Origin of the sequence: Allobosea vaviloviae, from assembly GCF_001298265.1 — a bacterium.
Taxonomy (GTDB): domain Bacteria; phylum Pseudomonadota; class Alphaproteobacteria; order Rhizobiales; family Beijerinckiaceae; genus Allobosea; species Allobosea vaviloviae_B.
The window spans coordinates 1-56,696 of the sequence record NZ_LGSZ01000019.1; the positions used below are offsets into that span (position 1 = coordinate 1).

Consider the following 56,696-nt stretch of genomic DNA (forward strand, 5'->3'; position numbering starts at 1 on the left):
GCGCCCCCCCCGCCCGTGCAGGGGGGACACAGGAGGGGGGGGGGGGCCGGAAAACCAGGGCTCGCCCCTTTCGCCGACGAAGCGCCGAGCGGCACTGCCCCCCCACCCAACCCTCCCCACCGCAAGCGGGGGGAGGGCTCGAGCCTGCCATCGCAGCATGGCGAATTCTGAAGCCGTCGCCCTTGTCCAAGACCGCGCCTTTGCTATCCAGGGGATGACAATTTGCTCATCTTGACGCTGCGCCATTGAACGGCCGCATCGGCTACGACATGGTCGCGCTCGCGGTTCTCCCCGCGATTCAGCTGAGATCAGGAATAGCCGATGCGCCCGTTGAGTTTCGCCGTAGCAGCGCTTGCCGTCGTAGCGCTCGTGGTCGGCCAACAGACCGGCGCGGCCGGGACGATCGGCCTGGGCGTGGTCGGGCTGCTGCTGGCGGCGGCGACCTTCCGCGCGCAGACGATCGCGACCTTCCTGAAGATCTTCTCGGTCATCTTCGCGGTCGAGTATGTGCTGACGGGAGCGGCCGCCGTTCTCGCCCAGACCGGCTTCTGGCCGGCGAGCCTGCAGGCTCTCGCGCCGCCGCCGAGCCTCCCGATCACGATCGCCGTCTTCGGCCTCGTCGTCTACGGGATTTCGTTCGTGCCGGCGATCCAGCGCATCGCGCGACTGGCCTCGCCCTATTTCGAGGCCCCCGAGCGCACCACCGCGACGCTGTGGCCGGCCAAGCCCTTCAGCATCGGCACCGGGCGCATGGGCGTCCTGCTGCTGGTTTTCCTCGTCGTCCTGAACCAGCTCCAGGTCGGCATCTCGCTGCGCCTGTCCTTCTTCAACCGCGATTTCTACAATGCGATCCAGGAGAAGGACGCGGCGAGCTTCTGGTACCAGTTGATCTTCGTCTTCAGCGTCTGGGCCGGCATCTCGGTTGTGTCCAATCTGATCGAGCTCTTCGCCAACTATACGCTTCTGATCCGCTGGCGCCGCTGGATGGCTGAAAAATTCAGTGCGGCCTGGCTGCGCCAGGGCACGCATTACCGCGTCGCGCTCGCCGGCACCGCCGACAACCCCGACCAGCGAATCGCAGAGGACACCCGGGCCTTCGTCAACAACACCTATAATTTCGCGCTTCCGCTGCTGACGCAGGTGTCGACGCTGGTCTCGTTCTCGATCATCCTCTGGTCGATCCCGGTGGCGAGCATGGTGCCGGGCACGGAGATCAGCATCCCCGGCTTCATCTTCTGGATGGCGCTGTTTTATTCGATCGCCGCGACCTGGATCGCGCATATGATCGGCAAGCCGCTGATTTCACTGGAGTTCGAGCAGGAGCGGCGCGAAGCGAATTTCCGCTTTTCGCTCGCTCGCCTGCGCGAATATTCCGAACAGATCGCGCTGATGCGTGGCGAAGGCGCAGAGCAGCGGCATCTGAGCGAGCGCTTCGGCGATATCGTCGCCAACTTCTACCGGCTGGTCTGGGCGAGGCTGAAGCTGAGCACCTTCACCTACTCCTTCGGGCAGGCCAACGTCGTCGTGCCCTACATCCTGCTGGCGCCGCATTACTTCGCCAACAAGATCACGCTCGGGATCATGACCCAGGTCGCCTCCGCCTTCGACCGCGTGCAGACGGCGATGTCCTTCTTCATCAGCAGCTATCAGGCGATCGCCCAATACGTCGCGGCGATCAACCGCCTCACCACCTTCGAGACCGCGATTGCCCAGGCGCGGGCCGCCACGATCGACGACAAGACCATCCATCGCGCTCCAGCCGATGGCCGGGATGTGCATCTCGCAGCGGTGACGCTGACGCTGCCCAACGGTTCACCGATCGTGCGGGCCGACGCCCTGGATCTCGGCGCCGCGCGGCGCACGCTCGTGGTCGGCCCCTCGGGCTCGGGCAAATCGACGCTGTTTCGCGCGATCGCCGGCATCTGGCCCTTCGGCGAGGGCAGGGTCGGCATTCCCGCCGACGCCGACATCATGCTGCTGCCGCAGCGGCCCTATCTGCCGCAAGGCACGCTTCGGGCGGCGCTGGCTTATCCGGCCGAGGCTGTCGTCTACAGCGACGACGCGATCCGTGAGGCGATGGACAAGGTCAAGCTCGGCCATCTGCGCGACCGGCTCGACGAAATCGATCTCTGGGGCCAGCGCCTCTCGGGTGGCGAGCAGCAGCGGCTGGCGGTGGCGCGCGCGCTCCTCGCCAAGCCCGACTGGCTGTTCCTCGACGAAGCGACGGCCTCGCTCGACGAGAAACTGGAAGGCGAGATCTATGCGACGCTCGACCGCGAGCTGCCGCAGGCGCGCATCGTCTCGATCGGCCATCGCTCGACGTTGCGCGAGATGCACGATGCCGTGGTGACGATGGAGGCCAATGACGACGGCACCTTCACGCCGCGCATGGCGGCGAAGGCGTAACGCTCGGGAGCAAAACCGTGGCCGAGCGAAGATGCTTCGTCTGCAACCACATCTTCGAGAATACGAGGCCCGTCTGCCATGTCGTCTTTTTTGATGACGGGGAAATTCAGGTCGATTGCGGCCAGGACGATCACGGCGACGCCGACGAATTCTCCAGAAGCTTCTGCCTGGTCGGGCTGAATCACATCGTGGTCCGCGACGAATCTTTGCCGGAGATATTTCGACGGGAGAAGCCCAACACGAGCTTCGGCCGAAACGACGCGCAGTCGCCCTGGATCAGCTACGTCCTCTGACAAGAAGCGCTGAAAGGCAGCAGCCTGCTACGAAGTTCTCAGAGCGCGCGGTCGAATTGCAGTTCGCCGGCACCGCCCTTGAGCACGAGCTTGCCATTGACGAGATCCCATTTCTGGGTGGCGCGCAGCGCCGTCAGATAGCTCCGCTCGAAATCCGACAGGCCCTTGTCGCAGCTGCGCTTGGTCAGGGCCAGCGGGCCGACGGCGAAGGATTGCTGCCGCAACGGGTAGGCCGCCGCAGAAAAGGTGTTGCAGCCGGCAAAGCCGGTGCCGCGCAGGTTCTGGTCCACCATGAGCGTCGCGCGCCGGTCGGAGATCGGCTTGCCGTTGAGCGAAACGGCGGTCCAGGACGCGCCGAGCGGGAAGTTTTTTTCCTGCTGCTGCTGGACCGGCGCCGATTGCGGCGTGCCCAGTTCCTCGCGCGATGGCATCGGCTGGCGGCGCTGCGCCAACGCGCCGGTCGGCATCAGCATGGGCGCAGCCAGGATGGTGAGCAAGGCAGCATAGCCTAGGCGTCGAATCATTGTCGTCTTACCCGGTCGTCCTGAAGTCACATGCAGGACCCTAGCCTATCGGCCCGCCCCTGTGAAAGCGCGTAGCGGCGTATCGTCCCGCAATCAACCGGCAAGCGACGCCGTGGATGATTTCAGGCCGTCGGCCGGATGCTTGCACAGGACATTTTCAGCCAGCGGCTGCATCCGGATCGTGGCCAGAGCCGTAGTCACCAAATACGTCGGAAACACGAGGTCCAGTGGCCGGCCCCATCCCCCCGGGGCTGTCCGCGACAGGCGAGGCCGCTGCCCCCAGCGGCGGCCTCGTTCTTCCTGCGGATGCGGGACGCCAGCCAGCCGTGGGCCGGCGTCTCGTCAGATACGCGCCTGAAGCCGCTCGATCAGCGGGTTGGCCTTGCGGAAGACATAGGCCGGTGCGCTGACGGTGATGTCGTCGCCCCCCGCCTTCGCCAGATGGTCGACCAGCGCAAACACCGCTTTCTCCGGGCAGTGGATCGTCACGACACCGCCTGCCGCACTCGCTCCCAGGGGCAGCCTCGCACCAAAAAGTGCGGCGAGATCGCCCAGCGTATCCGAGGCGCCATCGAGCCGCGCCCGGATTTCCCTGACCGAGCGCGCCTCCTCCTCCGCCGCGATCCGCGACAGGATCGCCTTGGCGGCGGTCTTCGCCCGCTCGCCCCAGGGCGCGCGCACGGAGGCGACGAGGTTCGCTTCGGAGGCCAGCATCACGCCGTCGTCGAGGATCTTGAGCGCGTTGGCCGACAGGGTCGCGCCCGTCGTGGTGATGTCGACGACGATCTCGGCTGTGCCGGCGGCCGGCGCGCCCTCGGTGGCGCCCAGGCTCTCGACGATGCGGTAATCGGCCAGCCCGTGGCTGGCGAAATAGCGGCGCGTCAGGTTGACGTATTTGGTGGCGACGCGGAGCTTGCGGCCGTGACGGCTGCGCATCGTCGAGGCGACATCGTCGAGGTCGGCCATGGTCCGCACGTCGATCCAGGCCTGCGGCACGGCGACGACGACATTGGCGTGGCCGAAGCCGAGCGGGGTCAGCATCTCGACGGCCGCATCGGCATCGGCGACCTGCTCGCGCACCAGATCCTCGCCGGTGATGCCGAGATGGGCGGCGCCCGAGGCCAGTTGCGAGACGATCTCGGAGGCCGAGAGAAAGGCGACCTCGGCCCCCTCGACACCGGCGATGGTGCCGCGATAGTCGCGCTCGCCGCGCGACTTGACGAATTTCAGCCCGGCGCGGCCGAAGAAGGCAGTGGCGTTCTCCTGCAGCCGGCCCTTGGAGGGCACGGCGAGAACCAGCGGAGCATCGTTCACGACAGGGGCGTCACTCATGCTGCGTCTCCCGTCAGCCGCTCGAGCCAGATCGACGCGCCCACCGCCGGAATCGGCGCGGCCGCGCCCAGCCGCCCGAGCACCTGGTCGTAGCGGCCGCCGCCCGCAACCGGCTTGCCGTCGCTGCGCGCGGCGTCGTGAAGCTCGAAGATGAAGCCGGTGTAGTAGTCGAGATTGCGGGCGAAGGCGGCCTGGAAGCCGATCGCGCTCACATCGACGCCGCGCACGGCGAGGAAGCCGGTCCGCTCGTCGAAGGCGTCGAGCTCACGGCCGAGATCGAGCGAGGCCTGGTCGGCGAGCGCGCGCAGTGCGGCAGACGCCGTATCGGGATCGCCCGTGATCGCCAGCACCTGCGCCAGCAGCGCCTTGACGTCGCCATTGACCGGGTTCTCGCGCTCGGCGGCGCGGGCCAGGAAGCGCTCGGCGATGTCGCCCGCGCTGCGGCCGCCGACGGTGGAGATGCCGGCGATCGACAGCACGTCCTCGACGAAGGCCTTGGCCGCCTTGGGGTCCTGTCCCTCCAGCGCCTTGAGCAGGCCGGCATGGGCGGTCTCGCCCTCGGGCGTCGGCGGATCGAGCGCATCGACGGCCTGCGCGCCCTTGCCCTGAACGACGGCGCGCATCAGGCGGCGGCGGGCGCCGGCCGGAACCGACAGACCGTCCAGCAGCGCACCGAGCAAGGCGACGTCGCCCATCAGGATCTTCGGCTGGGCGAGGCCGAGCGCGGCGGTGGCCTCGACCGTCAGCGCCATGATCTCGGCATCGGTCGCGGCGAAGTCGTCGCGGCCGAAGGATTCGATGCCGGCCTGCGCGAATTCGCCGGGCTCGCCCGAGCGCATGCGGAAGACGGGGCCGGCATAGGCATAGGCTGCGGGCTCGCTGGAGCCGGAGGCGATGTGATCGAGCGCGACGGGGATGGTGTATTCCGGCCGCAGGCACCAGTCGCGGCCCTCGGAATCCTGCGTCATGAAGATGCGCCGGCGGATATCCTCGCCGGACAGGTCGAGGAAGACATCCGCCGGCTGCAGGATTGCGGGCTCGGCGCGGGCATAACCCTCGCGCGCGAACAGCGCGATCACGGTCTCGATGCTGGCTGCGGTCGCGGGCACGGCGGTCAATCCTGTTACGGGCGCTGTCCTAGCAGCGGCGGACGGGATTTTCGAGGCATTTGAGGGAAATGGGTGAACGGGAATCTCCTGCCGTCATGCTCGGGCCTGACCCGAGCATGACGGGACGATGGAGGCGCGGGAGGCGACGTCATGCTCGGGCTTGACCCGAGCATCTCATGCCGACAGAGGCGCTCTCACCTCCTCCTGCCCGAGATTCTCGGATCTCCGCTATGCTTCGTCCGAGAATGACATCGGATAGATGTCCTGGAACAGGTCGCGCCAATCTGGATTCGCCTTCTCGACAAGGTCGATCTTCCAGGCACGCAGCCAGCGCTTCAGGCTCGTCTCGCGCTGGATCGCGAGATCGATGTGATCGAACTGCTCGAACCAGACCAGCTTGTCCAGATTGTAGTGTGCCGTGAACGAGCGCCCAGCGATTTGCTTGTGCTCGCCCACGCGCCGAACGAGATCGGCCGTCACTCCAAGGTAAAGCGTGCCCCTCGGCTTGTTGGTCATGATGTAGACGAAGGACGGTTCAAGGTTCACGTCATTCTCGGGCGAAGCGAAGCGCAGACCCGAGAATCTCCGGCAAGAGATGCTCGGGTCAAGCCCGAGCATGACGCGTGTCGTTACCCGTGCCGCGCGAGCACCGTCTTCACACCCGCGACCAGCCCCTCGACCGGCACGGAAAACTGCGCCTCCGCCTGCTTGGCCTTGTGCTCGGCGGAATCCTTCACGTCGCGGCTGGCGGCCGCGAGTTCGGCGCCCAGGATCAGGTCCTTGATCACGACCGTGCCGGCCTCGCGCTCCGACGAGCCCTGGATGATGGCGCAGATCGCGCCGCGGCGGTCGGCATATTTCATCTGGGCGTTGAAGCCGGACGAACCCAGATAGAGATCGGCGCGGCAGAGCGGCTTGCCGTTGTCGTCCTTGGCCTGGCGCAGCGCGGACACCATCGCCTGATAGCCCGGCATGAACTCCGGCGACTTGTTGTCCATCGCAGTGACGACGACGAGCGGGAGTTCGTTCCTGGCATCGACGATGGGCGACTTCACCGCCTTTAGAGCCGAATAGAGCCGGGACACGCCGATCGAGAAGCCGGTCGCCGGCACAGGCTCGGGCCGGAAGCGGCCGACCAGCCCGTCATAACGCCCACCACCCGCGACCGAGCCGAAGCGCACGACCTGCCCTTGATCGTTCGGGACTTCGAAGGTCAGTTCGACCTCGTAGACCGGGCCAGTGTAGTATTCGAGGCCGCGAACGACGGACGGGTCGATGCGGATGCGGTTGCTACCGTAACCGGCCGCTTCGCAGAGATCCGCAAGCTGGAGCAATTCTTCCGCGCCCTGCCGCCCAGTCTCGCTCGCTGACCGCTCTAGAAGTGACCGCGCAATCCGCAGATTGTCGATGAATTTGGTCCCGCTGGTATCGCGGACCATATCTGCCAAGTCGCGCCCGACGTGATCCGACGCATCGGATACATGCTCGAAATCAACAGTCGCATTCATCATGCGGGTCTGGTCAGCCGCGCTCAGCCCTGCACCTTTGGTGAAATCTCCGCTCTCGTCCTTGCGGCCCTCGCCGAGCAGGAGCCGCACGCCTTCCGGCCCAAACTTGTCGAGCTTGTCGATCGCGCGCAGCACCGTCAGCCGCCGCCCGGCATTCTCCTCGCCGCCGAGACCGATCGCCTCCATCACGCCGTCGAGCACCTTGCGGTTGTTCACCTTGACGACATAGTCGCCGCGCTTGATGCCGAGCGCCTCCATCGTGTCGGCGGCGAGCATGCAGATCTCGGCATCGGCAGCGACCGAGCCCGCGCCGACGATGTCGGCGTCGAACTGCATGAACTGGCGAAAGCGGCCCGGGCCCGGCTTCTCGTTGCGGAAGACATAGCCGGCGCGATAGCTGCGATAGGGCTTTGGCAGCGCGTCATAATTCTCCGCGACATAGCGGGCGAGCGGCGCGGTCAAATCGTAGCGCAGCGAGAGCCACTGCTCGTCATCGTCCTGGAAGGAGAAGACGCCCTCGTTGGGGCGGTCCTGATCGGGCAGGAACTTGCCGAGCGCGTCGGAGAACTCAATGAGCGGCGTCTCCACGGGATCGAAGCCATAGCGCGAGAAGCTCTCGCGGATCACCGCCAGCATGCGCTCGGTGGCGGCGACATCGGCCGGGCCACGATCGACGAAGCCGCGCGGCTGGCGGGCCTTCAGCTTGGAGGGGGCGGGCTTGTCGGCGGACATGGGCGTCTGAACTCGAGTTGGGTCGTCGCAATACGAAACGTATGGGCGCGGGTTATCCCTTACGGATAGGGCGGGCAAGCCAGTCGTGCGTCATTCTCGGGCGTAGCGCAGCGCAGACCCGAGAATCTCCAGACGGGAAAGCGCGGGAGCCTCTCTCGGCCCGAGATGCTCGGGTCAAGCCCGAGCATGACGTGCGTGACTACTCCGCCGCCACCAGCGCCGCCTCGCGCAGCGGGCGATCCGCGATGCCTGCCCGCGCCAGCTTCTCCGGCAAGGGGCCGCCGGTCGCCCAGTCCAGCAGCTCGGCGGTGTGGACGACCGGGGTGGTGGCGCCCTTGTCGGCGAAGCCCTTGGCGAGCTGGGTCATGCAGCCGATATTGCCGGTCGCGACCAGCATCGGCTTGGTCTTCTGGATGTTGCCGACCTTGCGCTCGCGCAACTGCCCCGCGATCTCGGGCTGGAGGATGTTGTAGACGCCGGCCGAGCCGCAGCAGATGTGGCCCTCCGGCGCCTCCTTCACCGCGAAGCCGACGCCCGAGAGCAGGCGCTTGGGGCCATCCTTGAGCTGCTGGCCATGCTGCATCGAGCAGGCGGAGTGGTAGGCGATCGGCATGGTCACATCCCGAACCGGCACGAGGTCGAGCGTCGCGACGAACTCCGTGACGTCCTTCGCCAGCGCCGACACCCGCTCCGCCCTGGCGGCATAGGCCGGCTCGTTGCGGAACATGAAGCCGTAATCCTTGATCGTGGTGCCGCAGCCCGAGGTCGTGATCAGGATCGCGTCGAGCCCCTTGCCTTCGATCTCGGCCGTCCAGGCGTCGATATTGGCCCGGGCGAAGGCGTGGGCGTCGTGCTCGCGGCCCATATGGTGGACGAGCGCGCCGCAGCAGCCCTCCCCCTTCGGCAGCACGACCTCGACGCCATGGCGGGTCAGAAGCCGGATCGTCGCCTCGTTGATGGCGGGGTCGAGCACCGGCTGCGCGCAGCCGGAGAGGATCGCGACGCGCTTTCCGCGCGGGGTGGCGACGGGGGCGAATGTCTGCGGCCCCTCCATGGTCGAGCGCGAGGGCAATTTGGAGGGCGCCAGCGCCAGCATCGCCTTCAGCCGCGCGCCGATCAACGGCAGGGCGCCGAGCACCGGCCCCAGCGGCTTGGCCAGCACGGCGCCGAGCATGGCGGTTCGGAAGCGGCCGGGATAGGGCAGGATCGCGCCGAGCACGCGCCGCAGCAGCCGGTCATGCCAGGAGCGCTCATAGGTCTCCTCGATATGGGCGCGGGCATGATCGACGAGGTGCATGTAGTTCACGCCCGACGGGCAGGTCGACATGCAGGAGAGGCAGGAGAGGCAGCGGTCGACATGCTTGACCACCTCCTGCGTCGCCGGCTTGCCGTTCTCCAGCATGTCCTTGATCAGGTAGATGCGCCCGCGCGGGGAATCGAGCTCGTCGCCGAGCAGGAGATAGGTCGGGCAGGTGGCGGTGCAAAAGCCGCAATGCACGCAGGTCCGCAGGATCTTCTCCGAGGCGGGCAGGCGCGGGTCGGAGGCGAGATGGGCGGGTGTGAAATTGGTTTGCATGGCCTATCCGTTTCGCCTGCCCGTCATGCTCGGGCTTGACCCGAGCATCTCGTCCCGAGAGATTCTCGGGTCTGCGCTTCGCTTCGCCTGTGAATGACGACTCACGTCACACACCCGCATACATCCGGCCGGGCTCGAAAATCCCCGCCGGATCGAAACTCGTCTTGATGCCGGCGCTGACCCGCATCAGCGGCTCCGCCAGCGGCTCGAACACCGGCACCGTGGCGCGGATCGCGGCTGGCGCACGCACCAGGGTCGCATGGCCGCCGAACGGCTGAACGGCGGCGCGGATCACGGCGGCGCCGGCATCTGCCTTGGCAGGGAGGCCGAGCCAGACGAGCCCGCCGCCCCAGTCGTAGAAGCAGCGCATCGCCGGCAGCGCCTGCTTGATCGCCGCCACCGCCTGCGGAGCATCATAGGGCTTCAGTGAGAGGCGCCACACCGCCTCGCTCGTGCGGGCGAAGACGGCGGCATCGCGGATCTTGCGCCAGAGCGCAGCGGCGGCCTCGCCCTCCAGCCGTTCGGGCTCGCCATAATCGCCCAGCAACAGCGCGAGCTCGCCGGTACGGTAATCGATGGAATCCGAGAAGTTCTCCAGCCGCAAGAGCGTCAGCGATTCCTCGGCCTCGATCCGCGCCGGCAGATGCGCCGCCGCCATCGGCTCGAAGGGCGAGCCCAGCCCCTTGGCCCGCAGCGCCACCCCAGCCCCGTCCGAGAGGCCGCGCCAGACCAGCGTGACGATGCGCTCCGGCATCGGCAGCACGCGGAAGGTCACTTCGGTGAGGAAGCCGAGTGTGCCATAGCTGCCGGCGACGAGCTTCACCAGATCGAGCCCGGTGACGTTCTTCATCACGCGCCCGCCCGATTTGATCGCCTCGCCGCGGCCATTGACCAAGCGGACGCCGATCAGCGAGTCGCGGGCCGCGCCGGCATTGATCCGGCGCGGGCCGGAGATGTTGCCGGCGGCGACAGCGCCGATGGTCGGCTCGCCCTCGCTCCCGAGCAGCGCGCGATGGTCCATCGGCTCGAAGGGCAGCATCTGGCCGCGATCGGCCAGCGTCTTCTGGACCTCGGCGAGCGGTGTGCCGGCGCGCGCGCCGATCACCATCTCTGCGGGCTCATAGAGCGTGATTCCAGTCAGGCCGGCGCTCGACAGCGTGCTGTGCGTCTGCGTCGGGCGGCCGAGGCCGCTGCGCGTGTTGCCGCCGATGATCGAGAGCGGCGTGGCGCTGTCGATCACGGATCTGACGATGGCGCAGGCCTGCGCCTCGGTGGTGGGGACGTGGAGGGTCATAGATGCGCTCCACCGTCATTCCGGGGCGCCGCAACGCGGCGAGCCCGGAACCCAGAACCGATGCCCATTGTGCGTAAAGCAGACGGAACCGGCCCTGCCGACGACCCAGCGCATCGGTTCTGGGTTCCGGCCTCTTCGCTGCGCGAAGCCCCGGAATGACGGGTGAGGTTCACCGCGACAGCAAAGGGTAGAGATCGCCCCACAGCGGATTGTTCTCCTCGATCAATCTGATTTTCCAATCCCGCCGCCACTTCTTCATTTCCTTCTCGCGATCGATCGCTTCTTGCGCGGTCGGATACTCCTCGTACCAGACCAGTCGATCGACACCGTATTTGCGCGAGAAGCCCGGCAGAACCTTGCTTTTGTGTTCGTTCACCCGCCGCGCAAGATCGCGCGTCACGCCGAGATAGAGCGTTCCATGCTGCCTGCTTGCCAGCAAATAGACGTGAAACGGCAAGACCACCCTCCTCCGTCATTCCGGGGCGCTGCAAAGCAGCGAACCCGGAACTCAGAACCGATGCCGCTTCAAGAGAGAACGAACCGTGCCGTTCAGGCAAGCTACGATCCGCATCGGGTCTGGGTTCCGGGCTCTTGGCTGCGCCAAGCCCCGGAATGACGGAGACGTTCTTCACGCCGCCACCCGTCCTTCCAGCGGGAACACCTTCGCGGGGTTGAGCAGCCAGCTCTGATCGAACACCGCCCTCACCCGCATCTGCTGGGCGAGATCCTCCGGGTTGAACTGGAAGGTCATCAGGTCGCGCTTCTCGATGCCGACGCCGTGCTCGCCGGTCAGGCAGCCGCCCACCTCGACGCAGAGCTTGAGGATGTCCATGCCGGCATCCTCGGCCTTCTGCGCCTCGACCGGATCGTTGCAGTTGTAGAGGATCAGCGGGTGAAGATTGCCGTCGCCGGCGTGGAAGACGTTGGCGACGCGCAGCCCATAGCCCTTGACGATCTCGTCCATGCGCCTGAGCACATAAGGCAACTGCCCGGTCGGGATCGTGCCGTCCATGCAGATATAGTCGGCGATGCGGCCGGTGGCGCCGAAGGCGGATTTGCGGCCCTTCCAGATCGCGGCGGCTTCCATCGCGGATTTGCTTTCCTTGACCGTCTTGACGCCGTGCTCCCTGGCGATGGTGACGATGCGGGCGAGCTGGGCGTCCATCTCGGTGTCCGAGCCCTCGACCTCGATGATCAGCAGCGCCTCGACATCCATCGGATAGCCGGCATGGGCGAAGGCCTCGCAGATCTCGATGGCGGGCTTGTCCATGAACTCCATCGCCACGGGGATGATGCCGGCGCCGATGATGGCCGCGACCGCCTCGCCGGCCTGCTCGCTGGTGGGAAATCCGAACAGGACCGGGCGCGCGCCTTCCGCCGCGCGCAGGATACGCACGGTGGCTTCCGTGACGATGCCGAGCTGGCCTTCCGAGCCGACGATCAAGCCGAGGATATCGAGGCCGGGCGCATCGAGATGGGCGCCGCCGATCTCGACGATCGAGCCGTCCAGCATGACCAGCGTGACGCCGAGCACGTTGTTGGTGGTGACGCCGTATTTCAGGCAGTGGGCCCCGCCGGAGTTCATGCCGATATTGCCGCCGATCGAGCAGGCGAGCTGCGAGGAGGGATCGGGCGCGTAGAAGAAGCCTTCGGCCATGACCTCTCCGGTGACGGCGAGGTTGGTGACGCCGGCCTGCACGCGGGCGACACGGTTGGCGTAATCGATCTCCAGAATGCGGTTCATCTTGGAGACGCCGATGACGACGGCGTCCTCCTGTGGAATCGCGCCGCCGGCGAGCGAGGTGCCGGCGCCGCGCGGCACAACCGGCACGCCCTGCTCGCCGCAGAATTTCAGGACGGCGGCCACCTCCTGCGTGGTCGAGGGCAGCACCACCGCCATCGGCAGGCGGCGATAGGCGGTCAGCGCGTCGGTCTCGTAAGGCCTGCGCTCGTCGGCGGAGGTGATCAGCGCCTCGGGAGGCACCAGGCGCGCGAGCCCGGCGACGATCTCATCGCGGCGGGCGAGGATGCCCTGGTCAGGGATGGGAAAGGCGATCGCAGACATGGCGGTTTCCTCCGGCGTGGCCCGCCTCAACCCTCATCCTGAGGAGCAAACAAAGCTTGCGTCCCGAAGGATGATCCAGAGCGCTCTGGAGCATTTTTCGGGACGCCGCTTCGCGGCTCCTCAGGATGAGGGCTCGCGTGACGAAGCGATGACACTAGACCAATTCCAACTGGCGTGCAGTGCGACCTACGTCCATGATTGTTTCCAAACTGGAAAAGGTGAGCGATGGACCGCTTCGGGGATCTCGACGTCTTCGCCCATGTCGTCACCGCCAGGAGCATGTCGGCGGCGGGGCGGCAGCTCAACCTCTCGCCGGCTGTGATCTCGAAGCGCATCCGCCGGCTCGAGGAGCGGCTGGGCGTCAGGCTGCTGCAGCGCACGACGCGGCAGCTCTCGCTGACCGAGGCCGGACAGGGCTTCTACGAGCGCGTGGTCTCGATCCTGTCCTCGATCGAGGATGCGGAAGCCTGGGTCGCCAGCGGCGCCGGCCAGGCCCGCGGAACGCTGCGCGTCTCGGCCCCGACCTCCTTCGGCCGGCTGCACATCGCGCCGCATCTCAAGCCCTTCCTCGATGCGCATCCGCTGGTCAGCGTCGAACTCGTGCTCAGCGACGCCTTCCTGGACATCGTCGGCGAGGGCTTCGACCTCGCAATCCGGATTGCCGACCTGCGCGATTCGAGCCTCGTGGCCAAAAGGCTGGCGCCCAATCACCGCGTGCTGTGCGCGACGCCGGGCTATCTCGCGGCGGCCGGCGTGCCGTCGAACATCGAGGAGCTGTCGCGGCACACCCTGATCGCCCACAATGCCGACCATTGGCGGCTCGACGGGCCGGAGGGGCCGGTGAGCGTCCGGGTCAACGGCCCATTGCGGACGAACTCCAGCGAAGTGGTGCGCGAGGCGCTGCTGGCGGGGCTCGGCATCGCACTGCGCTCGACCTGGGATGTCGGGCCGGAGCTGAAGTCGGGAGCGCTGCAGCGGGTCCTGCCGGCCTATTCGGTCGGCAACCGCGTCGCCGTACACGCAATCTATCCCAGCCGCCGGCACATGGAGCAGAAGGTGCGCGCCTTCGTCGACTATCTCGGCGAGCTCTACGGGCAGACGCCCTATTGGGATGCCGGACTGGAGCTGTAAAGATAGGGCGCGCCCATCGGCAGCCCCCAGGCGGAGACAGGATCAATGTTCGGCATCCTCGAAGGCACAGGCTCGACTGTGCTGGACCCGCGCTTCCACCGCGTCATTCCGGGTTCCGCCCGGGTCGAGCGGCTCTGGAGCGGGTCGCGCTGGGCCGAGGGGCCGGCCTGGTTTCCCGCGCACAACACGCTGGTCTGGTCCGACATCCCCAACGACCGGATGCTGCGCTTCGATGCGCTGACCGGCCAGGTCGGCGTCTTCCGCCAGCCGGCGCGGAATTCCAACGGCAACACGGTCGATCCGCAGGGGCGCCTCGTCACCTGCGAGCATGGCGGGCGGCAGGTGACGCGGACCGAGCATGATGGGCGCATCACCGTGCTCGCGAGCCACTGGCAGGGCAAAAGGCTGAATTCGCCCAATGATCTCGTGGTGAAATCCGATGGCTCGATCTGGTTCACCGATCCCGATTACGGCATCCTCAGCGATTATGAGGGCAACAAGGCGCAGAGCGAGATCGGCGCCTGCCATGTCTACCGCATCGATGGGCAGAGCGGCGCGCTGACCATCGTCGCCGACGATTTCGTCAAGCCCAACGGGCTGGCCTTCTCGCCCGACGAGCGCATCCTCTACATCGCCGACACAGGCGCCAGCCACGATCCTGCCAACGGGCCGCGCCATATCCGGGCCTGCGAGGTCAGTCCCGATGGCAGTGGGCTTGGTCGCTCGACCGTCTTCGCGACATGCACGGCGGGGCTGTTCGACGGCTTCCGTCTCGATGTCGAAGGCCGGGTCTGGACCAGCGCCGCCGACGGCGTCCACATCTACCACCCGGACGGCACGCTGATCGGCACCATCGCGATCCCCGAGGTCGTCGCCAATGTCTGCTGGGGCGGGCCCAAGCTGAACCGGCTCTTCATCTGCGGCACGAGCTCGCTCTATGCGGTGATGACGAACACCAACGGGGCCGTGTGGCCCGGACATAGCTGAGCGACTAAGGCTCGCGCGATCGTCATTGCGAGCGCAGCTGCCCGTGGCATAGCCCTTGCTCAACTGCATGCACCTTCTCCCGTGGAGCTGCATGCATGTTCAAACGTCTGGCTATTTCGGCCGCACTCGCCTTTTCCCTCGCCACGGCGGCGCAGGCGGAATCGGTGGTGCGCTACGGCATCTCGCTGGCGGACATTCCGCTGACCTCCGGCCAGCCCGATCGCGGCGCCGGCGCCTACAAGTTCACCGGCTACACGATCTACGATCCGCTCGTCGCCTGGGAGATGGATATCGCCGACAGGCCGGGGAAGCTTGTTCCCGGGCTCGCCACGGAATGGAAGGTCGATCCGGCCGACCCAAAGAAGTGGCTGTTCACGCTGCGCGACGGCGTCAAATTCCATGACGGCTCGGCGCTCGATGCCGCCGCCGTGGTCTGGAACCTCGACAAGGTGCTCGACGAGAAGGCCGCCCATTACGACCGCCGCCAGGCCGCTCAGGTCAAGCCGCGCCTGCCCTCGGTGGCGAGCTATCGCGTCATCGATGCCAAGACGGTCGAGATCACCACCAAGGCCGTCGATTCCTTCTTCCCCTACCAGATGCTCTGGTTCCTGGTCTCCTCGCCGGCGCAATACGAGAAGGTCGGCAAGGACTGGGACAAGTTCGCGATGACGCCGTCGGGCACCGGCCCGTTCAAGCTCGACAAATTCGTGCCGCGCGAGCGGGCCGAACTGGTCAGAAACGCCGATTACTGGGACAAGAAGCGCCTCGCCAAGGTCGATCGCCTGATCCTGCTGCCGATGCCGGAGGTGCTGGCGCGCACCAATGCGCTGATCACCGGCCAGGTCGACATGATCGAGACCCCGGCGCCCGACACGGTGCCGCAGCTCAAATCAGCCAAGATGCGAATCGTTGAGAACGTGACGCCCCATGTCTGGAACTACCATCTCTCGGTTGCTCCGGGCTCGCCCTGGCAGGATGTGCGCCTGCGCAAGGCGCTCAACCTCGCCATCGACCGCGAGGGCATCGTCGCGCTTCTGAACGGGCTGGCGCGCCCGGCCTCGGGCCAGGTCGATCCGACCAGCCCGTGGTTCGGCAAGCCCTCCTTCCAGATCAAATACGATCCGGAAGCCGCGAAGAAGCTCCTGGCCGAGGCCGGCTATTCCAAGCAGAAGCCGCTCAAGACGACCTTCGTTATCGCCCAGGGCGGCTCGGGCCAGATGCAGTCGCTGCCGATGAACGAGTTCATCCAGCAGAATCTGAAGGATGTCGGCATCGAGATCGAGTTCAAGGTCGTCGAGCTCGAGGTGCTCTACACGCGCTGGCGCAAGGGCGCGAAGGACGAGATGAATGCCGACGTCACCTCGAACAACATCGCCTATGTCACCTCGGACCCGCTCTACGCCATCATCCGCTTCTTCCACTCCAACCAGGTCGCCCCGGTCGGCGTGAACTGGGGGGCATGGTCGAGCCCGGCGGTGGACGCCCTGCTCGACGAGGCCGCCAAGAGCTTCGACGTCGCCAAGCAGGACGAATTGCTCGCCAAGGCGCACAGCCTGATCGTCGACGATGCGGTGCTGGGCTGGGTGGTGCACGACACCAACCCGCATGCGCTTTCGCCGAAGGTGACGAAGTTCGTGCTGGCGCAGCACTGGTTCCAGGACCTCACGACGGTCGGGGTCGATTGATCCAAACCATCGCCGGGGCGATCAGCGCCCCGGCAGATCGGCTTTCACGCGATCGATGACGAAGGGCATGGCGAAGCCGATCACCAGGAAGCGCATCAGGTGGTGGGAGCCGACATAAAGCGTGTCGAGCCCCATCGCGAAGGCCAGCATCGCCATCGCCTCCAGCCCGCCGGGCGCGAAGGCCGTCATCGCACTCGCATAGGACACGCCCGCCAGCCGCGCCGCCGGCCAGGCGAAGGCGAAGGCCACAGCCAGCGAAACGACGAGGCCGCCTGCCGCCAGCGGGAACAGGCTAAGCAACTCGTTGCGCGGGATATGCGCGATACGGCCGCCCATCGTCGCGCCCAGCATGATCAGCACGGCGATCTGGACCTGGGGCGGCAAGGTGCCCTGGATCAGGCCGGTGCCATGCAGGACCGCGCTGGCGAAGGTGGCGCCGAACATCATCGGCGCCGCGACGCCCATGCGCTCGAACACCAGCCCGACGGCAAAGCCGCTCAGCAGCAGCACCAGCATCGTCCCGGCGCCGACAATCACGGAGGCTGACACCGGCAGATCGGGATGGAGGCCGGTCATTTGCATGGCGCTCGGCAGGAATGCGACGAGCACGAGCAGCCGGAAGAGCTGGACGACGGAAATGCGCCCGACATTGGCACCCTTGGCCTGGGCGACCGCGAGGATCGTCGCCAGCGCACCGGGCGTGGCGGCCAGCAGCGCATCGACCCAGGACCAGCGCGCCACATAGCGCAGATAGGCGCCCGTCGAGGCCATGATCGCCGCCATGCCCGCCAGAAGAACCAGGAGCGAGCCCGGATAGCGGGCCGCAGCTGCCAGCGCCTCGGGCGTCGCGGCCGAACCGATGATCGTGCCCGAGAGCAGCACCGTCGAATCGAACCAGGAGCGGCGCAGGACCGGCAGCGGCCGAATGAAGGCCACGACGGCGCTCAGGATCATCGAGCCGGAAAGCCATGCGGCCGGCGCGCCGATGAGGGAAAACAGCGCGCCGCCGACGGCTGCGATGCCGATGACGACCGCCTCGCGCCACCAGACCGCAAGCCGTGTCGAAGGATAACCGAAGCGTACCATGGCGTCCCTGCCGCGCGTGCCGCGACGCAGCACGCGCGTTCATGACGGTACGATCCGACCGGGTCAATTTCCGCCGCGTCGCCCGCGCGCAAGACAGGCCTGCGCCAGAGGCGCCTCAGCCGGAGAGCGCCCGCTGCAGCCGCGCCACGACCTCGACGAGATCGGAGGATTTGCGGGCGAAACAGAGCCGCAGGCCCGTCTCGCCGCCCGGCCCGAAGGCCGTGCCCGGCGCGAGGCCGACATTGGCGGTGTCGACGAGTTCGATGGCGAGCGCGCGCGAATCCTCGCGGCCATCGACCGAGAAGAACTGGTAGAAGGCCCCGTCCGGCGGGGACAGCGTAACGCGGTTGGTCGCCTTCAGGCCCTCGGCGATGATCCTGCGCCCTTCCTTCGCGCGGGCGATCTGTTCGGCGACGAAAGGTTCGCCCTCCTCGAGCGCCGCGATCGCCGCACGCTGGACGAAGACCGGCGAGCCCGAGGTCGAATACTGGATCAGGTTCTCGATGACCTGGCCGAAGGCCGGCGGCGCCTCGATCCAGCCGATGCGCCAGCCGGTCATGGCCCAGTTCTTCGAGAAGGTCTGGACGAAGAGGACGCGATCGTTTTCATCCATGATGTCGTGGAACGATGCGGCGCGGGCCGAGCCGTCATAGACGAAGCGGGCATAGATCTCGTCGGCGATGATCCAGACGCCGTGCTTGCGCGCCAGCGCCAGGATCGCGGCGAGTTCGTCCTTCGTCGCGGTCCAGCCGGTCGGGTTGGCGGGCGAGTTGATCGCGATGGCGCGGGTCTTGGGCGTGATCGCCGCGGCCAGCCGGTCGAGATCGAGCGAGAAGCGGCCCTGGACATAGTCCATCGGGACATTCACCGGAATGGCGCCGCCAATCCCGATCGCGGCGGCGACGTTGGGCCAGGCGGGCGTCGGGATCACGACCTCGTCCCCCGGGCCGGTGATCATCCGCACGACGATCTGGACCGCCTGCATGCCCGAGCCGGTGATGAAGAAGCGGTCCATCGCGAAGGGCTGGCCGTAAAGCGTGGTGTGATAGCGCGCCAGGGCCTCGCGGAGATCGGGAATGCCGCGCTGCCAGGTGTAGAAGGTCTCGCCGGCGGTCAGCGATGCATTGGCGGCGCGTGCGATGAAATCGGGCGTGGGCAGATCGCCCTCGCCGACCCAGAGCGGGATCAGCCCTTCCTTCAGCCGGCCGTGATTGACGACCTCGACGATGCCGCTCTCGGGCGCGTTGCGGGCTTCGGGGCGCAGCCCGGACAACAGGCTTTCGCCCGCAAGCGTGACGGTGGACATGGGTTTGGAACTCGCGGCTGTGGTCCGCCACCTTTAGCCCATGGCGCAGCGCGATGGCATGAAATCGCGAGATCGGGTCGATCGGTCGCGGTGATGAATCGCGACCGATCGAGGCCGGATCAGACCGTCTTCTGCTTCAGCAGATCGCGGATTTCCGACAGCAGCACGACGTCCTCGGCGGGGGCGGCGGGAGCCTTCGGCTCCTCCTTCTTCTGTTGCGCGAGCCTGTTGATGCCCTTGACCACGAGGAAGAGGACGAAGGCGATGATCATGAAGTTCACGGCGATGGTGATGAAGTTGCCATAGGCCAGCACGGCGCCCTGCTTGCGCGCCTCGGCCAGCGTCGTGGCCGTGATGCCGCTGTTGAGACCGATGAAATGGTTGGAGAAATCGACGCCGCCAAGCGCACCGATGAACGGCATGATGATGTCGTTGACCAGCGATTCGACGATCCGGCCGAAGGCCGCGCCGATGATCACACCGATCGCGAGATCGACGACATTGCCTTTCAGCGCGAACTTCTTGAATTCCTCGAGCATGCTTGGTCCCCTCTCCAGTCTGGCGCCCCGAGCCCGGTCGGTGACGCAGCGTCGCGAAACGAGACGCTAGAGAAGAATGTCGGATGTGGAAACCGGTTCCCACCTGCTAACCTGCCGAACAGGGGTCCGCTCAGCGCGTCGCCCGACGATGGAGGCAACATGATCCCGGCGTGGTCCGTCGTCCTGGTGGCGCTGGCCTATCTGTGCGCCTTGTTTGCCGTCGCCCATGCCGCCGACACCTCCGGTCGCCGGCTGGTCAGCGGCAAGGCGCGGGCGACGATCTACGCGCTGGCGCTCGGCGTCTACTGCACCTCCTGGACCTTCTACGGATCGGTCGGCTTCGCCAGCCGGGCGGGGCTCGACTTCCTCGGCATCTATGTCGGGCCGATCCTGGTCATCGGCTTTGGCCACCGCTTCGTCGGCCGCATCGTCAGCATCGCGAAGTCGCAGAACATCACCTCGATCGCCGATTTCGTCGGGGCGCGCTACGGCAAGAGCGAGCGCGTCGCGGCGCTGGTCTGCCTCGTCGCGGTGATCGGCGCCCTGCCCTACATCGCCCTGCAGCTCAAGGCGGTGGCGAGCTCGCTCTCCGTGCTGCTGACGGCGACGGGAGGGCGCCCGGCGAGCCCCGACGCGCCCGTCCTGACCGATCTCGCCTTCCTGGTCGCGCTGGTGCTGGCCGGCTTCGCCTGCGCCTTCGGCACGAGGCATATCGATGCCACCGAACATCAGGACGGCCTCGTGCTGGCGATCGCTGTCGAGTCGCTGGTCAAGCTGGTGGCCTTCCTCGTGCTCGGCATCTTCGTCGTCTACGGCCTCTTTGACGGCGCGGGCGACCTCCTCGCACAGGCGGCGAAACTCCCCGACGGCATGGTGCCGATCTGGGAGCGGACCTCGAACTGGCCGACCTTCCTGACGCTGACGGCGCTTTCGGCCTGCGCCGCGCTGCTGCTGGCGCGGCAATTCCATATGACGATCGTCGAGAACCGCGACGCCCGCGACGTCCGCCGCGCCGCCTGGATGTTCCCGATCTACCTCATCCTGATCAACCTGTTCGTGCTGCCGCTGGCGATCGCCGGCGAATTGCTGATGCCGGGCGCGGGCGTCGATCGCGACATGACCGTGCTGCTGCTGCCCCTCCAGAAGGAGGCCGGGCTGCTCGCATTGCTGGTCTTCGTCGGCGGCCTTTCGGCGGCGACCGCAATGGTCATCGTCGCCTCGGTTGCGCTCGCCATCATGATCACCAACCATCTCGTCATGCCGCTCATGCTGCGCGGACGCCGCGGCCTGAGCGATCCGGCCGGCTCGAAGGCGCAGTTGGAGGCGCAAGGGCCAGGCTACGGCACGATGGGCGGCGATCTCGGCTCGCAGGTGGTGATCATCCGGCGCATCGCGATCCTCAGCGTCATCCTGCTCGGCTATGCCTATTACCGCGCGGCCGGCGAGCAGGCGCTGGTGTCGATTGGATTGCTCTCCTTCGCGGCAACCGCGCAGATCGCGCCCGCCTTCTTCGGCGGCGTCGTCTGGCGTCGCGGTACGGCGCTGGGGGCAGCCGCCGGGCTGACGGTGGGCATCGCGACCTGGGCCTACACGCTGCTGATGCCGAGCCTGGCCCATCCGGGCAGCTATTGGGGCGAGATCGTCGCGCTCGGCCCCTTCGGCAAGGCGGCACTGCGGCCCGAAGCCCTGTTCGGGCTCGACCTGCCGGCGCTACCCCATGGCGTGGTCTGGAGCCTGGGCCTGAACATCCTGGCCTATATCGGCTTCTCGCTGCTGCGTCCGGCGACCGCGATGGAGCGGCTTCAAGCCAATGCCTTCGTCGAATCCGACCGGGCGACGATGGCGCAGTCCTTCTCGCTCTGGCGCTCCAGCGTCACGGAAGCCGAGCTGCAATCGACGATCGGGCGCTATCTCGGCCAGGAGCGGACGCAGCGCGCCTTCGAGGGCTTTGCCAGCAGCCGCGGCGAGGAGCCGATGCCGACGCGCGACGCCGACATCCATCTGCTGCGCTTCGGCGAGCATCTTTTGTCCTCGGCGATCGGCGCGGCGTCCTCGCGCCTGGTGCTGTCGTTGCTGCTGCGGCGGCGCAACCTCTCCACCGAGGCCGCCTTCAAGCTGCTCGACGACGCTTCGGCGGCGCTGCAATACAACCGCGACATCGTCCAGCACGGGCTCGACCATGCCGGCCAGGGCATCACCGTGCTCGACCGCGACCTGCGGCTGCTCGCCTGGAACCAGGCCTTCATCCAGCTCTACGACCTGCCGGCCTCGATGGTGCGCTTCGGCATCGGGCTCGACGAAATCGTGCGCTACAACGCGGCGCGCGGCGCCTATGGCGACGGCCAGCAGGACGAGCTGATGGCGGCGCGGCTGCAAAGCTTCGTGCGCGACCGCGAACCGGTGCGGCTCAAGCTCTATCCGTCCAAGAAGGTCATCGAGATCCGCACCAATCCGCTGCCCGATGGCGGCTTCGTCACGACCTATACCGACATCACGCAGGCCGTGGAGGCACAGGAGGAGCTGGAGCGCACCAATGAAAGCCTGGAGCGGCGCGTCGTCGAGCGGACGGAGGAGATCCTGCGCGTCAATGCCGAGCTTCAGCGCGCCAAGGGACAAGCCGAAGAGGCCAATGCCTCGAAGACGCGCTTCCTCGCCGCCGCCAGCCACGACATCCTGCAGCCGCTGAACGCGGCGCGCCTCTATGCGACCTCGCTGGTCGAGCGCGACCGGGCAGCAGGGAGCCCCGACCTCGCCGAGAACATCGATGCCTCGCTCGACGCGGTCGAGGAGATCCTGACCGCGCTGCTCGAAATCTCACGCCTCGACGGCGGCGCGCTGAAGCCGGAACTGACCTCGTTCCGGCTCGACGAGCTGGTGCGGCAGCTGCAGCGTGAATTCGAGCCCAGCGCGCAGGAAAAGGGCCTCAAGCTCGTGTTCATGCCGACGAGCCTGGCGCTGCGCTCCGACCGGCGGCTGCTGCGCCGGCTGCTCCAGAACCTCGTCTCGAATGCGATCAAGTACACGCCCAGCGGCAAGGTCTTGATCGGCTTCCGCCGACGCGGCCCGCAGGTCTCGGTCGAGGTGCTCGATACGGGCTTAGGCATTCCCCAGGGCAAGCAGAAGACCGTGTTCCGCGAGTTCCAGCGGCTCGACCAGGGCGCCAGGGTGGCCCGGGGGCTCGGACTGGGGCTCTCGATCGTCCAGCGGATCGCCCGCACGCTCGATCACAAGCTGACGCTCGATTCCGTCCCGGGCCGAGGCAGCCGCTTCGCGGTGCTGGTACCGCGCGCCTCGCCCTTGCCCGAGATGAGCACGAGCGCGGCGCCGCGCCAAATCCCGGCTGGGCAGCTCGCAGGGCTCAAGCTCCTCGTCATCGACAACGAGCCGACGATCCTCGACGGGATGAAGCGGCTGCTGGAAGGCTGGGGCTGCAAGATCACCACCGCCGCCGGGCTCGACGAGGCCCTGGTCGCGCTGAAGCGTGGAGAGCCCGACGTGCTGATCGCGGACTACCATCTCGACCATGGCAACGGCCTCACCGCGATCAGCACCCTGCGCGAACGCTCGCGGGCGCCAATGCCGGCGATCCTGCTGACGGCCGATCGCTCGCCGAATGTCCGTGAGGCGGCGGCCGCGCTCGACGTCCATCTGCTCAACAAGCCGTTGAAACCCGGCGCGCTGCGAGCCCTCCTGGCGCAATGGCGGGCGACGCGCGTCGCGGCCGAGTAACGTCGCTCAGGGCCTGACGGTCGCGCTCTCCCGCATCGCGGCCTCGGATGCGAGGAAGGCCTCCACCTCAGGGCCCGGCGGCGGACTCTCATCCATCGTCCCGATCTCGGCCATCAGCCTCGCGACGGGAACATAGGCGCGCCCCTTGCGATCGTAGAGCGCGGCGCGCACGAGGGTATGGGCGGCGACGATCTCCGAGCCGTCGCTCGCCCGGCTCAGCACGCGATGCTGGATGACCAGCCAGGTTTCCGTCCAGCACAGGATCGCGGTTTCGATCCGAAACGGCTGGAACGGGCGCAGTTCACGGCGGAAGCGGATCATGCCGGCATTGACCACCGGCACCCAGCGATGCCGCAGCACGGCCCGCCAGAACCCCGTCCGCAGCATCAGATCGGTGCGCCCGAGATCCATCAGCGACCAGTAGCGGCCATTGTTCATGTGCAGCGAGGTGTCGAGGTCATGCGGCCAGACGCGAAAGCCCAGCAGGGACGGATCGCCCAGCAGCTTCAGCCGCGGGCCGAACGGGCTGGTCAGCAGCAGCCAGATCAGGCGGAACCAGAGATTCATGACGGCCTCGCGAGAGGAGGAGCCCTCGGTTCGCGACGTTCTAGCGAGTGATCGTTCATATGTAAACGATCAACGTACCTCGCGAAGCTCTCGGCGGCCGGGAGGCGGCCGGGATGACGGCGGCTGCCGTCTGGACTATGCGCATCGCACGCCCTTAGCCGGATTGCTCTCGATGCCGACGCTGCATGTCTCTCCACTCTCGAAGCTGCACGACACCGTCAGGGCGGTCAGACCCAGCCATCTCGTCACGCTGATCAATGTCGGCACTGTCGTCGAACGCCCGGCCAGCATCATCGAGAGCCGCCATCTCTTCCTCGGCATGTCCGACATCAGCGCGCCGATGGACGGCCATGTCGTGCCGGCGGAGGTGCATGTCGAACGCTTGCTCGCCTTCATCAGGCAATGGGACCGCGCCGCGCCGCTGGTGATCCATTGCTGGGCCGGCATCAGCCGCTCGACGGCTGCGGCCTATATCGCCGCCTGCGCGCTCGGCCCGAACCGCGACGAGGCGGAGATCGCGGAGGATCTGCGCCTGGTATCGCCATCGGCGACGCCCAATGCGCGCCTTGTGGCGATCGCCGACCGCATGCTGCGCCGTGACGGCCGGATGAGCACCGCGATCGAACGGATCGGGCGCGGAGCCGACGCCTTCGAGGGAGCACCGTTTTCGCTGCGCCTGGCCTGAAAAGCGCCAGAATACGTCCAGACGAACCAGACAGTTTCGTGCAGTTTTTCGGCGCCGTGCCGCCGATATCAGCGCCCGATCACAAAATCGATGCAGATCATTGCTTGCGCCATGCCGATTTTGCGACAATGCATCGCGCAAAGGACACGGGCATCATGACCAGCATCGAACTCGATTCACGCGACCGCTCCATCCTGCGCATCCTGCAGGCCGATGGCCGCATCACGAATTCCGACCTCGCCGAGAAGGTCCATCTCTCGCCATCGGCCTGTCTGCGGCGCGTGCGGCAGTTGGAGGAAAGCGGCCTGATCCGCGGCTATGCGATGATCCTCGACGACAAGATCGCGGGCTTTCCGGGCACCGCCTTCGTCTTCGTCACGCTTGACCAGCAGGGCCGCGCCTCGCTGGAGGGCTTCGAGCAGGCGGTGCTGAACCTGCCCGAGATCCTCGAATGCCATCTGCTCGCCGGCGCGCATGACTATCTGATGCGGGTGATCTACCGCGACAGCGCCGATTTCGAGCGCATCCACACCGACATCATCACGCAGCTGCCCGGCGTCACCCGCGTCCAGTCGACGCTGACGCTGCGCTCGATCAAGAAGAGCTCGGCGCTACCGGTCTGAGGCCTGCCGAGAGGGGTGGCTGCATCCCTGTGAGCCGTCCCGGCTTTTGGGTTGCGGGACGAGGCGCTCCGGCGGATAAGCGTCCGGCAAACGGGAATCATGCTGTGAGCGAAGCCACCTCCAATGACGACGTCGCCGCCCTGCCCTTCGAGGTAGCGCTGAAGCAGCTCGAGGACATCGTCGCCCGGCTCGAGCGCGGCGACGTGGCCCTGGAGGAATCGATCGCGATCTACACGCGCGGCGAGGCCTTGAAGGCACGCTGCGACGCGCTGCTGAAACAGGCGGAAGCCCGCATCGAGAAGATCACGCTGGGAGCCGACGGCAAGCCGACGGGGACAGCACCGCTGGACGTGGACAAGTAGGCTCCGGCGCCCAGGCCGCTTGCTCCGGCGGATCCCGGGCAGGTCTTGCCGCTGACGCGCATTGCCGTCAGGCTCCGTCCAGCACAGGAGCCAGCCATGTCCCAACTCCCCGCCGAAGACCCCATCCTGGGCGATGCCCGTTCCTGCCAGGCGATCGAGCAGGTGATCGTGCCGCGCGCGCATGATCTCGGCGGTTTCTCGGTCAGGCGCGCCCTGCCCTCGATCGGGCGCAAGATGGTCGGGCCCTTCATCTTCTTCGACCAGATGGGCCCGGCGGAGTTCCATCTCGGCGAAGGGCTCGATGTGCGCCCCCACCCGCATATCGGGCTCTCGACCGTGACCTATCTCTTCGACGGCGAGATCATGCACCGGGATTCGCTGGGCACCGAACTCGCGATCCGGCCGGGCGCGGTCAACCTGATGACGGCGGGCCGCGGCATCGTCCATTCCGAGCGCACCGGGCTGGAGGCGCGCGCGAACGGGCCGAAGCTCTACGGCATCCAGGCCTGGCTCGCCTTGCCGAAGTCGCATGAGGAGGTGGCACCGGCCTTCATGCATCATGCCGCGCCGGAGCTGCCGCGCCTCAATGAGGGCGGCAAGCGCATCAGCCTGATCATGGGCTCGGCCTATGGCCAGACCTCGCCGGTCAAGTTCCCCTGGGACGCGCTTTACGCCGAGGCCGTGCTGTCGCCGGGCGCGATCCTGCCGCTCGATCCCGACTATGACGAGCGCGCGATCTATATCGTCTCCGGCAAGGTCGACATCGCCGGTGACGAATTCGGCGCGGGGCAGTTGCTGGTCTTCAAGCCGGGCGACCGCATCTCGATCCTCGGCGTCGACCAGACCCGGCTGATGATCGTCGGCGGCGAGCCGATGGATGGGCCGCGCCACATCTGGTGGAACTTCGTCTCCTCCTCGAAGGAGCGCATCGACCAGGCCAAGGCGGAGTGGAAGGCCGGCCGCTTCGACACCGTCCCCGGCGACGAGGCCGAGTTCATCCCGCTGCCCGAGGGGTGAGCTGGAGATCCGGACCAACGGCTATGATCAGCTCGCGGCCTTGATCCATCGTAGCTTTTAAGCTACAACCACTCATGCAGATCGAGGCCCTGCCTGCTTACGATGAGTGGATCAACGGCATACGGGATATCCGGGCAAAGGCGAGGATCGCGGCAAGGTTGCTTCGGCTTGCTGCGGGCAATCCCGGCGACCATCGCAATCTGAGTGATGGCATCAGCGAACTCAGGATCGACCATGGGCCTGGCTACCGCGTGTACTATGCCAGACGGGGAGACATCCTTATCTTGCTATTGGGTGGAGGCGACAAATCCACCCAGTCAAACGATATAAAGCGTGCGGTCTCAACGCTGAAAGGATGGGCCCATGACCGTCAATCCTGACCATGTGTCCCGGCCCTATGACATCGCCGAACTCGTGGCCGATCCGGAGGTCGCGCGAGCCTTCCTCGACGAGATCGTCGCTGACGGCGATCCGCACGAGATTGCCGAGGCCATCGGTATGGTCGCTCGCGCTCAGGGCATGACCAAGCTCGCCGGTGAAGCCGGGATGTCCCGCGAATCGCTCTACCGAGCCCTGAGCGCCAACGGGAATCCGACGCTTAGCACCCTGCTGGCCGTGTTGAAGGCCCTGGGTTTCAAACTCAGCGGCGTCGAACGCATCAGCCCGGCCTAGCAGCCCAACGATCAGCCGCGCGTCGACAGCGCCAATTCCCCGTCAGGCATCGCTTTCAACCCCGGCATCGACGATGCCAGTATCGCCAGCGTCGAGAGGGCGAAGAGCGCTACCGGCAGCCAGATCGCGGTGGCAAGGCCGAGCCATTCGCCCGCGAGCCCACCGGCCAACGCGCCGAGCGGGCGCATGCCGTACATCGCTGTCGTCAGCGTCGCGCTGACGCGGCCGAGCAGGGCTTGCGGCGTCACCGCCTGGCGCATGCTGGTCTGGGTGATGAACCAGAGGATCGGGCCGAAGCCGAACAGGCAGAAGGCGAACGCCAGCACCGGCCAGCCGAGCGAGGCCGGCGCCAGTGCCAGCAGGGCGGCTCCGACAAAGGACGAGGCCGGGCCGAAGACGAGCAGCAGCCCCGTCGGCAGCCTCGCAATCAGGCGAGCCCCACTGAGCGCGCCAGCCACCAGTCCCACGCCATAGGCCGAGGAGGCCAGCCCGATCGTCTCCGGCGCCAGCAGCAGGATGCGCGCGGCATAGGGCGTCACGATCGCGAGGAAAGCGAAAAAGGCGACGTTCCAGGCGATGGCGCAGAGCGCGATCGGCCGCAGATAGGGGTGACCAGCGATGAACGCACCACCTTCCGCGATGGCGCGATGCAGCGGCAGGCGCGGCTGCACCGGAGGACGCTCGGCCGGCAACTTCAAGGCCGCGACCAGCACGACGGCGCCCAGTAGCGCGCAGAGGGCGAGCCCGAGCGCACTGACGCCATGCGCCACGGCCCAGCCGGCCATCAACGGCGCCGCCAGGCTGAAGCAGGCGCGGCCGAGCTCGAGCCGGCCATTGGCGCGCGGCAGGTTCGCGACCGGCACCATGCGCGGCAGCAGCACGAAGATCGAGAGCGCGATCACGACCGGCCCCGATGCCGCGACGAAGGTCGAGAGCGCCAGCAGCCAGCCAACCTCGCCGGTGCCGAGCAGAAGCGTGCCGACGAGCGAACCGGCCATCATCAGAATGCCGCCAAGCACCACCAGGGAGCGTGGAGCAACACGGTCGGCAAAGACGCCGGCCGGCAGCGAGACCAGCAGCCAGCCGGCCGACTGCGCCGCCACCAGCAGGCCGACGAGTCGCGGGGTGGCACCGGCCTGCGTTGCCGCCAGCGTCAGGGTGTCCAAGGCGAGCTTGTCGGCAAACTGCGCGGCGACGCCGGCGAGAAGGAGAGCGGTCGGAATCGACGGAGACATGGCCTGGCCCTGCATTGCGGAGGTCCAAGCCGTCTCATTCCATGGGCGTGCAACCCACCCGATTTCTGGCTTGCCGGACCTCGATCGATGCGGGTCCGGACTGCGGCGCTCACGCCACCATGGGCGGGACCTTGAGATGGTAGTCGGTCGCCTGCTGCAGGGCGTAGCCGATGCGCAGGGCCGTCGCCTCCTCATAGCCCTGGCAGCAGATCTGCAGCGACAGCGGCAGTCCCCCAGAGGTGAAGCCGTTGGGCAGCGACAGCGCGCACATCTCCAGGAAATTGCCGAAGCGGGTGAAGCGCGAGGGCATCACGCTCTGGTCGACCTCGTCGAGCCGGATCGCCGCCGTCGCCGTGCTCGGCGTCAGCAGGGCGTCGATATCGGCCATGGCCATGGCCATCTGGCGCTTGCAGTCGAGCTGGCGACGCTTCGTTGCGAGATAATCCTGGGCCGAAATCCGGCCGCCGCCGAGCACGCGGGCCCTGACCGCATCGTCGAGCAGCGTGCCGGCATCCTCCGCCAGCGCGCCGTCGTTGAAATAGGCCTCCGCCTCCAGGATCGCCTGCGCATTGAGGAAGTCGGAGAAGGCGAAGGGCAAGGCGATCTCGACGATCTTGGCGCCGAGACGGCTGAGCGTCTCGAGCGAGCGGTCGTAGGCCGCCAGCATCTCCGGCGAACAGGCGGCGCGCTCGCTATGGGGCATGCGCGCCAGCCGCAAGCCCCGCACGCCACGTGTCAGTGTCGGCATCGGATCGACCGGAAGGATGCCGCGCGTGTTGGGATCGAGCGGATCGGGTCCCTGCAGGACGTTGTAGAGCAAGGCCACATCCATCACGTCGCGCGCCATCGGGCCGGGCGTGTCGAGCGAGGTCGAGAGCGGCAGGACGCCATGGACCGAGATACGGCCGATCGTGGCCTTCAGCCCGGTCAGGCCGCAAAACGAGGCCGGCAGGCGCACTGAGCCGCCGGTATCCGTGCCTATGGCCCAGGGCGCGAGCCTGGCCGCAACCGCGACGCCCGAGCCGTTGCTGGAGCCGCCGGGCGTGCGCGCATGGGCCGGGTCCCAGGGATTCCAGGGCGTGCCCATATGCTGGTTCGTGCCCCAGCCGCCGAAGGCGAATTCGACGGTGTGGGTCTTGCCGAGCACGATCATGCCCTGCGCGATCATCCGCCGCGCGATCGTCGCCGTCACGGTGGAGCGGCGCTCGCGCCAGTTGGCCGAGCCGCCGGTGGTGACGCGGCCTTCGAGCTCGACCAGATCCTTCAGGGCGACCGGCACGCCATGGAGCGGGCCGACGGCATGGCCGGAGCGGATCGCCTTGTCGGCGCCTTCTGCAGCAAGACGTGCATCTGCGCCGTAGACGGCCACGAAGGAGCGCAGCTTCGGCTCGAAACGCTCGATGCGTGCGAGCAGCGCATCGACGACATCGACCGGCGAGATCCGCCTGGCAGCGATCTCGCGGGCCAGGACATGGGCCGGCAGCAGTGCCGGATCGGTGAGGTCGGCGGAGGCGTCGTTCATGGCGGTCACCGCATGCTGACGAGCGTCAGGTCGACGAACCAGGACTGGGGCGAGACGAAGCCCTTCACCTTCGAGGACATGGCGCGCGGGTTGAGGTCATGGACGATGTAGAGCCAGGGCGGGTTGTCGACGAGCCGCTCATGGGCAACCGCCGTCGCCTCCGCCACGACCTTGGGATCGACCGCCGCGGCGAGCCTGGCGAAAGCCGCTTCGAAGGCGTCGTCCTTCCACTGCGCGAAATTGAAGCCGTTGGGCGGCACGCCTGCCGCGGCGAAGTAGCGGGCCATGACGCTGGGATCGGACGAGGGCGAGCTGATGTTCAGCGACATCGCGCCGTTCAGCGCGGGCGCATCGGGCAGAGCGCGCATGTTGTTCAGCAGGACCTGCCATTCGGTGACGACGAAGTCGACTTCGACGCCGCAGGCCTCCTTGAGACTGGCCTGCATGAACTCGTTCATCGGCAAGGGCGACATCTGCCCGGAGCCCGAGGTGGAGATCATCACCTTGAACGACAGAGGCTTCTGGGCCGTGAATCCAGCCTCTGCCAGCAGCGCCTTGCCCTTGGCCGGATCGAAGCGGTAGCGGTTCACGGGCTTCCCGAAATCGGGGTCGCTCGCCTTCAGCCAGCCGATGGCGGGCTCCGCCGTGCCATTGAGCAGGGCGACGATGGAATCGCGGTCGACGCAATAGTTCAACGCCTGCCGGACGCGGACATCCCGGAACGGACTGTTCGTCGCGCCGATATTGTAGAACCAGGGCCAGACATGCGGGTAGGACCCGGTCGTGATCGCAAAGCCAGCCTGCTTGAGCGAGGGGATACCGTCGGCGGGCGGAACCTCGATCCAATCGACCTGGCCCGAGCGCAGCGCCGCGAGGCGGGCATTGGCCTCCGGAATCGGCTGAAGAATGACCTTGTCGAGCTTGGCCTTCTTCGCCTGGTCCCAGTAGCCGTCATGACGGACGAGTTCGACGCGTTCGCGCGGGGCGACACTGGCGATCTTGAACGGCCCGGTGCCGGCCGAACCCTGCGTGCCGACCTTGGCCCAGTCGCGCCCCGCCTTCTCGAAGGATGCCGGCGAGGACAACAGGATCAAGGCGGTCATGTAGGGAAAGTAGGATGCCGGGCTCGCGGTCGTGATCGCGACCGTCATGTCGTCGATCTTGCGATAGCCGGTCATGATCGGCGCCCGCGCGCGCACGATGCCGGCGGCGGGCGGCTCGAACTGGGCTGACTCCTTGTTGAAATAGCGTTCGAGATTCCAGATGACGGCATCGGCGTCGAACGGCGTCCCGTCATGGAAGGTAACGCCACGGCGCAGATGAAAGCGCCAGGTCTTCGGATCCTCCGCGACCTGCTCCCAGCGTTCCGCGAGACCCGGGCGCAGCGGCGCCAGCCGGTCGGTGGTCGTCAGATCCCACAGGACCAGGCTTTCGAAGACCGGGTAACCGAGGAAGCGCATGCCCTCGAAGCCGTTATTGGGCATGCCGGTGGTCGTGGGAATATCGGACGACGTCATCGCCAGACGCAGCGTGCCTTGCGCGCGGACGGGTTCGGCTGCGCCCGCCATCGCAAAGGCCGCGATAGCGAAGGCAGCCACAGCCCAACGCAGGCGAGCGCCTCCGGGATGACGGCGATGTGAACAAGCGACCATGACAACTCCCCCGAGGCAACTGTTGCAGGCCAGAGCCCGATTCGCAGCAAGTTATGGGCCAGCCACCCTGTCAGCCAGCGTAGACGCGCGGCCACTTATCACTTTTGGGGCACTGTGCGTTGAGCCGGCCGCCCTTGTGCCGCCCGGCCGGGATGCGATAGACCGGGCCTGTGACCAAGCGCCCCCTCACGCCGATCCTCGACCGTGTCCACACGCCCGACGATCTCCGCAAGCTGCCCGACAGCGACCTGCGTCAGGTTGCCGACGAATTGCGGCTGGAGACGATCGACGCGGTCTCGGTCACGGGCGGCCATCTCGGCGCCGGGCTCGGCGTCGTCGAGCTGACGGTCGCGCTCCACCATGTCTTCGACACGCCGCGCGACCGGCTGATCTGGGATGTCGGGCATCAGGCCTATCCGCACAAGATTCTGACCGGCCGGCGCGAGCGCATCCGCACGCTGCGCCAGCCTGGCGGCCTGTCGGGCTTCACGCGACGGGCCGAGAGCGAATACGACCCCTTCGGCGCAGCCCATTCCTCCACCTCGATCTCGGCCGGGCTTGGCATGGCGGTGGCGCGCGACCTCGCCGGCGGCAGCAACAATGTCATCGCCGTGATCGGTGACGGGGCGATGTCGGCCGGCATGGCCTATGAGGCGATGAACAATGCCGGCGCGCTCGGCTCGCGCCTCGTCGTCATCCTCAACGACAACGACATGTCGATCGCCCCGCCGGTCGGGGCGATGTCGGCCTATCTCGCCCGCCTCGTCTCGGGGCGCACCTATCGGTCGCTGCGCGAGATCGGCAAGCATCTGGCCGAGCGCCTGCCGAGATTCTTCCACGAGAAGGCGAAGCGCACGGAGGAGTTCGCCCGCAGCTTCTTCACCGGCGGCACGCTGTTCGAGGAGCTGGGCTTCTACTATGTCGGGCCGATCGACGGGCATAATCTCGACCATCTCCTGCCCGTGCTGCGCAATGTCCGCGATTCGCAGACGGGGCCGATTCTCGTCCATGTCGTGACGCAGAAGGGCAAGGGCTATGCCCCGGCCGAAGCCACGGCGGACAAATACCACGCCGTCGTCCGCTTCGACCCTGTCACCGGCCTGCAGGCCAAGGCTCCGGCGAATGCGCCGAGCTATACGTCGGTCTTCGGCAGCTCCCTGATCAAGGAAGCGCGCAACGACAGCAGGATCGTCGCCGTCACCGCGGCGATGCCGTCGGGCACCGGGATCGATGCGTTCGGCAAGGAATTCCCGGCCCGAACCTTCGATGTCGGCATCGCCGAGCAGCATGCCGTGACCTTCGCGGCCGGGCTCGCGACCGAGGGCTACAAGCCGTTCTGCGCGATCTATTCGACCTTCATGCAGCGCGCCTACGACCAGGTCGTCCACGACGTCGCGATCCAGAAGCTGCCCGTGCGCTTCGCTCTCGACCGGGCCGGCCTCGTCGGTGCCGACGGGGCCACGCATGCGGGTGCCTTCGACATCGCCTATCTCGCCTGCCTGCCGGACATGGTGGTGATGGCGGCTGCGGACGAGGCCGAGCTGACCCATATGGTCGCCACCGCGGCGGCTTTCGACGAGGGCCCGATCGCCTTCCGCTATCCGCGCGGCGAAGGCGTCGGCGTCGAGATTCCCGATGTCGGCGTTCCGCTGGAGATCGGCCGGGGCCGCATCGTCAGGGAGGGCACGCGCGTCGCGCTGTTGTCGCTGGGCACGAGGCTGACGGAGTGCCTGGCTGCGGCCGAGCAGCTGGGTCAGCGCGGCCTGTCGACCACGGTTGCGGACGCCCGCTTCGCCAAGCCGCTCGACGAGGCCCTGATCCTGCGCCTGGCGCGCGAGCACGAGATCCTGCTCACGGTCGAGGAGGGCTCGGTCGGCGGCTTCGGCAGCCATGTGCTGCATCTGCTCGCCCGCAGCGGCCTGCTCGACGGCGGGCTGAAGGTCAGGACGCTGACCCTGCCCGACATCTTCCAGGATCACGACAAGCCCGAGGCGATGTATGCCAGGGCCGGGCTCGACGCCGCAGGCATCGTGCGGACCGTCGAGGGCGCGCTCGGCGCACCCGCCGCGATCAAGCGAGCCTGAAACGGCACGGTCAGCCTCATGAAGAGCCGGGCCGATCAGTTGCTCGTCGAGCGCGGCCTGTTTGAGAGCCGCGCGCGGGCGCAAGCCGCGATCACGGCCGGTCTCGTCACAGCCGATGGCCGCGTGGTTCGCAAGGCCTCGGAAATGGTGGCGGCGAACGCCGTGGTGACGGCGCAGGCGCCGCATCCTTACGTTTCGCGCGGCGGCCTGAAGCTCGCGGGAGCGCTCGATGTCTTCGGGTTCGACCCGGATGGCCGCATCTGTCTCGATGTCGGCGCCTCGACGGGGGGCTTCACGGATCTGCTGCTCAAACGCGGGGCAGCCCTCGTGGTGTCCGTCGATGTCGGGCGCGACCAGCTCCACCCCTCGCTGCGGGGCCACCCGCGCGTGCTGAGCCTGGAGGCGCAGGACATCCGGACGCTGACGCCGGACGCATTGCCGCAGACGCCGTCGCTGGCTGCGATCGATGTCAGCTTCATCTCGCTGCGGCTGGTGCTGCCTTCGGTCGCCGCCCTGCTGGCTCCGGCCGCCCAGATCGCGGCGTTGATCAAGCCGCAGTTCGAGGCCGGTCGCGCGGCCCTGAAGAAGGGCATCGTCCGGGACGAGGCGGTGCATGAGAGCGTCTGCGCCGACATTGCCGAGCTCATGGCGGGGCTGGGCTTTGCGGTCGAGCAGCCTGTGCCCTCGCCGATCGAGGGCGGCGACGGCAACCGCGAGTTCCTGATCGGCGGGCGTCGCCTGCGCTGATCAGCGCGCCAGCAGCGCGTCGATCTCCGCCTGCATGGCGCGGCTTTCAATGCTGCCGATGTCCATCGCGCCGTTGGCGTTGATGAATTGCGTGGCCCGGCCGATCTGCCGGCGGAGGGCATCGCTGGCGACCTCGATGATGGTCGTCGCCTCAAGACCGTCGCGCGGGTCGTCCAGCAGCGCGGTCGCCGTTGAAATCAGCCGCGCCATGGATTGGCACAGTTCCTCGAAACCCGCCCTTCGGGCCGGCGCCACGCTGTCATAGGCGGCCAGCGCAGAGGGCGCACAGCGCAGGCTCGAGACCTCGAAATGCTCGCGGTAGGTGATGCTGCGCCAGGCCTTCAGGTCGTCGACGATGCTGCGATCCTCCGCTGCCATCTCGATCAGCATCAGGGCTTCGCTGTAGTGGTTGAGGAAGTCGGTCGAGAGACGCGGCTGCTGGGACGTCTCCATCCGAGCGTCCGCCGATCCAGCCTGCCCCTTGATCGCGGGAACGCTCATCATAATCCCCAAACTGGCGCGACTATGCTCGGGCAAACCCAAATAAAGTGTTGATCGCGCTGCAAGCCATTGCCACATCTGCGATCCATGTGCGGTCGCTACGCCATCACCCTGCCCCCGGACGCGATGCGGTCGCTGTTTGCCTATCGCGAGCAGCCGAATTTTCCGCCGCGCTACAACATCGCCCCGACGCAGCCGGTGCCCGTGGTGCGGCTGCATGACGGCAGCAGGCAGTTCATGCTGATGCGCTGGGGCTTCCTGCCCGGCTGGGTCAAGGACCCCCGGGATTTTCCGCTCGTCATCAACATCCGCTCCGAAAGCGCCGCCACGAAGCCGTCGTTTCGCGCGGCGCTGACGCGCCGCCGCTGCCTGATGCCGGCCGATGCCTTCTATGAGTGGCACCGCCTCGGCCAGGGCCGACAGGCGGAGAACCGCGCCTACATGTTCCGCCGGCCCGATCGCGGACTGTTTGCATTCGCCGCTTTATGGGAGACGTGGCATTCGCCCGACGGCTCCGAGATCGACACGGTCGCGCTGGTCAACGGACCGGCCAACGGGCTGATGGCAGCGATCCACGAGCGCTGCCCGGTGATCATCGCGCCCCGGGATTTCGATTGCTGGCTCGACCCGATGGCCGATGCGAAGGACACCGCGCATCTGCTCCGGCCGCCACCGGACGACCTGCTGGAAATGGTCAGGATCGGCAACGCCGTGAACAAGGTCGCCCATGACGGGCCGGAGGTGCAGGAGCCGTTCGATCCGGCTACAGCAGAGGCGCCCAAGGCCGCGGCCGTCACCGCCAGGGGCAAACCGACGGCGCGGGCCAGGGATGACGGTCAGGGCAGCCTGTTCTGACGCAAGCTGCCGGTTCCAACAGTCAGGACGGTTTATCGCCCGAACTGTTGGAACTCACATCGCCAGAACAGCGCCGGGGTTCAGGATGCCCTGTGGGTCGAGCGTCGCCTTCAGGGTCTTCATCAGCGCGAGTTCGACCGGATCCTTGACGCCGGGCAGGAGGTCGCGCTTGAGACGGCCGATGCCGTGCTCGGCCGAGATCGAGCCGTGCAGTTCCGCGACGATGGCATGGACCGCCTGGTTCATCGCGCTCCAGCCGGCGATGAAGGCGGCCTTGTCGGCGCCGACCGGCTGGCTGACATTGTAGTGAATGTTGCCGTCGCCGAGATGGCCGAAGGGGACCACGCGGCAGCCCGGCACCATCGCCTCGACGGCCGCGGTGGCGCGCGCCAGGAACTCCGGCACCGCATGCAGCGGCACCGAGACGTCGTGCTTGATCGAGCCGCCCTCATAGGTCTGCACCTCGGAGAGCATCTCGCGCAATTTCCAGAAATCGGCGCGCTGGGTGAGTGAGCCGGCGAGCGCGGCGTCGGTCACCAGCCCCTGCTCCAGCGCCTCGCCCAGGAAAGCCTCGACCGCCTCGTCCAGCCCCGTCGTGCTCTGCGACGAGACCTCCATCAGCACATACCAGGGCGACGGCTCCGACAGCGGATCGCGCGCGCCCGAGGCGTGGCGCAGGACGAAATCGACACCGATGCGCGGCATCAGCTCGAAAGTGGTGAGCGTGCCGCCGGCCCCGGCCTTGGCGGTGTTGAGCAGCGCCAAGGCCGCCTCGGGCGAGGGTACGGCGAGGAAGGCCGTGGCGCGCGCGGCCGGCAGCGGGAAGAGCTTCAGCACGGCGGCGGTGATGATGCCCAGCGTGCCCTCGGCGCCGATGAAGAGGTTCTTCAGATCATAGCCCGTGTTGTCCTTGCGGAGCTGGCGCAGGCCGTTCCAGATCCGCCCGTCGGCCAGCACGACCTCGAGCCCCATGCAGAGTTCGCGGGCATTGCCATAGGCCAGCACGGCCGTGCCGCCGGCATTGGTCGAGAGGTTGCCGCCGATGGTGCAGGAGCCTTCCGAGGCGAGCGAGAGCGGGAACAGGCGCCCCGCCCCTTCCGCCGCGGCTTGCGCCTTCTGCAAGGTCAGCCCGGCCTCGACCGTCATCGTGTCGCTGTCGGCGTCGATGGCGCGGATCTTGTCCATGCGCTGGAGCGACAGGATGATCTCGCGGCCCTCGGCGATCGGGATCTGCCCGCCGACGAGCCCGGTATTGCCACCTTGCGGCACGAGCCGCGTGCCGGTCCTGGCCGCGAGCTTGACCAGTTCGGCAACCTCGGCGGTCGAACCCGGCCGCACGATCGCCTGCGCCTTGCCACGGAACAGATCGCGCCATTCCTTGAGATAGGGGACCATCGCGTCGGCATCGGTGACGATGTTCTTCGGCCCGACGATGGCCGCCATATCGTCCAGGATGGATGAGCTCAAGGATGCCTCCGGAACTTATGTCTTCAGCTCAGTCTTCTTGGCCCGCCGGAAGACGCCGACGAGCTCGATATGAGCGGAATAGCGGAACTGGTCGATGGGCGTGACGCCCTCCAGCGCATAGCCGCCCGCGATCAGGATCGCGGCGTCGCGTGCGAAGCTGCCGACATCGCAGGAGACATAGACGACCGTGCCGGACTTCGAACCGGCCAGACGGCGGACCTGCGCCTCCGCACCGGCGCGCGGTGGATCGAGCACGACGGCATCGAAAGCGTTGAGTTCATGCTCCAGCAGCGGGCGGCGGAAGAGATCGCGGATTTCAGCCGCGATCGGCTTCAGGCCTTGCGTCATCGCCGCGCCGCGCGTCAGCGCCAGGATCGCCGCCTTGTCGCTCTCGACGGCATGGACCTGCGCGCGCTCGGCGAGCCGGAACGAGAACGGGCCGCAGCCGGCGAAGAGATCGGCCACGCGTTTGACCTTGGGCAGCGCCGCCAGGACGAGGCCGGCGATGGTCTCCTCGCCTTGCGCCGTCGCCTGCAGGAAGCCGCCGGCGGCGGGCGCGACCATCGCCTTACCCATGCGCTGCTGCGGTGGCCTGCGCTCGACGATGATCTCGCCATGCATCGACAGCCGCGCCAGATCGAGCCGCTCGGCAGCCTCGGTCAGGGACAGCCTGAGCTTGTCGCCTGCGGGGCCATGACCGCGAATATCGACGTCGAGCCCGGCCTCGGACGCCGTGAGCTGGATGTCGAGCGGCTTGTTGGAGCCGCCGAGGCGGTTGGCGAGAAGCTGCGCCGCCGCCGGCGCGCGGGCCAGCCCCGGCGCGAGCACCGGGCAGGCAGGCACCGCGATCAGATCATGGCTGCGCGCGGCCATGAATCCGACCAGCATGCCAAGGCCTTCTCGCCTTGCGTGGAAGGTGACGCGGCGACGCCCGGCGCCGTGGGCATCGACGATCTCGGCGACGGGCGCCTCGACGCCGGCCCGCGCCAGCGCCGTCACGACCTGCCGGCGCTTCCATTCGCGATAGAGACCTTCCGACATGTGCTGCGCCGCGCAACCGCCGCAGCGGGTAAAGAGCGGGCAGATCGCGGCGACGCGCGAATCGGCCGGGGTGATGATCTCGACGATCTGGCCGCGGTCGCCGTCGCGCACCGCCCGCACGGTCTCGCCCGGCAGGGCATAAGGCACGAAAACGTCGCCGCCGGGCGCCTCCGCGATGCCGTCGCCGCGCTGGCCCAGACGGACCACCGAGAGGATTTCATTCATGGCGAGCGTCATCGTGGTCGAATTATCTCCGCAGGGGCGATCGAACGCAGCACATCTTCCGAGCTGATGGCGGGAGCAGGGTTGCTGATGACCTGCTTTCGCGTTTCGCCTATCAGGTTGCAGGCAAACAGGGAAATTTTCGGCATGACCACCCGCGACGGCGTCATCGAGGCCATCGGCAATACACCCCTGATCAAGCTGAAGCGCGCCTCTCAGGCAACGGGCTGCACCATCCTGGGCAAGGCCGAGTTCATGAACCCCGGCCAGTCGGTCAAGGACCGCGCCGCGCTCGCCATCATCCGCGACGCTGAAGCGCGTGGCCAGCTTCGGCCCGGCGGGGTGATCGTCGAGGGCACGGCCGGGAACACCGGCATCGGCATCGCGCTGGTGGGTAACGCGCTGGGCTATCGCAGCGTGATCGTGATCCCGGAGACGCAGAGCCAGGAGAAGAAGGACATGCTGCGGCTGGCCGGCGCGACGCTGGTCGAGGTGCCCGCCGTCGGCTACGCCAACCCCAACAATTACGTGAAGGTCTCGGGGCGGCTCGCGGCGGAACTGGCCAGGACCGAGCCCAACGGCGCGATCTGGGCCAACCAGTTCGACAACACCGCCAACCGCCAGGGCCATATCGAGACGACCGGGCCCGAAATCTGGGCGCAGACGCAGGGCAAGGTCGACGGCTTCATCTGCGCGGTCGGCACCGGCGGTACACTGGCCGGCACCGGCATCGCGCTCAAGGCCTTCAACCCGAAGATCACGATCGGGCTGGCCGACCCGATGGGCGCGGCGCTGCATTCCTTCTACACCACCGGCGAGCTCAAATCGGAAGGCTCGTCGATCACCGAGGGCATCGGCCAGGGCCGGATCACCGCCAATCTGGTGGACGCGCCGATCGACGTCTCCTTCCAGATTCCCGATGCGGAAGCCGTGCAGATCGTCTTCGACCTGCTCGAGCATGAGGGGCTTTGCCTCGGCGGCTCGTCGGGCATCAATGTCGCCGGCGCGATCCGGCTGGCCAGGCAGATGGGGCCCGGCCACACCATCGTGACGATCCTGTGCGACTATGGCACGCGCTATCAGTCGAAGCTGTTCAACCCGGAGTTCCTGCGCTCGAAGGGCCTGCCGGTGCCGGGCTGGCTGGAGCGCGACGGGTCGGCGCTGAAGCAGGTCGTGGCAAGCGTGATGGGCTGAGGGGCCATGGCGCTCGACCCCGCCTCACCGCTGGCGCGTCTGCTGGATGCGCCGATGCGGCCGGGCCACGTCGTCTGGATCGGGCTGCGCCCACTGCGGCGGGCGCCGATTCAGGCACCCGATATGGCGGTGCTCGATCCGGAACACGGCCTGATCGGCGACCACTACAGCAGCCGCACCGGCGGCGCTCGCCATGTCACGCTGATCCAGGCCGAGCATCTCGCCGCGATCGCAGCCCATCTCGGGCGGGACGTTGTCGCGCCGCAGGAGCTTCGCCGCAACATCGTGGTCTCCGGCATCAACCTCGCAGCGCTCAAAGGGCGGCGCTTCGCGCTCGGCAGCGCGGTGCTGGAAGCGACGGGAGAATGCCATCCCTGCTCGCGAATGGAGGAGATCCTCGGCGCCGGCGGCTACAACGCCGTGCGCGGTCATGGTGGGATCACGGCGCGGGTGCTGGCTGGTGGGGTGGTGCGACTGGGTGATGGGGTGGTCCGGGAGGACGCTCGTTGACCGCCATCCTGGCTGGGCCGGCCCGGTACACTCGCCCAAGCGGAGCAAGCGTCACGGGTCTGCGCCTTATCGGCCTCGCGGTTAAATCGCGCCTAGAACCCCTTAGGCCGGCCCCTTCCGCTCCAGGCCTTCCTGCATGCGCAGGAGTTCGTTCAATGCGTCCTGCTGGTCATTGATTCGTGCCGCGATCCGCTCTTCCGAGGCGGCCCCCGACGCGCCTGTCGCCTGCTCGGTCAGATCCTCGAGGTTGCGACGGGCAAGCGCGATGCGCTCCTCGAGGTTGTCGATGCTCTCGGCCATTGGTTCTTCTCCGGCAGTGTCGCGGTCAGGCCGCGACGGACCATAGGTCCGGCCGCGCCAAAAGCGAAACCGGCAGGCGGCGGTCAGGGTCAGTTCCGCGGGATCAGGGCCGTGCTTGCGCGGTCACAGCCACTTCTTCCAGCGGAAGAGCATGTAGGGCAGCACGGCGAACAGGATCATCAGCCCGATCGCCATGGGGTAGCCCCACTGCCACTCCAACTCCGGCATCGTCTTGAAGTTCATGCCGTAGATCGAGGCGATCAGCGTCGGGGGCATCAGCGCCACGGAGACCACCGAGAACAGCTTGATGATCTTGTTCTGCTCGATCGAGACGAGGCCGAGCGTGGCGTCGAGCATGAACTGCAGCTTGTTCGACAGGAAGGTCGCGTGTTCCTCGATGGCCTGCACGTCGCGCACGGCCGCGCGCCATTCGGCCGAAAAGCCGGTCTGGGCCTTCTTGGGCCGGGTGTAGTTTGCCGAGAGGAAGAGCAGCACGCGCTCGACCGAGACCATGCTCTCGCGGACATTGGAGATGATGTGCTCGTACTGGCCGATCTTCTGGATCACGGCCTGATAGGCGCTGCCCTGTTCGACGTCCTGGCCGCGCCCGGCGAAGATCCGGCGCGAGGCTTCGTCGACCTGGTCGCCGACGCCGCGCAGCACCTCGGCGGCGCGGTCGACGATGGCCTCGATCAAGCCGTCGAGCACCGCCTCGGGCTGGGTGCCGCAGCCGCCGGGCTTGGTGGCGCGGTTGAGGAAGATGTTGAAGGCGCCGGGCTCGTCATAACGCACCGTGACCAGGGCCTTCTCGGTCAGGATGAAGGTCACGTCCGCGAGCTTGGGCACGATGGTCTCGGATTGGCAGATGATGCGCGCGGTCATGTAGTGCGCGCCGTTCTCGGTGTAGATGATCTCCGACGGTTCGAGATCATGCATCTCCTCGCGCGTCGGGATCGAGATGCCGAGATGCTTCTCGACCCTGGCATCCTCGCCCGCCGTCGGGTTGAGCAGGTCGAGCCAGATTGATTCGGGCGGAAAACCGTCCTCGGGGCCGATCGCACGGTGGAGGAGCTTGTCGCGCGTAGCCGGGCAAATACCGTGGATCAGCAGCATCGGGAGCCTTGAATCGTCGCAGCCGGATCGGAAGCCGGCAGGAACTCCGATCCGCGGCGCATGTCAAACGGATCACGCGGCCACAGGTTCAAGAGGGAATGCTGAAGCGCTCCGGCTGGCAGCCGTCGCGGTCGGTGAAGCCGTAATCGCGCGCGAGATCGGCAACATGCAGCACCTGCCCGGCATGACGGGCGACCGCCGTGTCCGCGAGCAGCGCCGCGACCGCACGGCCCGCATAGGCCGGCGTTTCCGAGGCCTCGGTTCCAAGCCCCGCATCGCGGACGCGCTCGGTCAGGACATGGCCGGGCGACAGGCCGAGCGCGGTCACGCCGAAGGGCTTCAGCTCGTGGCCCATCGCCAGGGTCAGCCGGTGCATCGCCGCCTGGGCCAGGTCGTAGACGACATCGCCGAGATAGCCGCCGGACGTGTCGAAGCCGACTGTGACGATCAGCCCCTTGCGCATCTGGACCATGGCTGGAGCGACCGCACGCGCCAGCAGCAACTGCGCATAGACGCCGCTTTCGAAACTCTGGCCGAGCCGCGCCACGGGCCTGCGCCAGAACGGGGCACCGAAGGCCGAGCCGTCAGGATAGCGCTCGCCATCATAGCCCTCATTGCCGCCCCAGACGGCATCGACGACGCCATCGAGCCGGCCGAAGCGGCGCAGGCACCATGACACCAGCCCATCGACCTCGCGCTCATTGGTATGGTCGCAGCGATAGGGGTGCCCCTTGCCGCCGGCCGCCTCGACCTCGCGGGCAGCGTCCTCGAAGGTTTCCTGGCGCTGGTCGGTGCGGGGGCCGGCTTCGCTGGAGCGGCCGGTGACAATGACGGTCGCGCCGGCCTCGCCGAGCGCCCGGGCGATGCCGCGCCCGAGGCCGCGCGAGGCGCCCGCGACGAGGCAGATTCGGCCTGCGAGCGGGCGATCCCGCTCGCTCACGCTGCGAAGACCGCGGCCGCATCCGCGACGGCGCCGGCACCTTCCGTCACCGCAAGCTCCAGCGCCGGCGCCTCCGTGGCAAGGATTTCGGCAAAGAACCGGGCCGTGGCGAGATCTCCGGTCGGCTTGTCGTCGGCACGCGTTGCCAGCGCCTTGCGGGCGAGACCGGTGCCGCCCTGCGCCAGGGCGAAGAGCTTGAGATAAGGCGTCGCGCCGGCCAGCACGGCCCCCTGATCGCTGCCTATCGTCGCCAGCATCCATTGCGTCGCGCGCTCCAGCGCATCGACGGCGGCGCGCAGTCTTGCACCGGTGCGACCGAAACCCGGCGTATTTGCCGCCTCGACCTCCCCGACGACGTCGCGCATCTCCGCGATCAGGCCCGCGACCGCCTGCCCGCCCGAAAGCGGCAGCTTGCGCAGCACGAGGTCGATCGCCTGGATGCCGTTGGTGCCTTCGTAGATCGTGGCGATGCGGGCATCGCGCAGATGCTGGGCCGCGCCGGTTTCCTCGATGAAGCCCATGCCGCCATGGACCTGGATGCCGGTGGAGGCGACCTCGACACCGATATCGGTGGCATAGGCCTTGGCGATGGGTGTGAGGATCGCGGTGCGTTCGGCCGCCGCCTTGCGCTTCGCCTCGTCGGGCTCGCGCCGCGAACGATCCAGCGCCTCGGCCACCTGATAGGCGATGGCGCGCGCGGCTTGCGTCTTGGCGCGCATCTCCATCAGCATGCGGCGGATGTCGGGATGCACGATGATCGGACTCATCGGGGCGCCCTTGGGCGCATCGAGCGCCGTGCCCTGCTTGCGCTCCTGCGCGAAGGCGAGCGCCTGCTGGTAGGCACGCTCGGCGATGGCGACCCCCTGCAGCGCCACGTTGAGGCGCGCATTGTTCATCATCGTGAACATGCAGGCGAGCCCGCGATTTTCCTCGCCAATCAGCCAGCCGATCGCGCCGCCCTTGTCGCCGAAGGCCATCGAGCAGGTCGGCGAGGCGTGGATGCCGAGCTTGTGCTCGATGCCGGAGCAACGCAGGTCGTTGTGTTCACCCAGCGAGCCGTCGGCGTTGACGAGATATTTCGGAACCAGGAACAGCGAGATGCCGCGCGTGCCGGCCGGGGCATCGGGCAGGCGCGCCAGCACCAGATGCACGATGTTCTCGGTCATATCGTGCTCGCCATAGGTGATGAAGATCTTCTGGCCGGTGATGCGGTAGGTGCCGTCGCCGACGGGCTCGGCCTTCGACCGCAGCGCGTTGAGATCGGAACCGGCCTGCGGCTCGGTGAGGTTCATCGTGCCCATCCACTCGCCGGAGACGAGCTTGGCGAGGTAGGTCTCCTTGAGATGCTCCGAGCCATGGGCGTGCAGCGCCTCGATTGCGCCGACCGTCAGCAGCGGGCCGAGCGCGAAGGCAAACGCGGCCGAATTCCACATCTCGGTGCAGGCGGATTGCAGCAGCGCCGGCAGGCCCTGCCCGCCATGCTCCTCGGGCGCGGGCAGCGCGTTCCACCCCGCCTGCGCCCAGGCCGTATAGGCCTCTTTCCAACCCGGCGGCGTGGTGACGACGCCGTCCTTCAGCGTCGAGCCATGCTTGTCGCCGATCCGGTTGAGCGGCGCGATCACGTCGGAGGCAAATTTCGCGGCTTCGTCGAGCACGGCCTGCGTCATGTCGCCGTCGAGTTCGGGGGTGAGGCCGTCGGCGATCAGGCGGTCGAGACCGGCGACATGCCGCATCGTGGCGAGGATGTCCTCGACCGGGGCGCGATAGTTCATTGGCGTGTCTCCCTGGCGCCGGATGGGCGGCGGCTCGCGGCTCCGCTGTTCCGGCATCGGCTACTTTTGGCGTTGCCGCGATGGTAGCGAGGAACTATCCCCGACGCCAAGCGCCGACGAGGGCGACTTTGGTCAGGCGCAGGATATAGTTTAGTTGTAAACCATATTGCGTCAATCGGGCGGCAGCGCCCGGCGAAGGGTGACCTGTGCGGCGAGATGAAACCAGGCGCGTGACGGAACGGCTTCGCGCCGATGCCCAGGGCATCGCCCGCGCCGCCGAGTTGCTGCGGCAGGGCCGGCTCGTCGCGCTGCCGACCGAGACGGTCTATGGGCTGGCCGCCGACGCGACCTCGGGCGAGGCGGTCGCCGGCATCTACGGCGCCAAGGAGCGGCCGAGCTTCAACCCGCTGATCGCGCATCTGCCGGATCTCGCGGCCGCGCGCCGGCAAGGCCTGTTCGACGCCAATGCGCTGGCCCTGGCGAAGGCGTTCTGGCCGGGGCCGCTGACGCTGGTGGTTCCGGTGTCTGGAGGCTGCGAGGTCAGCGAACTGGCGCGGGCGGGGCTGGGCTCGGTTGCGCTGCGCGTTCCCGCGCATCCGGTCGCGCGTGCGATCCTGCAAGCGGCAGACCGGCCGATCGCCGCACCCTCGGCCAACCGCTCCGGCCGCGTCAGCGCGACCAGCGCCGCTCATGTGCTTGAAGATCTCGACGGGCGGATCGACGCCGTGGTCGATGCCGGCCCGACCGAGGTCGGGGTCGAGTCGACGATCGTCGCCTGCCTGGACGGCGCACCACGCCTGCTGCGGCCGGGCGGTGTGCCGCGCAGCGCAATCGAGGGTGTCATCGGCCGTCCGCTGGTGCTCGCGGGCGAAGCCGGCATGGCGCCGATCTCGCCGGGACTGCTTGCCTCGCACTACGCGCCTTCGGCTGGCGTTCGGCTGGACGCGCAGGCGCCACGCCCGGGCGAGGCCTGGCTCGGTTTCGGCCCGGAACCTCATGGCGCAGTCCCCGGCAACCCCGCCCTCAATCTAAGTGCGACCGGCGATCTCGCGGAGGCGGCCGCGAACCTCTTCGGGCATCTGCGCGCGCTCGATGCGCTGGGCCCTGCGATGATCGCCGTCGCCGCGATCCCCATGCAGGGGCTGGGAGAGGCGATCAACGACCGGCTTCGGCGTGCGGCTGCGCCACGTTGAGCGCACACGGCGAGAGCTTCGCCGACGCAGCCTTGCATGACCGCAAGATTTCGGCTTGCGTGAGCCCAACCAAAAACAGGACTGACCATGAACCTCGATCTCGCCTGGGACGATTTCCGGCTCGTCAAGGCGATAGCCGACCATGACGGGCTGACCGGCGCGGCCGCCGCACTTGGCGTCAATCATTCGACCGTGTTCCGCCGCCTGGGCCAGATCGAGGAGCAGGTCGGCTTGCAGCTCTTCGAGCGCCGCAAGACCGGCTATGTCGCCACCGCAGCCGGCGTCGAGATGGCGGCGCTGGCAGGACGGGTCGAGGAGGATGTCGCCGCCTTCAGCCGACGCCTCGCCGGGCGCGACGTCGCGCCGTCGGGCGAAGTGCGGGTCACCACGACCGACACGCTCTATCTCAACCTGCTGCTGCCGATCTTCGCGGCGTTCCGGACCCTTCACCCGGCGATCCGGCTCGACATCGTGATCGGCAACCAGGCCCTGAACCTCTCGAAGCGGGACGCCGACGTCGCCATCCGCGCCAGCGACGCACCGGCCGAGACCTTGGTCGGACGCAGGCTGGCGACGCTGACCTGGGCGATCTATGGCCGGACCGGCGACACCGCAAAGCCGGCCGAAGGCGAGCCCCCGGCGAGCCTGTTCGCGCGCGACTGGGTCGCGCTCGGGGATCAGCTCGGCCATCTCAAGGCCGCGCGCTATGTCCGCGACAAGGTCGCGCCCGAACGTATCGCCCTGAAGAGTTCGGCCGTGCTCGGGCTGGCGGAGGCGGTCGAGCAAGGGCTGGGCATCGGCCCCCTGCCCTGCTTCATCGCCGACCAGCGGCCGACGCTGGCGCGGCTCCTGCCGCCGGACCCGGATTTCTCCACCGGCCTGTGGATACTGACCCATCCCGACATCCGCAACGCCCCGCGCGTGCGCGCCTTCATGGATTTCGTCGGTGGCGAACTGGCTAAGAAGCGGGGATTGATCGAGGGGACGGGGTGAGCAGTCGCTGATGTGCTCCGCGGTTGCGTCCGAACCGCAAGGTCATCCCGGGCCTGCCCCAGAATGACCGCACGGCTTTGGGTGAAACCAGAGCGCCCTCAGCCGACCTCCACCACCACTCTCCCCCGCACCTTGCCATCGACGATCGCCCGGCCGGTCTCGATCACGTCGGCCAGGGGAATGGTGGTGGTCATTAGCGCGAGGCGCTCGCGGTCGAGGTCGCCAGCGAGCCTCGCCCAGGCCTCGAGGCGGCGCGGCTTCGGGCACATCACGGAATCGATGCCGAGCAGTGAGACGCCGCGCAGAATGAAGGGCGCGACCGAGGCCGGCAGGTCCATGCCCTGTGCGAGCCCGCAGGCCGCGACGGCGCCGCCATACTTCGTCATGGACAGAACATTGGCGAGGGTGTGGGAGCCGACGGCATCGATACCGGCGATCCAGCGCTCCTTGCCGAGCGGGCGACCCGGCGCGGAGAGTTCGGCGCGGTCGATGATCTCGCTCGCGCCCAGGCCCTTGAGATAGTCGGCCTCTTCCGGCCGGCCGGTCGAGGCGACGACGTGCCAGCCGGCCTTGGCCAGGAGCGCGACCGCGACGGAACCGACGCCGCCGGCCGCGCCCGTGACCACGACCGGCCCGTCGGCGGGCTTGAGGCCGTACTTTTCCAGCGCCAGCACGCAGAGCATCGCCGTGTAGCCGGCCGTGCCGATCGCCATGGCCTCGTCAGGGTTCATGCCGGCCGGCAGCGGCACCAGCCAGTCGCCCTTCACACGGCTTTTCTGGGCATAGGCACCCAGATGCGTCTCGCCCGTGCCCCAGCCATTGAGGATGACGAGATCGCCCGGCTTGAAATCGGGATGCTGCGAGGTTTCGACGCGGCCTGCGAAATCGATGCCGGGGATCATCGGCCAGCGCCGGATCACCGGGGCCCGGCCGGTCAAAGCGAGCCCGTCCTTGTAGTTCACCGTCGAATGCGTGACGCGGACGGTGACGTCGCCCTCCATCAGCTCGCTCTCGGCGAACTCCGTGAAGGCGAGGTTGGGGCCGGTTTCGCCCTTGGTCGCGACGAGGGCCTTGAACGTGGACATCGGCATCTCCTGCTGAACGGTCTTGCCCGCAGGAGATACGCAACCGCAGCCATGCGGCAACCCCGCGGCGGGTGCGTTTTTCGTCAGCCCGGTTCAGGCCGGCTGCGCCAGCGGCCGCCCGACCGGCTTCTCGACAATCGGCAGGTTGATCAGCGCGGACGCAATGCCGAGCGCGACCGAGAGCCACCAGACGATGATGTAGGAGCCTGACGCCTCATAGAGGATCCCGCCGAGCCAGACCCCGAGGAAACCGCCGACCTGATGCGAGAAGAAGGCGAAGCCATAGAGCATCGCCATGTATTTCGTGCCGAACATCAGCATGACCAGCGAGGAGGTCGGCGGAACCGTCGAGAGCCAGAACAGCCCGATGACGATGCCGAAGCAGATCGAGGTGACCGGGCTCGCCGGCAGCAGGATGAAGGCTGCGATCGCGACCGAGCGGCCGAGATAGATCCAGGCCAGCAGGTGGCGCTTGGGCATGCGTGTCGAGAGCCAGCCCGAGGACAGCGAGCCGACGGCGTTGGCGAGCCCGATGACGGCCAGCGTCCAGCCGCCGACCCAGGCCGGCAGCCCCATATCCTTGAGATAGGCCGGCATATGGACGGTGATGAAGGCGAGCTGGAAGCCGCAGGTGAAGAAGCCCAGCACCAGGAAGACATAGCTCTTGTGCTTGAAGGCCTCGGCGAGCGCCTGCGCGATCGACTGGTTCGGCAGGTTGGCGGCGGACGCCTGGACCGTGCCGCCGAGCCTGCGCGTCGACAGGAAGATGGAGATCGGCAGGATCGGCAGCAGCGTCAGCGCGAACACCACCAGCGCCTGATTCCAGCCGATCTGCTCGATCAGGATGTTGCCGATCGGCGGATAGAGGAACTGGCCGAAGGAGCCGGCCGCCGTGCCGGCGCCGAACGCCATCGGCCGCCAGGATTCGGGCAGGAGCTTGCCGAAGGCGGCGAGCACGAGGTTGAACGAACAGGCCGAGAGGCCGAAGCCGATCAGCACGCCGGCGCCGAGCTGGAGCTGCAGCGGCGTCGTCGCATAGGCCATCACCACCAGCCCCGCGCCATAGAGCAGCGCGCCGACGCAGAACACCTTGACGATGCCGAAGCGGTCGGCGATGGCACCGGCGAAAGGCGCGCCGAGGCCCCAGAGCAGGTTCTGGATGGCGAGCGCCAGGCCGAAGGTGTCGCGGCCCCAGCCGAACTGCACCGTCATCGGAATCTGGAACAGGCCGGCGCTGGCACGCGGCCCGAACGTGATCAGCGCGATCAGGCAGCCCGCCGCGACGATGATCTCGGGAGCATGGCTGCGCCCCGGGGCGGCCTGCGGCGCGACACTCATGACGAATCTCCGGAAGCTCGCGGGAACGTGTGGCTGCACGTTATCGCCGACGACGCGGCCGCGACAACGCGAATTCGTGGCATGGCGCATCACGCGCGTGCATGGGTGGGGCCGCACCGCCGCCCCCCCTCCCTCGTCATCCCGGGCGACCGAAGGGAGACCCGGGATCCATTCCGGAACCTTCCCCGGCTGCGTTCCGGAATGCATCCCGGATCGGCGCGGCTGACGCCGCTTGTCCGGGATGCCCCGCCCAACGTCCGCACAGTGTGGTCCTCGACACTCAAACGGCGGGCGCTCATCGCTGCCCGCGTTAACCCGCGCTCAACCCTACTGGGGTGATAACGGAACCAGGCGAGAGCGCGCCGTTGCGCGCGGTCGCCGCCCCCAGTGTTTTGGACGGGTGAGCGGTTTTGAGTCATTTGCGTTTGCGCAGGCGTACGGGACGCAATCGGTCGGCCGGGCTGAAATGGGCCCTGGCGACCGTTGCGCCCTGGGCGCTCGCCGCCGGGATGCTGGTCTCGTTCACCGCCTCGGCCGGCCAGAATTTCAGCCCCGACACCCTGCCCTCGACATCGCTGTCGCGCTCCGAGCCCGGCCCGGCCTCGGAGCTCGAGGAAGGCCCCTCGATGCTGATCGCGGCGAGCGCCTTCCGCTTGCCCGGCCTGTCGCTGTCCTCGGCGATCCGGCAGGCGCATCTTTCCTTTGACGATCCCGAGCGGCGCGTCGTCATCGATCCGCGCCAGCCGCGCGAGGAGCTGAAGCGCAGCGCGTCGGGCTTCCCCGAGGTCGATCGCACCGCCAAGGGCGACGCGCTGCCGCGCCTGCGCCCCAGCATCTCGGCGAAGGCGCCGCGCGAGCTCGAACGCGTCGTCTTCGGCGACACCCAGCCCGGCCTGATCTCGGGCGGCTTCTCGCTTTCGGCGCTGCGCGAGGCGGAAGGCATCATCGGGCCGCCCGTCGGCTTCGAGCCCCATGCCGACGACCAGGGCCTGACCGACCCGGCCCTGTCCGATTCCTCACCCGACGCGCTGAAGCAGGCCGACGCCAAGGCGAACCCTTACGGAAACGTCCCGCGCACCATCGACGGCGCGACGCCCGGCGTGGCGTCGGCGAGCGTTCAAGGCTCGGCGACCCCGTCCGTCTCCTACAGCGTGACGACGCTGGTGCCGGCCGTGATCGCGCCCGCCGCACCCGAGCGGCCCGGCCTGACCGCGCGCGCGCCGACCTCGCCCGAGCGCCGGGGCTCACTGACGGAGCCCGGCGCCCGCGAAATCTATACCGGGCTGATCGTGCCCGCCGACATGGCGCGCCAGCAGCGCTGCCTGGCGGAGGCGGTCTATTTCGAGGCGCGCTCGGAATCCGACGAAGGCCGCGCCGCGGTGGCGCAGGTCGTGCTCAACCGGGTCAAGAGCGGGCTTTACCCCGACAGCGTCTGCGGCGTGGTCTACCAGAACAGCAACCGCTACCTCGCCTGCCAGTTCACCTTCACCTGCGAGGGCAAGTCGCTGCGCATCACCGAGCCCGCCCCCTGGCGCGACGCGGTCCGCATCGCCCGCGAGGTCTATGAGGGCACGACCTACCTGCCCGACGTCGGCGCTTCCACCCATTACCACGCGCAATATGTCCGGCCGTATTGGGCCAAGAAGCTCAAGAAGATGGACACGATCGGGCAGCATGTCTTCTACAAGCTGCGGCCGGGGCAGACGTGAGGGGTGGTGGACAGCGAACTTTCAGATGGCAACGAGCGAACCATCACATGGACCTGCCATTGCGCTTTTCCTCCAGGGCGCAATCCCGGACACCTCGGTCCCAGGGCGCCGCGTGGCCCCACCGCGCCGCACGACGTAAGACCTGCCGAGGCTCTAATCGCTGCTGAATGACAAACCAGTGGCAGGCCAGCGGGCCTGAGCATGCGACGGGGATGTTCTTTCCGGTCGCTGCAGCGCGGCTGGCGGCCTTGGTCAGGGTCCCAGATAATCCGTTCAATTCCCGATTGTGCCTGCTGCTTTGGATTGGTTCCGAAGGCTCAGAAGGGCTTCGACCACTTCCATGGACCGCTCGCCGAAGGGGCTGGCGGCAGCGAAAGTGACAGCGTCATCGACCCGCTCTCCGGCATCGGCGCGCGAGATGATGTCTGCAGCCGCAAGATGAAACTGGGCATGGGCCAATTGAAGTTTAGAGAAGGCTGGCAATCCTGCATGGGAACGGCCATGCCCCCGGATCCAGCATCCAAGCTCGCAGACGTCGTCTCTAGCGACCTCTGTCGCGCTTATCGATCGATCGGGATTGCGAATGTAGTTCCTGAGGTGCGTTTTCCAGTTGGAGTGCGCCCGAATAGCATCATCATAGTCCATCGCCGCGCCTCAACCTCCGGATGATGCTCAGACTCAGCGTGTGTTCTTGATCCAAGATCAGTCTTTCGTAACATTTTCCGTAGCGGCATGTCCAATAAAGCGATCGCCTCCGTGTGATCGCGGGCGAGCAATGGTTACCAATCTGGGCGCGCCCAAACGAAGCGGCATGAAAGACCCAAGTAAAATGCGGCCCGCCGCTCAGCCGCAACGGCCTCGCATCGCGGCTCTTAGCATGCCGGCGGCTACGATTGGCATCAGGTCGCCCCTTCAGGGCAAAGCTCCAAGGGAGAGCCGATTCCGCATCCCATCTCGGAAAACGGGCCAAAGGCTTTGGCGAGACGTTTTGTGCTTCTTTTTCAACGCTTTGCGCAGAGTGGGATGCTCGCGTCCGGCACTGGCGTAAATCGTCCCATTTGATGCGGGCCTGCGAATTGGATTTTAACGCCTTAGCGGCAGGCACATGCCGGAAGCTCTCCCATCAGCGCTCAGGCATGGATCCCGGATAGGCGCCGCCTCGCGGCCTGTTCGGGATGACAGCGCAGTTGGGACGGGACGGAGGTATCCCGAAAGCCACCCAAAATCGCTCGCATTTGACCCTTCGGCTTCACGCAACGTCAAACTGCATGAATCCCCGGCTCGCGCTCGACTTGGTTAATTTTACCTTGTTTTGGCGTTTACCTTGCGTTCATCACTGTTTCCCGGCTTTCTCCGGTCAACGAGCGGCGCACGGCGTCGCCACAGGTTGGCGGGACAGGTTCTCTTACATGATCAGCAAGGTTCTCACCGTTTCGGCACTTACGGCCTCGGCCTTCTCGGCCGCGCTGCTGCTCTCGACAGTCGCCCAGGCTGGAGGTTGCTACGGCTCGTCCTGTCGCCCGGCCCCCTGCCGGGGCTCGGCCTGCTACAATCTGGTCCAGACCCCGCCGGTCTATGACACCATCGCCGAGACGCAGCTGGTGCGGAAGGCGCAGACGCAGCGCCGCGTCGTCCCGGCGCAGTACGACTACGTCACCGAGAACGTGATGATCCAGCCGGCCCGGCAGATCCCGCATCATATCCCGGCGCAGTATTCGAGCGTCTCCGAGAAGGTGCTGATCTCGCCCGGCGGCAAGCGCTGGGAGGTCACCACCGACGCCTATGGCCGCACCCCCGGCTGCTGGGTCTATGACAAGCCGCAATACGGCATCCGCCAGCGCACCGTCGAGGTGTCGCCGGCCACCGTCGAATACGAGACCATCCCCGCCGTCTACACGCAAAAGCAGCGCAAGGTGATGGTGCGGCCGACGCAGGTACTGAGCCAGACGATTCCCGCCGTCTACGAAACCCGCCATCGCCAGGTGCTGGTGAGCCCCGGCTCGCAGCAGTGGCAGAAGGCCGGCTACTGAGTTTTTCAACCCTACGTTTACATGCAGACCCTTTGACTACGGAAAAGACCACTCAAACCCCGGCTCCGGCCGGGGTTTTTTTATGGGGTTCAGGACTGCAGCCAGAGACGCGATGAAGACGGCGTATTGTTTTCAACGACAAGCCTCGCCTTGCCGCGTCATTCCGGGCGCAGCGGAGCGGAGCTCCGGAATCCATCATAGAGCCCATTCCGGCGACGGATGCGCTTGACGATGGATTCGAGGGCAAGCCCGGAATGACGGCCGTGTTTGGGAGAAGGTCGTCCTGAATCCGGGGGGCGATATCGAGCGTGCGTGTCGCCTTGGACTAGCGCCGATAGCGGCCGTTGCTGACCACAACGCCCTGGCTGGCCACGCCGTCATTACAGGGGCCGCCGACCGCGATCGGAGCCATGCCAAAGGCAGCGTAGTCGAACGACGTGCCGGCACGCGGACCGCTCCGGAAGCGGCAAACGGTGCTCACTTCGCGGCGGGGCTCGGGCCGATAGTCGCCACGGTCCCGGTTACGGTCGTCGCCATAGTCGGGGCGCCGCTCCGTCCGTCTGTCCGACCGGCGGTCGAAACGCTCGTCTTCGCGTCGATCAAAGCCACCGCTCCTGCGGCGCTGAACGCATTCGCCAGTTTCACGTACAGCGACAGTTCCGGGAGGGCAGCTTGAGCGCTCTCCGGGGTAGCGCTGCTGCGCGTCGGCTGAATTCAGATCGCCAAAAATGAAGAGTGACATGAAGGCGAGTAGTGCAGATTTAAGTCGAACCCCAGCCATCGTTCCGTTCCCCCCCCCCCCGGATGCTTCCCTAAGGTCATGACAATTTCATTTCCGTCTTGCTTTAGCAAGGACGCCACCGAAAGGGTTCATGGCGCAGAGGACGGTCATGCTGAGGCTCGCCGCGCGGACATCGGCCATGGCGCCGCGCCATGGCGGTCGAGGCCCAAGTGTTCTCGATGAAGACGGGGCGCTCGAGGTTTCGATCGGGCCGGCATTCTTAAGCGTGATCTCGTGGCGGTCCCAGAACCGTCGGAGCCCAGTGATTCCGTCAGCTCGAAACCCGCCCTACGCCAGCCCGCCCATCAGCAGCGCGAGCACGCCGACGCCGATGAGGAAGGCGAGCATGCGGGCGGGCATGCCGATCAGGCTGCCGGGCGTGCGCCCGAGCGCCAAGCCGGCCGCGATCTCCGAGAGACCAAGGCCCAGCAGCACGAGGATGAAGGGCGGGAAGGTGGCCGAGGGCGCGATCCAGCCTGCCTTGAAGACGGCTGAGACGATCGCGCCGAGCGCGGCGCCAAACGCGACGAAAACCAGCTCGGCGCGCGTGAACCGCATGATGGCGCTCAGCGCCGACGGAAGTTCTGGTTGCGCGGCGGGCCGCCCGGAGCGGGGCCGGCGGTCTTCTGGCGGAAGTTGATGCGGCCGCGATCGAGATCGTAGGGCGACATCTCCACGACGACGCGGTCGCCGGCGATGGTGCGGATCCGGTTCTTCTTCATCTTGCCGGCCGCATAGGCCAGGATCACGTGGTCGTTGTCGAGCTTCACCCGATAATTGCCGTCCGGCAGCACTTCGACCACCGTGCCGTCAAATTCGAGCAGTTCTTCTTTAGCCATTCTGTCGTCCTTCGTGTGCCCTGGGGCGCTGGGAACGGGCCGACCCGAAGGATCGACGCCGCCCCGTTGTCAGCTTGTCGCGCGTCAGTTCGCGCGCCGCCGGGCGCCGTTGGTGCGTGGTTGCTGTGTTCTTTGCTGCAAGAACGCGACGCCGCCAAGCCCTTCCTTGGCCGCTCCACCGTCTTTTCGGGGGCTTTGAGCCTCGCTGCGCTGCGGCCGGTCGTTGCGCGGCGCATCATTGCGGGGTGCATCGGAACGCTGGCCGCCGCCTGCAGGCTTGGCCTGGGGACGACCCGAGCGTTCGCCCTGCGGCCGGCCCTGGTCGCGACCGCCGCCGCCCTGCTGGCCGCGTCCGCCGCGACCCTGGTTCTGCGGCGGCTTCTTCGGGGTGCGGCCATCCCAGTACGGCACCTCGCCCATGGGCGTGATGGCGACGCGGGTCAGCTTCTCGATCGCGGCGAGATCGCCGCGCTCTTCGGGCGTGCAGAAGGCAATCGCGATGCCAGACGCGCCGGCGCGCGCGGTGCGGCCGATGCGGTGGACATAGGTCTCGGCGACGTTGGGCAGGTCGAACTGGACGACATGGCTGATGCCGTCGACATCGATGCCGCGGGCGGCGATGTCGGTGGCGACGAGGATGCGCAGTTCGCCGTCACGGAAGGCGCCGAGCGCCCGCTCGCGCTGGCCCTGGCTCTTGTTGCCATGGATCGCGGCGGACTTGATGCCGGAGATCTCGAGCTGGCGGACGACCTTGTCGGCGCCGTGCTTGGTGCGGGTGAAGACGATGGCGCGCTCCATCTCGGGCGTGCTCAGGGTCTTGGCGAGCAGCGCCGGCTTCTCACCGGGCTGGGTAAAAACCACGCGCTGGTCGATCTTCTCGGCGGTGGTCGCGACGGGCGCGACCGAGACCTCGACGGGATCGGTGAGATAGGCCGAGGCGATCTCGCGGATCGGCTTGGGCATCGTCGCCGAGAACAGCAGCGTCTGGCGCTTCTTGGGGATCAGCGTCGCAATCCGGCGCAGGGCATGGACGAAGCCGAGATCGAGCATCTGGTCGGCCTCGTCGAGGACGAGATATTCGATCTCGCGCAGCGAGACGGCGCGCTGGTCGACGAGATCGAGCAGGCGGCCGGGGGTGGCGACGAGGATGTCGACATGCTGGCCAAGCGCGCGGATCTGCTTGCCGACGGGCACGCCGCCGAAGACGACGGTCGACTTGATGGTGGTGAACTGGGCGTAGGCGCGGATCGAGGTCTCGATCTGGGCGGCGAGCTCACGGGTCGGCGACAGGATCAGCGCGCGAACCGAGCGCGTTTCCATGCGGCGCGGCTGCGACAGCAGGCGCTGGATCAGCGGCAGCGCGAAGGCGGCGGTCTTGCCGGTGCCGGTCTGGGCGGCGCCGAGAAGGTCGCGGCCCTGGAGGATGGACGGAATCGCCTGGGCCTGGATCGGCGTGGGCGTGGTGTAACCTTCGGAGGCGAGCGCCTTGAGAAGCTGCTCGGCCAGGCCGAGGTCGGTGAATTGAGTCAAAACAGGTCTTTCCGGACGCCGTGACGCAAGGGGCACATGTGGGTATCGGCTGTGCCGCCGGATTGCGTCCGGCCTTGAATATTGAATCTGTCCTTCCGGCGAACCGCTAAGCCACAGCGCCGGCAGGTGTCTTCGATGGTGGTATCGGTCTTGAAAGCCGGGCGGGCGCGAGAGGCGCCTGCCCGGTCGATGGTCGTTTCAGTCTCAGGCGACGGAGAGGTTGCCGGCCGAGGACTTGCCGGTCTTGCGATCGGCGATCAGCTCGTAGGAAACGACCTGGCCTTCGACCAGCTCGCGCAGGCCGGCCCGCTCGACAGCGGAGATGTGGACGAAGATGTCCTGTCCGCCGTTCTCAGGGGTGATGAAGCCGTAGCCCTTGGTGGTGTTGAACCACTTGACGGTGCCCTTATCCATGGAAGGTAGTCCTCACGTTTCAGATCCGCGTATGTGATGAAGACACGGCGCGGCGCGCGGACGCCTGCCATGGTCTTGTAGTCGATGTGTGGTGGATCTGAATCGTGCCCGCCGACCGGAGTGAACCGCGCGGAGGATGGTCAGAACCCGGCCGCATCTCGTCTTACATGGGTGGAGCTAGCACAAAACGCAATGCGGGTCCAGCGGCGGGTCCGGAATGCAAGCGGCCCGGTTTGATATCTCGCGCGGTTGGCGCCTGTCGCCAGTGCGGCGCCGGTCCTATATACTTAACACAAAGCAGGAGCCAGGCCGACATGGTAGACGATTGGGTTGAACTGACCCCTGCTGGCGAGAGCATTCAAGAGGACTACGCCAAAGGAAAAATTCAGGTCAATTTGGCT

General features: G+C 67.3%; 53 protein-coding genes (1 of these 53 running past the window's edge). 22 read left to right on the top strand and 31 right to left on the bottom strand.

Going from position 1 to position 56,696, the window contains the following annotated elements; all coding sequences use genetic code 11:
• Window positions 1-321: 321 nt before the first annotated feature.
• Window positions 322-2,406, top strand: coding sequence for an ABC transporter ATP-binding protein/permease (locus AE618_RS02845; RefSeq protein WP_054207547.1), 2,085 nt, complete (start codon window positions 322-324; stop codon window positions 2,404-2,406).
• A gap of 17 nt (window positions 2,407-2,423) precedes the next feature.
• The gene (locus tag AE618_RS02850; protein ID WP_054207548.1) at window positions 2,424-2,699 is read left to right on the top strand and encodes a hypothetical protein; all 276 of its coding nucleotides are present in this window, start codon (window positions 2,424-2,426) and stop codon (window positions 2,697-2,699) included.
• 38 nt (window positions 2,700-2,737) lie between these two features.
• Here AE618_RS02850 and AE618_RS02855 read toward each other — a convergent pair whose 3' ends face one another.
• The 9 genes from AE618_RS02855 to AE618_RS02895 form a co-directional block, all read right to left on the bottom strand.
• On the bottom strand, window positions 2,738-3,172 hold the full coding sequence (locus AE618_RS02855) for an META domain-containing protein (protein ID WP_248310724.1): 435 nt from the start codon (window positions 3,170-3,172) through the stop codon (window positions 2,738-2,740).
• 393 nt (window positions 3,173-3,565) lie between these two features.
• Window positions 3,566-4,555 carry an ATP phosphoribosyltransferase gene (hisG, locus tag AE618_RS02860; RefSeq protein WP_054207550.1) on the bottom strand — a complete coding sequence of 330 codons (990 nt, stop codon included), beginning with the start codon at window positions 4,553-4,555 and terminating at the stop codon, window positions 3,566-3,568.
• Complete coding sequence (locus AE618_RS02865) at window positions 4,552-5,664, bottom strand: ATP phosphoribosyltransferase regulatory subunit (protein WP_054207664.1); 1,113 nt, start codon at window positions 5,662-5,664, stop codon at window positions 4,552-4,554. Before AE618_RS02865 ends, hisG begins: the two co-directional genes overlap by 4 nt.
• A 228-nt stretch (window positions 5,665-5,892) precedes the next feature.
• Window positions 5,893-6,180 (bottom strand): GIY-YIG nuclease family protein, encoded by a 288-nt coding sequence (locus tag AE618_RS02870; protein WP_054207665.1) that lies wholly within the window; start codon window positions 6,178-6,180, stop codon window positions 5,893-5,895.
• 113 nt (window positions 6,181-6,293) lie between these two features.
• On the bottom strand, window positions 6,294-7,904 hold the full coding sequence (gene hisS, locus AE618_RS02875; RefSeq protein ID WP_054207551.1) for a histidine--tRNA ligase: 1,611 nt from the start codon (window positions 7,902-7,904) through the stop codon (window positions 6,294-6,296).
• A 199-nt stretch (window positions 7,905-8,103) separates the two neighbouring features.
• Window positions 8,104-9,480: a glycolate oxidase subunit GlcF gene (gene glcF / locus AE618_RS02880; RefSeq protein ID WP_054207552.1), complete on the bottom strand. Its 1,377-nt coding sequence runs from the start codon at window positions 9,478-9,480 to the stop codon at window positions 8,104-8,106.
• 106 nt (window positions 9,481-9,586) lie between these two features.
• Complete coding sequence (locus tag AE618_RS02885; RefSeq protein WP_054207553.1) at window positions 9,587-10,774, bottom strand: FAD-binding protein; 1,188 nt, start codon at window positions 10,772-10,774, stop codon at window positions 9,587-9,589.
• Between the two features lie 169 nt (window positions 10,775-10,943).
• A complete protein-coding gene (locus tag AE618_RS02890; protein ID WP_054207666.1) occupies window positions 10,944-11,231 on the bottom strand; it encodes a GIY-YIG nuclease family protein in 288 nt (95 codons plus the stop codon).
• Window positions 11,232-11,402: 171 nt separating this feature from the next.
• Window positions 11,403-12,839 carry an FAD-linked oxidase C-terminal domain-containing protein gene (locus AE618_RS02895; RefSeq protein WP_054207554.1) on the bottom strand — a complete coding sequence of 479 codons (1,437 nt, stop codon included), beginning with the start codon at window positions 12,837-12,839 and terminating at the stop codon, window positions 11,403-11,405.
• Window positions 12,840-13,064: 225 nt separating this feature from the next.
• On the opposite strand from AE618_RS02895, the gene AE618_RS02900 reads away from it, so the two are divergent.
• From AE618_RS02900 to AE618_RS02910, 3 genes are all read left to right on the top strand, one after another.
• Entirely contained in the window at window positions 13,065-13,970 is a 906-nt protein-coding gene (locus AE618_RS02900) for a LysR family transcriptional regulator (protein WP_054207555.1), read from the top strand.
• A gap of 45 nt (window positions 13,971-14,015) precedes the next feature.
• Window positions 14,016-14,957 carry an SMP-30/gluconolactonase/LRE family protein gene (locus AE618_RS02905; RefSeq protein WP_054207556.1) on the top strand — a complete coding sequence of 314 codons (942 nt, stop codon included), beginning with the start codon at window positions 14,016-14,018 and terminating at the stop codon, window positions 14,955-14,957.
• Window positions 14,958-15,052: 95 nt separating this feature from the next.
• Complete coding sequence (locus AE618_RS02910) at window positions 15,053-16,642, top strand: ABC transporter substrate-binding protein (RefSeq protein WP_054207557.1); 1,590 nt, start codon at window positions 15,053-15,055, stop codon at window positions 16,640-16,642.
• 21 nt (window positions 16,643-16,663) lie between these two features.
• On the opposite strand, the gene AE618_RS02915 is transcribed toward AE618_RS02910, so the two are convergent.
• The 3 genes from AE618_RS02915 to mscL form a co-directional block, all read right to left on the bottom strand.
• On the bottom strand, window positions 16,664-17,728 hold the full coding sequence (locus AE618_RS02915) for an AbrB family transcriptional regulator (RefSeq protein WP_156330068.1): 1,065 nt from the start codon (window positions 17,726-17,728) through the stop codon (window positions 16,664-16,666).
• 115 nt (window positions 17,729-17,843) lie between these two features.
• A complete protein-coding gene (locus AE618_RS02920) occupies window positions 17,844-19,034 on the bottom strand; it encodes a pyridoxal phosphate-dependent aminotransferase (RefSeq protein WP_054207559.1) in 1,191 nt (396 codons plus the stop codon).
• Window positions 19,035-19,153: 119 nt separating this feature from the next.
• Window positions 19,154-19,573, bottom strand: a complete 420-nt coding sequence (gene mscL, locus AE618_RS02925; protein ID WP_054207560.1) for a large conductance mechanosensitive channel protein MscL — start codon at window positions 19,571-19,573, stop codon at window positions 19,154-19,156.
• Window positions 19,574-19,732: 159 nt separating this feature from the next.
• On the opposite strand from mscL, the gene AE618_RS02930 reads away from it, so the two are divergent.
• The gene (locus AE618_RS02930) at window positions 19,733-23,302 is read left to right on the top strand and encodes a hybrid sensor histidine kinase/response regulator (RefSeq protein WP_054207561.1); all 3,570 of its coding nucleotides are present in this window, start codon (window positions 19,733-19,735) and stop codon (window positions 23,300-23,302) included.
• A 6-nt stretch (window positions 23,303-23,308) separates the two neighbouring features.
• Here AE618_RS02930 and AE618_RS02935 read toward each other — a convergent pair whose 3' ends face one another.
• Window positions 23,309-23,869, bottom strand: coding sequence for a thioesterase family protein (locus tag AE618_RS02935; RefSeq protein ID WP_054207562.1), 561 nt, complete (start codon window positions 23,867-23,869; stop codon window positions 23,309-23,311).
• Between the two features lie 172 nt (window positions 23,870-24,041).
• Between AE618_RS02935 and AE618_RS02940 the strand changes: the two genes are divergently transcribed.
• The 6 genes from AE618_RS02940 (at window position 24,042) to AE618_RS02965 (ending at window position 27,228) form a co-directional block, all read left to right on the top strand.
• Window positions 24,042-24,554, top strand: coding sequence for a tyrosine phosphatase family protein (locus AE618_RS02940; protein WP_054207563.1), 513 nt, complete (start codon window positions 24,042-24,044; stop codon window positions 24,552-24,554).
• Window positions 24,555-24,709: 155 nt separating this feature from the next.
• A complete protein-coding gene (locus AE618_RS02945; protein ID WP_197280662.1) occupies window positions 24,710-25,177 on the top strand; it encodes an Lrp/AsnC family transcriptional regulator in 468 nt (155 codons plus the stop codon).
• A 104-nt stretch (window positions 25,178-25,281) separates the two neighbouring features.
• A complete protein-coding gene (locus AE618_RS02950; RefSeq protein ID WP_054207564.1) occupies window positions 25,282-25,539 on the top strand; it encodes an exodeoxyribonuclease VII small subunit in 258 nt (85 codons plus the stop codon).
• A gap of 96 nt (window positions 25,540-25,635) precedes the next feature.
• A complete protein-coding gene (locus AE618_RS02955; RefSeq protein WP_054207565.1) occupies window positions 25,636-26,556 on the top strand; it encodes a pirin family protein in 921 nt (306 codons plus the stop codon).
• Between the two features lie 74 nt (window positions 26,557-26,630).
• Window positions 26,631-26,936 (top strand): type II toxin-antitoxin system RelE/ParE family toxin, encoded by a 306-nt coding sequence (locus AE618_RS02960; protein ID WP_054207566.1) that lies wholly within the window; start codon window positions 26,631-26,633, stop codon window positions 26,934-26,936.
• Window positions 26,920-27,228 (top strand): addiction module antidote protein, encoded by a 309-nt coding sequence (locus tag AE618_RS02965; protein WP_054207567.1) that lies wholly within the window; start codon window positions 26,920-26,922, stop codon window positions 27,226-27,228. Before AE618_RS02960 ends, AE618_RS02965 begins: the two co-directional genes overlap by 17 nt.
• A gap of 11 nt (window positions 27,229-27,239) precedes the next feature.
• On the opposite strand, the gene AE618_RS02970 is transcribed toward AE618_RS02965, so the two are convergent.
• The 3 genes from AE618_RS02970 to AE618_RS02980 form a co-directional block, all read right to left on the bottom strand.
• Complete coding sequence (locus AE618_RS02970; RefSeq protein ID WP_197280663.1) at window positions 27,240-28,463, bottom strand: MFS transporter; 1,224 nt, start codon at window positions 28,461-28,463, stop codon at window positions 27,240-27,242.
• Window positions 28,464-28,572: 109 nt separating this feature from the next.
• Entirely contained in the window at window positions 28,573-29,985 is a 1,413-nt protein-coding gene (locus tag AE618_RS02975) for an amidase (RefSeq protein WP_054207569.1), read from the bottom strand.
• A gap of 5 nt (window positions 29,986-29,990) precedes the next feature.
• Complete coding sequence (locus tag AE618_RS02980; RefSeq protein WP_248310725.1) at window positions 29,991-31,583, bottom strand: ABC transporter substrate-binding protein; 1,593 nt, start codon at window positions 31,581-31,583, stop codon at window positions 29,991-29,993.
• Between the two features lie 224 nt (window positions 31,584-31,807).
• Between AE618_RS02980 and dxs the strand changes: the two genes are divergently transcribed.
• Window positions 31,808-33,721, top strand: coding sequence for a 1-deoxy-D-xylulose-5-phosphate synthase (gene dxs / locus AE618_RS02985; protein ID WP_054207571.1), 1,914 nt, complete (start codon window positions 31,808-31,810; stop codon window positions 33,719-33,721).
• 18 nt (window positions 33,722-33,739) lie between these two features.
• Window positions 33,740-34,468, top strand: coding sequence for a TlyA family RNA methyltransferase (locus tag AE618_RS02990; protein WP_054207572.1), 729 nt, complete (start codon window positions 33,740-33,742; stop codon window positions 34,466-34,468).
• Here the strand turns inward: AE618_RS02990 and AE618_RS02995 are convergent, their stop codons facing one another.
• The gene (locus tag AE618_RS02995) at window positions 34,469-35,047 is read right to left on the bottom strand and encodes a hypothetical protein (RefSeq protein ID WP_156330069.1); all 579 of its coding nucleotides are present in this window, start codon (window positions 35,045-35,047) and stop codon (window positions 34,469-34,471) included.
• Window positions 35,048-35,056: 9 nt separating this feature from the next.
• Between AE618_RS02995 and AE618_RS03000 the strand changes: the two genes are divergently transcribed.
• Window positions 35,057-35,824: an SOS response-associated peptidase gene (locus tag AE618_RS03000; protein ID WP_054207574.1), complete on the top strand. Its 768-nt coding sequence runs from the start codon at window positions 35,057-35,059 to the stop codon at window positions 35,822-35,824.
• Between the two features lie 54 nt (window positions 35,825-35,878).
• On the opposite strand, the gene AE618_RS03005 is transcribed toward AE618_RS03000, so the two are convergent.
• The gene (locus AE618_RS03005; RefSeq protein ID WP_054207575.1) at window positions 35,879-37,267 is read right to left on the bottom strand and encodes an FAD-binding oxidoreductase; all 1,389 of its coding nucleotides are present in this window, start codon (window positions 37,265-37,267) and stop codon (window positions 35,879-35,881) included.
• Window positions 37,268-37,306: 39 nt separating this feature from the next.
• A complete protein-coding gene (locus AE618_RS03010) occupies window positions 37,307-38,557 on the bottom strand; it encodes a class I SAM-dependent RNA methyltransferase (RefSeq protein ID WP_054207667.1) in 1,251 nt (416 codons plus the stop codon).
• Window positions 38,558-38,701: 144 nt separating this feature from the next.
• Here AE618_RS03010 and AE618_RS03015 point away from each other — a divergent pair, with 144 nt between their 5' ends.
• Together AE618_RS03015 and AE618_RS03020 are read left to right on the top strand one after the other, a co-directional pair.
• Window positions 38,702-39,748: a cysteine synthase A gene (locus AE618_RS03015; RefSeq protein WP_054207576.1), complete on the top strand. Its 1,047-nt coding sequence runs from the start codon at window positions 38,702-38,704 to the stop codon at window positions 39,746-39,748.
• Between the two features lie 6 nt (window positions 39,749-39,754).
• Window positions 39,755-40,258 carry an MOSC domain-containing protein gene (locus AE618_RS03020; protein WP_054207577.1) on the top strand — a complete coding sequence of 168 codons (504 nt, stop codon included), beginning with the start codon at window positions 39,755-39,757 and terminating at the stop codon, window positions 40,256-40,258.
• Window positions 40,259-40,360: 102 nt separating this feature from the next.
• Here the strand turns inward: AE618_RS03020 and AE618_RS03025 are convergent, their stop codons facing one another.
• The 4 genes from AE618_RS03025 to AE618_RS03040 all read right to left on the bottom strand — a co-directional run bounded on the left by AE618_RS03025 (window position 40,361) and on the right by AE618_RS03040 (window position 44,383).
• Window positions 40,361-40,558 carry a hypothetical protein gene (locus AE618_RS03025; protein WP_054207578.1) on the bottom strand — a complete coding sequence of 66 codons (198 nt, stop codon included), beginning with the start codon at window positions 40,556-40,558 and terminating at the stop codon, window positions 40,361-40,363.
• A 123-nt stretch (window positions 40,559-40,681) separates the two neighbouring features.
• On the bottom strand, window positions 40,682-41,671 hold the full coding sequence (locus AE618_RS03030) for a magnesium transporter CorA family protein (RefSeq protein ID WP_054207579.1): 990 nt from the start codon (window positions 41,669-41,671) through the stop codon (window positions 40,682-40,684).
• Window positions 41,672-41,759: 88 nt separating this feature from the next.
• Complete coding sequence (locus AE618_RS03035; protein WP_054207580.1) at window positions 41,760-42,611, bottom strand: SDR family NAD(P)-dependent oxidoreductase; 852 nt, start codon at window positions 42,609-42,611, stop codon at window positions 41,760-41,762.
• The gene (locus AE618_RS03040; protein ID WP_054207581.1) at window positions 42,608-44,383 is read right to left on the bottom strand and encodes an acyl-CoA dehydrogenase; all 1,776 of its coding nucleotides are present in this window, start codon (window positions 44,381-44,383) and stop codon (window positions 42,608-42,610) included. The genes AE618_RS03035 and AE618_RS03040 overlap by 4 nt, the downstream gene beginning before the upstream one ends.
• Before the next feature lie 230 nt (window positions 44,384-44,613).
• Between AE618_RS03040 and AE618_RS03045 the strand changes: the two genes are divergently transcribed.
• Complete coding sequence (locus AE618_RS03045) at window positions 44,614-45,576, top strand: L-threonylcarbamoyladenylate synthase (protein ID WP_248310727.1); 963 nt, start codon at window positions 44,614-44,616, stop codon at window positions 45,574-45,576.
• An 87-nt stretch (window positions 45,577-45,663) separates the two neighbouring features.
• On the top strand, window positions 45,664-46,569 hold the full coding sequence (locus AE618_RS03050) for a LysR family transcriptional regulator (protein WP_054207583.1): 906 nt from the start codon (window positions 45,664-45,666) through the stop codon (window positions 46,567-46,569).
• A 98-nt stretch (window positions 46,570-46,667) separates the two neighbouring features.
• On the opposite strand, the gene AE618_RS03055 is transcribed toward AE618_RS03050, so the two are convergent.
• Together AE618_RS03055 and AE618_RS03060 are read right to left on the bottom strand one after the other, a co-directional pair.
• Window positions 46,668-47,654 carry an MDR family oxidoreductase gene (locus AE618_RS03055; RefSeq protein WP_054207584.1) on the bottom strand — a complete coding sequence of 329 codons (987 nt, stop codon included), beginning with the start codon at window positions 47,652-47,654 and terminating at the stop codon, window positions 46,668-46,670.
• A 93-nt stretch (window positions 47,655-47,747) separates the two neighbouring features.
• A complete protein-coding gene (locus AE618_RS03060; RefSeq protein WP_054207585.1) occupies window positions 47,748-48,992 on the bottom strand; it encodes an MFS transporter in 1,245 nt (414 codons plus the stop codon).
• Window positions 48,993-49,417: 425 nt separating this feature from the next.
• Between AE618_RS03060 and AE618_RS03065 the strand changes: the two genes are divergently transcribed.
• Window positions 49,418-50,701: a cell wall hydrolase gene (locus AE618_RS03065; protein WP_054207586.1), complete on the top strand. Its 1,284-nt coding sequence runs from the start codon at window positions 49,418-49,420 to the stop codon at window positions 50,699-50,701.
• A 273-nt stretch (window positions 50,702-50,974) separates the two neighbouring features.
• Here the strand turns inward: AE618_RS03065 and AE618_RS27170 are convergent, their stop codons facing one another.
• Window positions 50,975-51,346 (bottom strand): CZB domain-containing protein, encoded by a 372-nt coding sequence (locus AE618_RS27170; protein WP_082364954.1) that lies wholly within the window; start codon window positions 51,344-51,346, stop codon window positions 50,975-50,977.
• 764 nt (window positions 51,347-52,110) lie between these two features.
• On the opposite strand from AE618_RS27170, the gene AE618_RS03075 reads away from it, so the two are divergent.
• Window positions 52,111-52,731: a hypothetical protein gene (locus AE618_RS03075; RefSeq protein WP_054207588.1), complete on the top strand. Its 621-nt coding sequence runs from the start codon at window positions 52,111-52,113 to the stop codon at window positions 52,729-52,731.
• A 325-nt stretch (window positions 52,732-53,056) separates the two neighbouring features.
• On the opposite strand, the gene AE618_RS27765 is transcribed toward AE618_RS03075, so the two are convergent.
• The 5 genes from AE618_RS27765 to AE618_RS03095 all read right to left on the bottom strand — a co-directional run bounded on the left by AE618_RS27765 (window position 53,057) and on the right by AE618_RS03095 (window position 56,295).
• Complete coding sequence (locus tag AE618_RS27765) at window positions 53,057-53,473, bottom strand: hypothetical protein (protein ID WP_156330070.1); 417 nt, start codon at window positions 53,471-53,473, stop codon at window positions 53,057-53,059.
• 327 nt (window positions 53,474-53,800) lie between these two features.
• Window positions 53,801-54,070, bottom strand: coding sequence for a hypothetical protein (locus tag AE618_RS03080; RefSeq protein ID WP_054207589.1), 270 nt, complete (start codon window positions 54,068-54,070; stop codon window positions 53,801-53,803).
• 8 nt (window positions 54,071-54,078) lie between these two features.
• The gene (infA, locus tag AE618_RS03085; RefSeq protein ID WP_054207590.1) at window positions 54,079-54,351 is read right to left on the bottom strand and encodes a translation initiation factor IF-1; all 273 of its coding nucleotides are present in this window, start codon (window positions 54,349-54,351) and stop codon (window positions 54,079-54,081) included.
• Window positions 54,352-54,435: 84 nt separating this feature from the next.
• On the bottom strand, window positions 54,436-55,881 hold the full coding sequence (locus tag AE618_RS03090) for a DEAD/DEAH box helicase (protein WP_054207591.1): 1,446 nt from the start codon (window positions 55,879-55,881) through the stop codon (window positions 54,436-54,438).
• Window positions 55,882-56,085: 204 nt separating this feature from the next.
• Complete coding sequence (locus AE618_RS03095; RefSeq protein WP_054207592.1) at window positions 56,086-56,295, bottom strand: cold-shock protein; 210 nt, start codon at window positions 56,293-56,295, stop codon at window positions 56,086-56,088.
• 314 nt (window positions 56,296-56,609) lie between these two features.
• Here AE618_RS03095 and AE618_RS03100 point away from each other — a divergent pair, with 314 nt between their 5' ends.
• Window positions 56,610-56,696 carry the start of a hypothetical protein gene (locus AE618_RS03100; protein WP_054207593.1) on the top strand. 135 nt of this gene lie beyond the right edge of the window, so the window shows 87 of its 222 coding nt (coding positions 1-87); it begins with the start codon at window positions 56,610-56,612; its stop codon lies beyond the right edge, outside the window.

Coding starts and splice junctions, on each gene's coding strand:
- AE618_RS02845 (WP_054207547.1), top strand. CDS start 322: ATGCGCCCGTTGAGTTTCGCCGTAGCAGCGCTTGCCGTCGTAGCGCTC.
- AE618_RS02855 (WP_248310724.1), bottom strand. CDS start 3,172: ATGCTGATGCCGACCGGCGCGTTGGCGCAGCGCCGCCAGCCGATGCCA.
- hisG (WP_054207550.1), bottom strand. CDS start 4,555: ATGAGTGACGCCCCTGTCGTGAACGATGCTCCGCTGGTTCTCGCCGTG.
- AE618_RS02870 (WP_054207665.1), bottom strand. CDS start 6,180: ATGACCAACAAGCCGAGGGGCACGCTTTACCTTGGAGTGACGGCCGAT.
- hisS (WP_054207551.1), bottom strand. CDS start 7,904: ATGTCCGCCGACAAGCCCGCCCCCTCCAAGCTGAAGGCCCGCCAGCCG.
- glcF (WP_054207552.1), bottom strand. CDS start 9,480: ATGCAAACCAATTTCACACCCGCCCATCTCGCCTCCGACCCGCGCCTG.
- AE618_RS02885 (WP_054207553.1), bottom strand. CDS start 10,774: ATGACCCTCCACGTCCCCACCACCGAGGCGCAGGCCTGCGCCATCGTC.
- AE618_RS02895 (WP_054207554.1), bottom strand. CDS start 12,839: ATGTCTGCGATCGCCTTTCCCATCCCTGACCAGGGCATCCTCGCCCGC.
- AE618_RS02900 (WP_054207555.1), top strand. CDS start 13,065: ATGGACCGCTTCGGGGATCTCGACGTCTTCGCCCATGTCGTCACCGCC.
- AE618_RS02905 (WP_054207556.1), top strand. CDS start 14,016: ATGTTCGGCATCCTCGAAGGCACAGGCTCGACTGTGCTGGACCCGCGC.
- AE618_RS02910 (WP_054207557.1), top strand. CDS start 15,053: ATGTTCAAACGTCTGGCTATTTCGGCCGCACTCGCCTTTTCCCTCGCC.
- AE618_RS02915 (WP_156330068.1), bottom strand. CDS start 17,728: ATGGTACGCTTCGGTTATCCTTCGACACGGCTTGCGGTCTGGTGGCGC.
- AE618_RS02920 (WP_054207559.1), bottom strand. CDS start 19,034: ATGTCCACCGTCACGCTTGCGGGCGAAAGCCTGTTGTCCGGGCTGCGC.
- mscL (WP_054207560.1), bottom strand. CDS start 19,573: ATGCTCGAGGAATTCAAGAAGTTCGCGCTGAAAGGCAATGTCGTCGAT.
- AE618_RS02930 (WP_054207561.1), top strand. CDS start 19,733: ATGATCCCGGCGTGGTCCGTCGTCCTGGTGGCGCTGGCCTATCTGTGC.
- AE618_RS02935 (WP_054207562.1), bottom strand. CDS start 23,869: ATGAATCTCTGGTTCCGCCTGATCTGGCTGCTGCTGACCAGCCCGTTC.
- AE618_RS02940 (WP_054207563.1), top strand. CDS start 24,042: ATGCCGACGCTGCATGTCTCTCCACTCTCGAAGCTGCACGACACCGTC.
- AE618_RS02945 (WP_197280662.1), top strand. CDS start 24,710: ATGACCAGCATCGAACTCGATTCACGCGACCGCTCCATCCTGCGCATC.
- AE618_RS02955 (WP_054207565.1), top strand. CDS start 25,636: ATGTCCCAACTCCCCGCCGAAGACCCCATCCTGGGCGATGCCCGTTCC.
- AE618_RS02960 (WP_054207566.1), top strand. CDS start 26,631: ATGCAGATCGAGGCCCTGCCTGCTTACGATGAGTGGATCAACGGCATA.
- AE618_RS02965 (WP_054207567.1), top strand. CDS start 26,920: ATGACCGTCAATCCTGACCATGTGTCCCGGCCCTATGACATCGCCGAA.
- AE618_RS02970 (WP_197280663.1), bottom strand. CDS start 28,463: ATGTCTCCGTCGATTCCGACCGCTCTCCTTCTCGCCGGCGTCGCCGCG.
- AE618_RS02975 (WP_054207569.1), bottom strand. CDS start 29,985: ATGAACGACGCCTCCGCCGACCTCACCGATCCGGCACTGCTGCCGGCC.
- AE618_RS02990 (WP_054207572.1), top strand. CDS start 33,740: ATGAAGAGCCGGGCCGATCAGTTGCTCGTCGAGCGCGGCCTGTTTGAG.
- AE618_RS02995 (WP_156330069.1), bottom strand. CDS start 35,047: ATGTGGCAATGGCTTGCAGCGCGATCAACACTTTATTTGGGTTTGCCC.
- AE618_RS03000 (WP_054207574.1), top strand. CDS start 35,057: ATGTGCGGTCGCTACGCCATCACCCTGCCCCCGGACGCGATGCGGTCG.
- AE618_RS03005 (WP_054207575.1), bottom strand. CDS start 37,267: ATGGCGGCCATCGTCGGGCCGAAGAACATCGTCACCGATGCCGACGCG.
- AE618_RS03010 (WP_054207667.1), bottom strand. CDS start 38,557: ATGAATGAAATCCTCTCGGTGGTCCGTCTGGGCCAGCGCGGCGACGGC.
- AE618_RS03015 (WP_054207576.1), top strand. CDS start 38,702: ATGACCACCCGCGACGGCGTCATCGAGGCCATCGGCAATACACCCCTG.
- AE618_RS03020 (WP_054207577.1), top strand. CDS start 39,755: ATGGCGCTCGACCCCGCCTCACCGCTGGCGCGTCTGCTGGATGCGCCG.
- AE618_RS03025 (WP_054207578.1), bottom strand. CDS start 40,558: ATGGCCGAGAGCATCGACAACCTCGAGGAGCGCATCGCGCTTGCCCGT.
- AE618_RS03030 (WP_054207579.1), bottom strand. CDS start 41,671: ATGCTGCTGATCCACGGTATTTGCCCGGCTACGCGCGACAAGCTCCTC.
- AE618_RS03040 (WP_054207581.1), bottom strand. CDS start 44,383: ATGAACTATCGCGCCCCGGTCGAGGACATCCTCGCCACGATGCGGCAT.
- AE618_RS03050 (WP_054207583.1), top strand. CDS start 45,664: ATGAACCTCGATCTCGCCTGGGACGATTTCCGGCTCGTCAAGGCGATA.
- AE618_RS03055 (WP_054207584.1), bottom strand. CDS start 47,654: ATGTCCACGTTCAAGGCCCTCGTCGCGACCAAGGGCGAAACCGGCCCC.
- AE618_RS03060 (WP_054207585.1), bottom strand. CDS start 48,992: ATGAGTGTCGCGCCGCAGGCCGCCCCGGGGCGCAGCCATGCTCCCGAG.
- AE618_RS27170 (WP_082364954.1), bottom strand. CDS start 51,346: ATGGACTATGATGATGCTATTCGGGCGCACTCCAACTGGAAAACGCAC.
- AE618_RS03075 (WP_054207588.1), top strand. CDS start 52,111: ATGATCAGCAAGGTTCTCACCGTTTCGGCACTTACGGCCTCGGCCTTC.
- AE618_RS27765 (WP_156330070.1), bottom strand. CDS start 53,473: ATGTCACTCTTCATTTTTGGCGATCTGAATTCAGCCGACGCGCAGCAG.
- AE618_RS03080 (WP_054207589.1), bottom strand. CDS start 54,070: ATGCGGTTCACGCGCGCCGAGCTGGTTTTCGTCGCGTTTGGCGCCGCG.
- infA (WP_054207590.1), bottom strand. CDS start 54,351: ATGGCTAAAGAAGAACTGCTCGAATTTGACGGCACGGTGGTCGAAGTG.
- AE618_RS03095 (WP_054207592.1), bottom strand. CDS start 56,295: ATGGATAAGGGCACCGTCAAGTGGTTCAACACCACCAAGGGCTACGGC.